This is a genomic window from Streptosporangium sp. NPDC002544, assembly GCF_040295965.1.
Classification (GTDB): Bacteria; Actinomycetota; Actinomycetes; order Streptosporangiales; family Streptosporangiaceae; genus Streptosporangium.
Window position 1 is genome coordinate 1 of the sequence record NZ_JBEOWJ010000052.1, and the last position, 55,411, is coordinate 55,411.

The window sequence follows — 55,411 nt, forward strand, 5'->3', positions numbered from 1 at the left end:
CGGATCTACGCGGATTCGGCGGTGGACCGAGTGCGGCTCATCCAGCACTTCTACGCCGCCGGGCTCGGCAGCCGCACGATCGCGACCATCCTGCCCTGCGTCGACGCCGGGCACGCGGAACCCGAGATGGTCGAGAGCCTGCGCGCCGAACGCGCTCGCATCACCACAAGCATCGCCGAACTCGAGGAGGCAGGGCGGAAGCTGGATCAGGTGATCGAGCTCGCCGTGCGTCCGGATCCGGAGCACTGCCCGTCAGTGCGCGAGCAGCCGGCTGTCAGGGACACGACATCGGTCTGACCGCACGCAACGCGAGACGGTTCGTACTGGGCTGCCGCTGACCTCGTTCTCGGTGACCCGGCTGCCTGCGGGCAGATCGATTTCCCGCAAGTTACCTCCAGCGAAATCGCGGCAAATCAGATAGGTTTCGCCCGGGTCGGGGAGGGGTTGATCCGCTCCGTTCCATCTGGCCGCTGGCCGACGGTTCGATGCCCGTGCTCCGGCGCCGAATCGCCGGCCAGGCGCTCCCAGCTCGTCCCGGCCTGTCAGATCGGCGAGGTGAGCCGAGGTCAGATCCGGGTCATGATGGATTCGTATCCGCCTCCGCCAGGGTAAACCCAGGCGCCGGTGACGGTGGTGCCGTCGGCGCTGAACATGCCTTCGTAGTAGGCGGGGCTGCCCTTCGCGCCGCCCCAGATGGTCAACTTGTCACCGGTCAGCTCGTACACGTAGTCGAGGGTGTTGCCGGTCGAGTCGTAGAAGCGTGACACCACGTCCGTGCCGGCCGGCTCGCCGAACGGGCGCAGGTTTCCGATCACTTCCAGACCGGTGACAGGCTGGCCGAACTGGGTGAGGTTGACATGCTGGAGCAGGAAGAAGCCGCCGGGCATCCACTCGTACCGCACGGTTCCCGCAGCGCCGCCGGTGACCGCCCAGGTGCCGACCAGGCGACCCAGGGCCTTCACATCGGCGCTCGGCTGGTAGGTCTCCATCATCTCGGACATCTCATCCTCCTTGTGGTTTTGGTGACTGCTTGCCGGTACCTCGGAGCCCGCCTGCGGGCTTTGACACGATCCGGGTGTGTTTCAGATCACATCGCGGTCGTGTCGAGAGCCCAGGTCCGGCCCCGAGGTAGCGGCAGGAACCCACCATCAAGGAGGAAGTCATGGCCACCACCGCAGCCACCACAGCCACCACCGGCGTCCCCGCCGTCCGCCGCTCGGCCGGCCACCTGCCGCTGCTCGCCGGCGCTCTGGCCGGGCCGGTGTTCTTCACCTCGGTGACCGTTCAGATGCTCACCCGCGAGGGCTTCGACATCACCCGCCATCCGATCAGCCAGCTCTCCACCGGCGACCTCGGCTGGATCCAGATCGCCACGTTCGTGCTCGCCGGCCTGGGCGGCCTGGCATTGGCCGGCGGTGTCAGGCGCACCGTCACCGAGGGGATCGGCCGGCGGGCGCTGCCCATCCTCGTTGGGATCTTCGGGGCCGGGATGATCGCCGCGGGCGTGTTCACCATGGACCCGGAAAACGGCTTTCCCGCCGGAACTCCCGACGGGCCGGTGGCTCAGATGTCCTGGCACGGCATCACGCACTCGGCCGCGGCCGCCGTCTCCTTCACCGCGCTGGCCATCGCCGCCATCGTGCTGGTCGTCCGATGCGCCCGCCACCGGGCCGTGCCGGCGGCCATCGGCAACGGCGCCGCCGCGCTCGTCCTGCTGCTGCCCATGTCGCCCGATCACATGAGCATCCAGATCGCCGTCAACGGCCTGGTCGCCTTCGCCTGGACGACCGTCCTGGCCCTGTCCCTGCGCCGCTCCGCCTGACCTCGCGTACGCTTTCCCGAACGTTCGAAAGAGGATCCACCATGAAGTACCTGCTGCTCAGCCACACCCCGGCCGCAGCCTGGGACGCCGCGACCGCTGACACCCCGTCGGAGGAGGCGCTGGCGGCGTTCGCCGCCTACCAGAAGTTCGAGCAGGAACTGATCGCCACCGGCGAGTTCGTCAGCAGCGAGGGCCTCGGCCATCCCGCGGTCAGCACCACGGTCCGCAAGACCGCTGACGGCGTGGTGGCGACCGACGGGCCGTTCGCCGAACTGAAGGAGGTCTTGGCCAGCTTCGCCGTCATCGACGTGGCCGGCCAGGAACGAGCCGTGGAGATCGTCTCGCGGATCGTCGAGGTGCTGGGTGAGCCGATCGAGATCCGGCCGATCATGGGCGAGGACTTCACGGCGTGACCGATCATGCCGAACCGGCGGCCGGCAGTGCGGCGGGAAAGGCGCACGCGAGCATGAACGCCGACATCGAGCACCTGCTGCGCATCGAGGCGCCACAGGTGCTCGGCGCGCTGGTGCGGCGTTTCGGCCGCTTCGACGTCGCCGAGGACGCGGTGCAGGAGGCAGTGCTCACCGCGAGCCGCATCTGGCCGGCCGACGGCGTGCCGGACAACCCACGCAGCTGGCTGATTCGCATCGGCTATCGGCGGATGGTCGATCTGCTCCGCGCCGACCAGTCCCGGCGCCGACGTGAGCAGGAGGCCGGCGTCGCCGAGCTGGCCATGCGGGAACCGGACCGCCGGCCGGGCGCCGCACGGGAGACCGACGACAGCCTCGCCCTGCTGCTGCTCTGCTGCCACCCGGCACTGAGCGCCGCCTCCCAGGTGGCGCTCACGCTGCGGGCCGTGGGCGGCCTCACGACCGCCGAGATCGCGCATGCCCATGGAACCCCAGAGAACACCATGGGCACCCGGATCAGCCGCGCCAAGCAGCGGCTGGCCCGCGCCGGCGCCCGCTTCACCCCGCCGACCGACACCGACCGCGACAGCCGGATGGTCACCGCGATGCAGGTGCTCTACCTGATCTTCAACGAGGGCTACACCGCCTCCACCGGCGACCGACTCGCCCGCGTCGACCTGACCAGCGAGGCCATCCGGCTGACCCGCATGCTCCACGCCTCCGTGCCCGCCGACGCCGAGGTCACCGGCCTGCTCGCGCTGATGCTGCTCACCGAGGCCCGTCGTCCCGCCCGCACCAGTGGCCACGACGAGCTGGTGCCCTTGGACGAGCAGGACCGGACTCGATGGGACTGCGACCTCACCCGCGAGGGCACCGAGCTGATCGACAGCGTCTGGGACCGCCGCGAGGTCGGCCCCTACCAGCTGCAGGCGGCGATCGCGGCCGTGCACGCCGCGGCGACCTCGCCGCAGCAGACCGACTGGCCGCAGATCGCGGCGCTCTACCTGTGGCTCGAACGGCTCAACCCCATCCCACCGGTACGGCTGAGCCGGGTGGTGGCCGTGGCCAAAGCGTACGGGCCGGTTCGAGGACTGGCCCTGCTCGACGACCTCAACCGCCGCTTCCAGCTCGGCCAGGACCCGCTGATCCGGCAACGCGAACGCGCGGTGCGCGCCCACCTGCTCCAGATGACCGGCGACGCGGCCGGCGCGGCGAGGCTGTATCGTGAGGCGGCTTCCCTGACCGGCAACCTGGTCGAGCAGCGATATCTGCTCGCCCAGGCCGGCCGCCTGGGCTGAGGACGCGGGCGTGGTGCGCTCTTTTTTAGCGTCCGGTTACGCGCCGGCCGCGCCTGACGCAGCGGCGAGAGCTCGCGGCTTCAGCGCGACGCACGACGCGAGGCATACCCAGCCTCCTCCCGGCACAGGAATCCACCCAGCCGGTAGCGGTGCAGTGCCTCGACCTGCTCGTAGGACGGGATGCCGGCGGTGACCGGTTCACCATCGGCCACGCCCAGCGCCGTGGTGACGGCCGCGTGCAGCGCCGCCCGAAACAGCAGCGACCCGTAGCTGATCCGGGCCACGCCCAGATCGGCCAGCCGTCGTACCGGCACGCCGGGCTGGACGAGCACGTTCAACGGCACCCCGGTCCCCGCCACCAGCGCCTCGATGTCGTGCTCGGTGCTCGCGCCCGGCACGAACACCCCGTCGGCGCCCGCCTCGGCGTAGGCGCGGGCCCTGGCCAGCGCCAGTGCCCGCGCATCCGGCAGGTCCAGCCAGAACGCGTCGGTCCGCGCGTTGAGGAACACCTGGGGAACCCGTCGCTTGACGGCGGCGATCAGTTTCGCCTGCGCCGAGGCATCCGCCAGGCCGGTGCCGCGCCCGTCTTCGAGGTTGATCCCCGCCACCCCCAGCCCGGCCAGTTGCGCCACCAGGTCGGCCACCTGGTCGGGCGTCTCGCCGAACCCTGCCTCGATGTCCACGGTCACCGGGATCCCCAGCCCCGTGATCGTCCGTGCCAGCGCCAGCGTCTCCTGCCGCGTCGCCCGCCCGGCGTCCGGTTTGCCCGCGGCGGCGGCCACCCCCAGGCTTGTCGTCCCGATCGCGGCGAACCCCGCCCGTGCCAGCGCCGCCGCGGAGGCGTGGTCCCATGCGCAGGGCAGCAGCAACGGCTCATCCGCGTGGTGCAGTGCCCTGAACCGCTCGAATGTCATCGGGCCACCGCCTCGACCGTTCCGGCCGCCAGCGCCAGCGCCACCCGCCTGCCGGGGCAGGCCCGTGGCCCCGCGCCGAACGTCAGGTGCGACAGAGCCCGCGGATCCCGGTTGGCCGCCGCGATGTCGAGCACCACGGCCCTCCCGTCGCCGGGCGCCCTGCGCCGCAGCGTCCGGACCGGAGGGTCGCGGCGCAACGTCTCGTCGAGCAGTTCCTCCACCGTCTGCTCCACTGTCTGCTCCACCGTCTGCGACGCCGTAGCCAGCGCGCCGCGGACCAGCCCGGCTGTGGGGCCGCATGCCTGGGCGAGCAGTCCCGCCAGCACGGCCAGCCGCTCAGGAGCCGGATCGCCCAGGAGTCGCGCCAGCCGCGCCAGTCCCTCATCGGCGGCCTCGGGGTCCACCTCTTCGCGCCCCGGCAGGTAGGCCGGGGCCAGCGCCGTGACGGCCTCCACGGCCCGTGGCCCGTCCTGGGCCGGCACTCCCAGCGCGACGGCCAGCACCAGCACCGGAACCAGTTCCGGGGGACAGGGCAGCGGGCCGGCGTCCCGTGAGGCGAGCCGGAACGCCTCGGTGCGTAGCGCGTCGGGGTCCAGCCCGGCCAGCACCGCCTCGCCGGCGGCCCGGCGCTCGGCGTGCGTGGATCCCTCGGCGAAGCGGCCGACCGCACCGCGCAACCATGCCACGTTCAGCGCGAACGGCGGCCGCGGTACGGGGTCGACGGTGAACCGGGGATCGGCCAGCACGGCCCGTACCTCGGCGTGGCCGCTCACCACCAGCGGGTCAGATGTCATGACCGGCAGACTAGGGGCCGGACGCTTCGGCACTCACCGAAGCGTCCACGTGGCCCGACGGCGGTTCCGGGACTTCGGCTCCTCCCGGGGCGGCCACCTGCCGACCAGAAGTCCAAAAGATGGATATTCCGGTAGCTAGAATTTCCAGGCATGGAACTGAGGCAGCTCGAATACTTCGTCGCGGTCGCCGAGGAGCAGAACTTCACCCGGGCGGCCGAGCGGGTGCACATCAGCCAGTCCGGTGTCAGCGCCCAGATCCGCCAACTGGAACGTGAACTCGGCGCCGAACTCTTCGACCGGTCGGCGCGCACCGCCACTCTCACCGTCGCGGGAAAGGCCGCGCTCGGACACGCCCGCGCCGCGCTCGCCGCCGCCGGAGCCCTCGGCCAGGCGGTGGGCGAGGTGACCGACCTGATCCGGGGCCGGCTCACCGTCGGCATGGTCATCGGCTGCACCGTCACACCGCTGTTCGACGCCCTGGCCGCGTTCCACCGAGCCCATCCCGGCGTGGAGATCTCCCTGCTGGAGGACAACTCCGACCGGCTCGTCGAGCAGGTGCGCGCCGGCACCGTCGACCTGGCTCTCACCGGGACCGCGACCGCCGCCCCGGAGGGGGTGAACGCGTTGACGATCATCAGCGAGCGGCTCGTCGCGGCGGTCCCCGCCGGGCATCCCCTGACCCGGCGGCGCCGGGTCACCCTGCGCGACCTGGGTGCCCACCCGCTCGTGTGCATGCCGCCGGGCACCGGCCTGCGCACGGTGTTCGATCAGGCCTGCGCCGCGCAGGGCCTCCAACCGGTGATCGCGCTGCAGGCCAGCGCCGCCGACGCCATCGCCGACCTCGCCACCCGCGGGCTCGCCGTCGCCATCCTCAGCGAGTCGATGGCCGCGCACTACCGCGACCGGCTCACCACCTTGCTCATCGACGACATCGAAGCACCCGCCCTGCTCACCCTGATCTGGAGGAGCACGCACAACCCCGCTGTGCGCGAGTTGCTCGCCCACAGCAGGCGGGCGTTCGCTCAGGGCTCGCCGTAGCGCTCCCGGAGTCCTCGACATCACCCGGAGCCCCGTGAATCGCGGGCGCCCACGGCACCCTCTCGTGGACGCCGGCCTTCGCTCGATGCGGCGTCGCGACCCGCTCCACCAGCGATTTCGCATGAGAAACGGTGTCAGAAGGTGGTGCGCTCACGGCCGCCGGTCATGCCCCCCGAACAGGTCCGCCCCGCGCGGCCGACCTGGCCCGGCTGACGGACGCCGAGGCGAAGGCGCCGATGACCGGGTGCGGGCGGCGCCCGTCGCCGGCCAGTTCCGGCTGGAAGAGGGTGGCAAGGAAGAACGGGTGCTCCGGCAACTCCAGGACCCGCACCAGCCCCGCCTCGTCGTGGCCGGTGAAGCGCAGCCCACCCGCCTCCAGGGCGGGCAGGTAGCCGGCGTTGGGGCCGAAGGTGCAGTAGTACCTCTCCACGCTCTTCTCTGCGCCGATGACCCTCTCGGCCAGCGACCCCGGCTCCAGCAGGACGGTATTCTCGTGGCCCGCCAGCGAGCACGCCAGCGGTAGCAGCAGGAAGTTCTCGGCACCCGGATCGTTCTCGGCGTGCGCGACGGACATGTCCAGCACATTGCGCGCGTACTCCAGCAGGGCGTGCTGGAAACCCCCGCAGGTGCCCAGGAACGGGATGCCGTGCTCGCGGGCGGTGCGGGCGGCGTTCAGCGCGCCTGCCTCGCTGCGATACGGGCTGCCGGGCACCATCCAGATGCCGTCGAACCCCTCCAGGCCGGCGGTGTCGGTCGTGGGGATCCAGTAGGCGTCCAGGTTCAGCCCGTCGCGCTCACGCAGCGCCTCCAGCAGCGCGGGGATGCGGGTGTGAGACTGGACGGCCGGTGACTTGTCGCCTACCAGGGCGATCCTCGCGGTGGTCATGCCCCGATCCTGGCCCAGCTGCCGGGGTAAGCGCCAACGATGATTCCTGCTGGGTCGATAAGCGATACTGATGCTCTGTGGACCCGCATCTGTTGCGCACGTTCGTGGTCGTCGCCGACCGGCGCTCCTTCTCCGCCGCCGCCGCCGAGCTCGGCTACACCCAGTCGGCAGTCTCCCAGCAGATCGCCGCGCTGGAGGCCGACCTGGGACTGGCGCTGCTGAGCCGCCGTCCGGTGGTGCCCACCCCGGCGGGGGAGCGCCTGCTGGAACACGCCGGACCGCTGCTGCTGCGCCACCGGGCCGCCCGCGCCGACGTGCTGCGTGCCGCCGCGGGCCCGGCCGGGCGGCTGACCGTGGCGGCCTCCCCGCTGGCCTGCGTCCCGGCGATCGCACGGGGCCTGTCCCCGGCCGCTCTGGAGGGGGTGGAGGTGCGGCTGCGCACCGTCGCCCGTGAGCGCGTCGCCGGCGAGGTCGCCTCGGGCTCGGCCGACCTCGGCCTCGTCGACGGGATCACCGCGCCCAGCGATCCGTTGCGGCTGCCGGACGTGGGGCCGCTGTCAGGCTTCGGGGTCGCCGAGGAAGAGCTGGTGGTGGTGTTGCCCGCCAGCCACCCGCTCTCACACCGGCGCGGCCTGGCGCTGACCGACCTGACCGACGCGCTGTGGCTGCGGGCGCCGGTCGCCGTACCGGTGGAGCGGCTGCGCGAGCTGGCCGGCGGGGGCGGGTTTCGCGCCGCGCTGCGCTACGACGGCGAGGACCTGCACACGGTGCTGAATCTGGCCGCCGCGGGGAACGGCCTGGTCCTGCTGCCCGCCTCGGTGACGGCCGGAGTGACGCGGGGGGTGCCGCTGACCGCGCCGCGGGTGGTGCACCGGGTGGAGGTCCTGTACGCCGAGCCCGTGGGCCAGGCCGCCGCACTCGCCGCTCAGCTGCGCCAGCCGCCCTCGTCCACCCCGCCGGGCACCTCCGCCCGCGGATCGTAGGGGGTACGGGTGAAGACGAAGGTGTTGAGATCCAGGTGGCTGGGGGAGCCGTCGGGCCCGCGAACCACACGCAGGGTCTCACCCGCGTAGTAGCCGTCCAGTCCCAGCCAGGTCCCGTCGGCCTGGGCGGCGAACCGGGAGGCCCGGCCGGTGCCGCCGACCGGGTTGAGGGAGACACCGCCTTCGGGCAGCAGCCGCAGCACGTACGCGCTGGGCCCCCAGTACCACGGGCCGGTCAGCTCCAGCAGGCCCGCGCTGTCGGCGACGGGCGCCCACTCCTCGGGCAGACTTGGCTCGTGCTGGTCGAGGATCGCCAGCAGGTCGGTCAGCAGAGCGCGGCTGACCCCCGAGGTGGAGTTGGCCATGAACAGCACGCCGACCCTGTCGGACGGATCGGCCCACACCGTGGCCAGGAAGCCCGGCATGGAGCCGGTGTGACCGGCCAGGCGGCGGCCGTTCGCGCGGGCCAGCTGCAGCCCCAGACCGTACCCGCCGGTCCAGGCGTCGCCGTCGTCGACGGTCGCGGGTTCGCGCATCTCCGCCACGGTGGCCGGGGCGAGCACGCCTCCGGTGTCGCCGGCCACGAACGCCGCCCACCGGGCAAGGTCTGCGGGGGTGGACCACAACTGCCCGGCGGGAGCCATGGCGACCGCGTCATGCTCGGGTTCGGGCAGCAGTACGTCCGCCCAGGGGTGCACGGCGTAGCCGCACGCGTGCGGCGCGCGCGGCCGGGGCGTGGTGTCGCGCATGCCCAGCGGCCGTAGGATCTCCTCGTCCACGGCCCGCGCCCAGTTCACGCCGCGGTGGCGGGCCACCAGCTCGCCCAGCAGGGCGAAGCCCACGTTGGAGTAGTGGTAGCGGCGCCCGGGACGGTGCTTGGCTGCGTCGGGCCCGAGCGCGGCGACCAGTTCCTCGGCCGGCACGCCGTGGGTCCGCTCCCACCACTGGCCCGGCGACTCGGCACTCAGTCCGGAGGTATGCGACAGCAACTGGGCGACGGTCACCTCGCCGACGCCGGTCCCGAGACCGGGGACGTGCTTGGAGACCGGGTCGAGCAGATCCACCTTCCCCTCGTCGCGCAGGCGCATGACCACGACCGCGACCAGGCTCTTGGTGATCGAGCCGATGCGGTACTGGGTGAGGGGGGTGGGGGCGGCCCCCTCCACCCGGCCTCGCGCGCCGAACCAGGCCAGCTCCCCGTCGCGCACCACCCCGGCGGCCAGCGAGGGCAGGCGCCCCTGGGACTGCTCCACCGCGACCCTGCGCAGCAGCGCGCGAGCCGTACTCTCCAGAACCGGCGACATGAGAGGGCTCCTCCCCGACACGACAAAAGTGTCCCCAGGTTAGTGCCGCTCGAGCCCGGAGGGCATCGCCGGCAGGCCGCCCGGGTGATCGCCGGGTACAGGGAAACAGCGTGTCGTCGGTCTGCACGGTGCGGATGGTCCGGCGTTCGGTGCGGTCGTGCCCGTGATCGTCGTCGATGGCGGTAGTCGCAGTCCAGTCGGTATCCGGACCTGACAGCAGTGCCTGGGCGGCGGCGTCCAGACCGGCCAGGACGCGGAGGAAGGTCTTTTCGCTGGGCACGCCGAACAGGCCGGTGAACGGATCACGGTAGGCGCCCAACCGCTCCAGGACCTGCTGGGAGGTCCGGGCGGCCCACTGCCAGATCGCCGCCACACTGTCGCCGCTGGCGTGCCAGAGCCGTGGCGTGACGGTTCGGAGGTCAGGAAGCCGCGGATCCTGACGGCGATGGCGGGGTGGTCGGCGGAAGTCAGAGGTCATTTCTTCGGTTTGATGGTCACGGTAATCGTCGGTGTCGGCTGCGGCGGTGCGGTCGCGCCCGCCCGGTCGTAGATCCCGAACGCCCACCGGCCCGGTTGCGGCCCGATCTCCGCGGCGAGCCGCTCGACGACACCGGGTTCGAGCAGCTTCTTCATCACATACCTGCCGTCGCACAGGCCCACCTCCTTCCTGACCCTCTCGCAGCCCTTCCCGGAGCCGGCGCGTCCCGAGCCGCCGACCGACGGCTCGGGAAGGACCCAGACCTTGAAACGCTGTGGCCGCTTCAACCAGTCGGAGGTCACCGACTGCTTGTCGTAGGAACCGCTCAGGCCGCCTTTCCCGCACCGGCCGGCCGAGCGGCCGCCGCCGGGTGCCTGGATCACCGCATACGCCTTCTGGTCGGCGCACACGAGCTTGTACGAGGTGTAGGGACTCAACGGCTGAAACGTGACCGCCGTACCGGTGACCATGGTCTGAGAGGCATGTTTCTTGATCAGGGGAGCCGAACCGGCGGATGTTCTGTTCTCAGGAGGTAGGCCGGGCGAGGGTGAGCGGGTCGCCGCCGTCAACGGCGCCCCCACCGCCAACGGCATCTCCGCCGTCACTTCGTCACCCGACCGCGGTCCTAGGATCAGGAGGGACACGGCGGTCGCCGCAGCCCCCGTCAGCATCGTGCCCACCGCGATCCTGCGCCGCCTGATCCTGCGGCCTCGCCGTACGATCCGCTGCACGTCGGGGGGACCGCCGAGGACACGCTCGGCCAGCGCCGCGCGCAACTCCTCTTCGGTGTAGGTCATCGTTCCGCTCCTATCATCTGAATTTCCGAGTGGATGCGAAGGTGTTTCAGCGCCCGGCCCAGCTGCGTCTTCACCGTGGCCAGGGAGCAGCCGAGCACGTCGGCGCACTGCATAAGAGTGAGCTCCTCGAAGTAGTGCAGGACGATCACCGCGCGCTGCCTCCTCGACAGAGTGCCGATCGCCTGCCTGAGCACCTGCCGCCCGCCGACCTCGGCGGTGAAGTCCCGCGGATCGGCCCGGTCGGGCAGCCGCTCGGCGGGCACCTCGTCCCGCCACTTCCTGCGCCACCAGGAGGCATGGGTGTTGACGACGATCCGATACACGTACGGGTCGGGGTCGCCCTCGATCCGCAGCCAGGCCACCCACGCCTTGGCCAACGCCGTCTGCACGAGATCCTCGGCGGTCGCCCTGTCTCCCGTGAGCAGATACGCGGTATGTCGCAGCCGCTCGTAGCGGTGCGTCACATAGTCGTGGAACCCGTCGTCCATTGGTGATCTCCGTCCTCAAGGCCTCACGGATATTGACGCGATGGGGAGCCGGTTGCGGATGACAGCTGAGCGAAATATGCCGTTTGGGAACAGCGGTCGCGATGTCTACGACGACATCGCGGAGATCGTGGACGACCGGAAGGGGCCGCACGACCCTGCGCAGGAGGCCCGGTACGACCGGCTGTTCGGCGAGCTCGCCCTGGTCCTGGGCATCGTTTTGCAGTCGGGGCGATTTGAGCCTGGCCACTATGTGCGGCCCTCGGCAGTCTGCCCACCCACCTCAACCATTACGAACGCGCGCACCGGGGAGTGGAAAACCTTCTGTACTGGGTCAGAGACGTGACATTCCGGGAGGACAACTCCCAGGTCAGGACGGGCGCCGCCGCCAGAGCCCTGGCCGGTTTCCATAATCTGGCGATCAGCACCGTCCGCTTGGCCAGCCGAGCCGATATCGCCCATGCCCGCCGCGACCTCCTCGATCACAACGACGCCTTCGCCGTCTACAACATCTGATCAACCTGAAGGAACCGGACATGGCGAATCAACGCCGGGGCCCTGCCAACCGGCACACCAGTCCTGCGGTGCCCTTACATCAGAGCAGGTCAGAGCTATATCTGTTGGATTCTTCGACAGGACTACCGGGACCCGTGATCGGTGTGGAAGATCACCCGGCCAGGTCCCTGCCTCGGGTGGCGGCGGCCGCCCGCAGCGCGTCGGCCCGGGGGAGGGACTTTCGGCTCTGACCACAGCCAGCCAAAGACCCTGGTACGCCGGGTACACGCGCCGCACGGTGGAGGCAACACCACGGGGGAGGTGGCCCGATGAGTTCCTTCGGCTACCGGATCCGGTGCCGTCTGCGCCTGCATCGGTTCGACAGCAACCCTTTGCGCAGACGCTCGGACCGGATCGAGACAGTCGCCGTGCTGGTGAGCCTGCTGCTTTTCGTCGCCGGGCTGTGGCCGGCGGTCGGACTCGGCCGGCAGGCCTACCAGGACGGCCTGCGGGCCGAGCTCGCCGCCCCCCACCGGCGGGCGGTCGCCGCCGAGGTCGTGGGCACGGCCCGCCCTACGGAGCCCGGCCTCGGCGGGCAGGCGCGCACGGTGCGCTGGACGGCGGCGAACGGGACCCCGCGCACCGGCCAGGTCGTGCTCCCCTCGGCGATACCAGTCGGCTCGCGCACCGAGATCTGGCTGGATACCGCGGGCAGGCCCACCGACCCCCCGCAGAGCCGCGTGGAGACGGTCACGGTCGCCACGCTCACCGCGATCGGGGTGATGGCGGGTATCTCGATGATCCTGCTGGTCTTCCTGGTCGGCCTCCGGGTGCTGCTGAACCGCTACCGTGACGCCGAATGGGAGAGGGCGTGGTCCCTCGCCGACCAGCGATGGCACAGGCCGAAGCAAGGCTGATCTCTGCCGTGCGGAGGAAGGCCGCCACGCCCTGGCCCGCAAGATCTGCCACGGCAGGAAGGGCGAGCCGTACCGTGCCCAGATCCAGCGCATCCCGTCGTATCCGACGTCGTCGCGGACCTCGAAGCCGAGGGTGTCGCGCTAGAAGGCCAGGGAGGCGCCCGGGTCGTCGTGCGGGAGGAAACTCGTGTGAATGGTGATGTCCTCGGTGACCGGCGCTTCTTGATTCCTGACCGGTCTGGTCACCTGTTTCGCCACGCACGGCGGCATCCCCGCCGTCGCGTGCGCCGCGTGGTGCCGGTAGGTGCTGGGCGGCACACCGACCAGTTCGGTGAAGCGGGTGCTGAAGGTGCCAAGCGACGAGCAGCCGACCGTGAAGCAGACCTCGGTGACGCTGAGGTCGCCACGACGCAGCAGCGTCATCGCGCGCTCGATGCGCCGCGTCATCAGGTACGAGTACGGCGACTCGCCGTAGGCGAGCCGGAACTGGCGGCTGAGGTGCCCGGCGGACATGTTCACGCCGCGGGCGAGCGCCTCGACGTTCAGCGGCTGCGCGTACTCCCGGTCGATCCGGTCGCGGACGCGGCGCAGCCGCGCGAGGTCGCTCAGGCGCTGCGCCGCGGCGGGTCTGCTGGTCACCTGTGAGATCGTGCCACATACGACTGTGAAGGTTGAACAGGCCCCTTTACCGGTCGGGACGAGTCGAAACAGATGAGAGAAGTCGTCTCACGGTGTCCGCGAGGGCCTCGGTCAGGTGCCCACGTAGGCCGCGAGGTGCTCGCCGGTGAGGGTGGATCGGGCGGCGACGAGGTCGGCGGGTGTGCCCTCGAAGACGATCCGGCCGCCGTCGTGGCCGGCGCCGGGGCCGAGGTCGATGATCCAGTCGGCGTGCGCCATGACCGCCTGGTGGTGCTCGACGACGATGACCGACTTGCCGGAGTCGACGAGCCGGTCGAGCAGGCCGAGCAACTGCTCGACGTCGGCGAGGTGCAGGCCCGTGGTCGGCTCGTCGAGGACGTAGACGCCGCCCTTCTCGGCCATGTGGGTGGCCAGCTTGAGCCGCTGCCGCTCGCCGCCGGACAGCGTGGTGAGCGGCTGGCCGAGGCTGAGATAGCCGAGCCCGACGTCGGCGAGCCGGCCGAGGATGGCGTGCGCGGCCGGCGTGCGCGCCTCGCCGGCGCCGAAGAAGTCCTCGGCCTCGGTCACCGACATCGCGAGGACCTCGCTGATGTCGCGACCGCCGAGGTGGTGGTCCAGCACCGATGCCTGGAACCGCTTGCCCTCGCACTCCTCGCAGGTGGTGGCGACACCGGCCATCATCGCCAGGTCGGTGTAGATGACGCCGGCACCCTTGCAGGTGGGGCAGGCGCCCTCGGAGTTGGCGCTGAACAGCGCCGGCTTCACGCCGTTGGCCTTCGCGAACGCCTTGCGGATCGGGTCGAGCAGTCCGGTGTAGGTCGCCGGGTTGCTCCGTCGCGAGCCGCGGATCGCGCCCTGGTCGATCGAGACCACCCCCGCGCGGCCGGGGATCGACCCGTGCACGAGCGAGCTCTTGCCGGAGCCGGCGACGCCGGTGACGACGGCGAGCACCCCGAGCGGGATGTCGACGTCGACGTCGCGCAGGTTGTTCGCCGTCGCGCCGCGGATCTCCAGCTTGCCGGTGGGCTTGCGCACCTTCTCCTTGACGACGGCCCGGTCGTCGAAATGGCGGCCGGTGAGGGTGCCGCTGGCCCGCAGCCCCTCGACGGTGCCCTCGAAGCAGACGGTGCCGCCCGCCGTACCGGCGCCGGGGCCGAGGTCGACGACGTGGTCGGCGATCACGATCGTCTCCGGCTTGTGCTCCACGACGAGCACCGTGTTGCCCTTGTCCCGCAGCCGCAGCAGCAGGTCGTTCATCCGCTGGATGTCATGGGGGTGCAGGCCGATGGTGGGCTCGTCGAAGACATAGGTGGTGTCGGTGAGCGCGGAGCCGAGGTGGCGGATCATCTTGACGCGCTGTGCCTCGCCGCCCGACAGCGTGCTCGACGGCCGCTCGAGCGACAGGTAGCCCAGCCCGATCTCCACGAAGGAGTCGAGGGACTGCTGCAGCGCGATGAGCAGCGGCGCCAACGACGGCTCGTCCAGACCGCGCACCCAGTCGGCCAGGTCGCTGATCTGCATCGAGCAGACGTCGGCGATGCTGATCCCCTTGATCTTGGAGGACCGGGCCGCCTCGCTGAGCCGGGTACCGCCGCACTCGGGACAGGAGGTGAACGTCACCGCCCGCTCCACAAAGGCCCGGACGTGCGACTGCAGCGCCTCCTTGTCCTTGGACAGCATCGACTTCTGGATCTTCGGGACCAGGCCCTCGTAGGTCAGGTTGATGCCGTCGACCTTGATCTTGGTCGGCTCCTTGTAGACCAGGTCGTGGAGCTCGGTCTTGGTGTACTCGCGGATCGGCTTGTCGGGGTCGAAGAAGCCGCAGCCGCTGAAGATCCGGCCGTACCAGCCGTCCATGCTGTAGCCGGGGATCGTGAGCGCACCCTCGTTGAGCGACTTGGAGTCGTCGTAGAGCTGGGACAGGTCGATGTCGGTGACCCGGCCCATGCCCTCGCAGCGCGGGCACATGCCGCCGGTGATGCTGAAGTCGCGCCGCTCCTTCACACTCTTTCCGCCGCGCTCGAACGAGACCGCACCCGCTCCGCTGATGGAGGCGACGTTGAAGGAGAAGGCCTGGGGCGAGCCGATGTGCGGCCGGCCGAGCCGGCTGAACAGGATGCGCAGCATCGCGTTGGCGTCGGTGACGGTGCCGACCGTGGAGCGGGGGTTGGCCCCCATCCGCTCCTGGTCGACGATGATCGCGGTCGTCAGTCCTTCGAGGACGTCGACCTCGGGCCGTGCCAGCGTCGGCATGAAGCCCTGCACGAAGGCGCTGTAGGTCTCGTTGATCAGCCGCTGTGACTCCGCGGCGATCGTGCCGAACACCAGCGAGCTCTTGCCCGAGCCGGAGACGCCGGTGAACACCGTCAGCCGGCGCTTCGGGATCTCGATGCTGACGTCCTTGAGGTTGTTCCCGCGCGCGCCCTGCACGCGGATCAGATCGTGGCTGTCGGCAGTGTGCGGCGCAGGCGACTGCGTGTCCGTCCTCGTGGCCATACTCATCATGTCTCCATCTGTTAGGCGGGGTCGCCTTCACGGTCCCCATCGGCGTCGCCTGGCTTGATCTAACTAGCTTTGAGCAGTATGTCTGGTTCTCCTTCGTCGGCGCGGTCGCGGCAACGGTCCGCTGTCCACCTGATCAGCGTGCCGGCCGGGGGCGCGACGAACCGGTCACCCCGCTCCCGTGGCAGCGCGCCGATCTCGATCATGGACACGTCGCGGGCGTGGCCCGGCCCCAAAGGCCGGGGAGGCATCCGGGCCGTAGTGCGAGAGGGGGCTCGCGTGAATGGTGATGTCCATGGCGGTCAGGCTAGTTGCGGCTCCATGACCCGCGCTTCTCGATTCCTGATCGGTCTGGTCACCCGTTTCGCCGCGCACGGCGGCATCCCCGCCGTCGCGCGCGCCGCGTGGTGCCGGTAGGTGCCGGACCTGTCGCCGGCCATGCTCGCCGCCCTCGCGTCGGCGACCGAGCGCGTCACGCTCGGCACGGCGACGCCGCTGCCCGCCTTGCGCCGCCCGGTCACGGCCGCGCAGGAGCTCGCCTCCATCGAGCTGAAGATCCGAACTCCCGACAGACCCTCAGGCCGGGTATCGGGTCGAGGCCGATGTGGCCGATCTCGTGAGCGGGTGCGGTCACCGGGCGGCCTGGAGAGTGGCGAAGGCCGGAAAACCCCTCATCCGTTCGGGGCCATGGCCTTCACCGCGGACAGCAGGAGGTCGATGCCGAAGGAGTAGTAGGCGTCAAGGTCAGGGGGAGTGGAGAGGGTGGCGGCGAAGGCGGCCAGGTGGGGGTAACGACCGGGAGGCAGGCGTTCCAGGTCGAGGCGATGTTGCCGCCTGAGCTCCGTGGCCTCCTCCTCGTTGCCTCCCACGCCGCCGGGCTGGCAGGACACCATCGCCGCGGCCCCCAGGAGCAGGTAGGTGGCCACCTGGTCGGCCTCCTGGAGCGTGAACCCGGCCTCGGTGAGCAGCCCGATCGCGGTGTCAGTGGCCCGGCGGTATTCCTCGGCCGCACTCTTGTCGATCATCGGCAGCAGGGTGGACAGGTATGGGTGCGCGCGAGTCTGCTCCACCAGCGCAGTGATCATCACGCGCAGGCGCCGGCTCCAGGGACGGTTCGGGTCCACGTCGGCGACGAGCGCCGCGAGCAGGTGGTCGGCGAGTGCGGAGAGCAGCTCGTCCTTGTTCTTGACATGCCAGTACAGCGCCGTCGGCGTGACGCCGAGCTCGGCGGCGAGCCGGCGGATGGTCACCGCCTGAAGCCCGTCGGTGTCGGCGAGCTTCAACGCCTGCTCAATGACGGCCTGGCGGGTCAGTTTCTCGGGAGCCACTTGACAACTATACGCGGCACAGGATCTCCTAATCAACGTACATGTACAGCGTTCATGAACGATGTACAGGGCAGGTCGGTAGCTGATTAGGCGGCCGTTTCCGCTGGGAGGCACACATCGCGGTCATCCCGGCAAGACCAGATCCACAAGGGGGCACCAGACATGAGACACGACGAGAGATCCGGACCCACACGCCTGCACCGCTTGGACCACTGGCTGTATCGCGGCGGTCGGCCCAACCGCCTGGCGCGGGCGATCAACCGGGTCTGGGCCACCGTGTTCGCGGCCGGGATGCTGCAGCCGGACCGGATGGTGACCCTGCAGGTGCCGGGCCGGCGTACCGGCCGCGTCATATCCTTCCCGCTGGTCGTCGCGGACCACCAGGGCGAGCGCTACCTGGTGGCGATGCTCGGCCAGAACACCAACTGGGTGCACAACGTCCGCGCGGCCGAAGGGCGGGCGGTGCTGCGGCACGGCCGCAGCGAGGCGGTGCGCCTGGACGAAGTCGATCCCGGAGCCCGTGCCCCCATCCTGCGCCGCTACCTGGCCCGCTCGCCGGGCGGCCGCACCCACATCCCGGTGCACCCGCAGGCACCGCTGGAGGAGTTCGAGCAGATCGCCGCGCAGTACCCGGTCTTCCGCATCACGCCCGACCGGTCGGCGTCCCCGCCCGGTTCTGGCCGATAGCCCTGCCCCATCCCGCGCGCCACCCATGCCGCACCGGAGCCCAGAACCGACCCGGCATGTGGTGCGTGAGCCTCGCAGGGGGAGGTGGCACCCGAGGATTCCCCCGCGTGCGCGGCACTCGGTGTCCAGGTCTTCCACGTTCAGGGTGAGGATCTCCTTCGCGCGCGGCGGTTTCGTAGATCATCCGCCAGAGCACTCGCTCGTGCAGGCCGTGCGCGTCATCTGGTCGGCTCCGTGACGATCGCCTCGGAATCCGGCATACGGCCAGCCTGGCTTGACTTAAACCTTGGTTCAACAACGAGCCTGGTTCTGCCGGGGCGTCCGAAGGACGCCGTATATCCCTTGTGACCAGCGGAGAAACCGTCGTGCCCGAAGAGCCCCTCCAGCGTGGAGTGAACGAGACCGTAGCTCAGTGGATCAAGCGGAACGCTCGCCCACTGGGCCACGCTGGATCTCCAGGCCCCCCTCGACGACCTGGGGCCGCTGCGGGACATGGCCGCCGGGGCCGCCATCGTGGCTGTGGGCGCTTCGACGCACGATCAACTCTCCCGGCCATCTGGGTGGCCACCTGCGTGCGCGTTTCGGGCCCGGCTACCTGTCCATCGGCCTGACCTTCACCTGCGGCGCGCTGCCCCAATCGGTACCCAGCCCGCCGGCGGACTTCGCCGAAACGCCGTTGAGCGCCGCCGGCCTGGACGCGTTCCTGCTCGACCTGCGCACGTCCGGCCCTGAACCGGTACGCGCCTGGCTGCAGGCCCCGGCCAGAACCTGGCTGATCGGCCTCGCCCAAGACCCCGCAGAACACCTGTCCGGCGGAACGTTCGGCGGCTGGTTCGACCTCGTCGCACATCACCGGCGGGTGCCCCCCGTTCACCTCATCTCCATCTGACAAAGCAGGAGGCGCCATGAACACTCTCCACGGCAAGACCGCCCTCGTCACCGGCGCGAGCAGGGGAATCGGCCGGGCCATCGCCCTGCGCCTGGCCCGCGACGGCGCCCGCGTCGCCGTCCATTACGGCGGCAACGAGCAAGCCGCCAAGGAAACGGTCGCCGCGATCGAGGCGGCAGGCGGGCAGGCCTTCACCTTGCAGGCCGAACTGGGCACGCCCGGCGACGCCGAACACCTCTGGGCCGCCTTCGACGCGCGCGCCGACGGAGTGGACATCCTGGTCAACAACGCGGGCATCCTCAACGACGAGCCCGGCATCGAGCACGTGACCAGGCAGCAGTTCGAGCGGATCTTCGCCGTCAACACCACCGCCCCGTTCTTCGTCACCAAGCTCGCGCTGCCGCGGCTGCACGACGGCGGCCGGATCATCAACATCTCCACGATGCTGACCCGCGGCTCGGCCATGCCCCTGTCCATCAGCTACGCCATGTCCAAGGGCGCGCTCGACGTGCTCACCTCGACGCTGGCCAAACAGCTCGGACCGCGCGCGATCACCGTCAACACCGTGGCGCCCGGCGTCATCGACACCGACATGCACCAGGGCAGGCTCGTCGGGGACGCGCTGGCCTGGCTGTCGTCGCTGTCGCCCCTGGGCCGCGTGGGCACCCCCGGGGACGTCGCCGACGCGGTGGCCTTCCTGGCCTCCGACGACAGCCGCTGGGTGACCGGGCACTGGCTGGACGCCTCAGGAGGAACCCTGCTGTGACGGGTCACGACGGGACCGCCCCACCCATGTGAACGCCCAGACGGCCCTCCTGCCGCCGGCGAGTGGTGCTCCGTGGTCCACGTGATGACAGCATCGGTCGAAACGGTCAGACACCAGGCCTGGTCGCCCAGCCGCGGGTTGGTGATGGCGCTCTGGTGGGTGTAGTGCGGCAGGCCATCGGCACCGGCCGCTTCCCAGCGGGCACTGATCCAAGCGTCATCCGGGGCGTCAGAGCAGCAGGCGCACCGCGGCGAGCAGGGTGAGCCCCAGCGTGATGCGTTCGAAGAGCGTCCGGTCGATCCGGCCGATCACGGCACGCCCGGCCGCGGCCCCGGCCAGCACCGCGGGGGTGCCCAGTGCGGCGAACAGGAGGGTGGCCGGGGTGATCAGACCGAGCGCGACGCTGAACGGCACCTTGAAGGCGTTGATCGTCAGGAAGAACCACGCGCTGGTCCCCAGGAAACCCAGCATCGGCAGGCCCGCCGCCAGGAGATAGACGGCCATGATGGGCCCCGCGGCGTTGGCCGTCATGGTGGCGAAGCCGGCCAGGACGCCCGCCAGGGCCGCCACGGGGCGGTGGTGGGCGAGGGAGTCCTCCTGCGCCCGGCGCCGGTTCCACAGGTGCACGACGACGATCACCACCAGGATCACGCCGATCAGCCGTCTCATCTGCGCGTCGTCGACCCAGCGCAGCACGAACGCGCCGGCGACCACGCCCAGGGCGACCCACGGAAAGAGCCTGATCAGCCTGGGCCAGTCGGCATGGCGACGGTAGGAGAACACCGCGGCCACGTCGCCGACGAGCAGTAGCGGCAGCAGCATGCCCGTGGACTGCCTGGTCGGCAGCACGAGCGCGAACAGGGCGATCGCCACCGTCCCCGCTCCGGAGACGCCGGTCTTGGAGAAGCCCACAAGGAACAGGGCGGCCGGCAGCACCACCCACTGGACGGCGTCAAGGGAGAGCATCGGCCTCGCCGGAAACAGGGCACGAAGGGGCGTACCGGATGTGAGAGGTCAGAGGCGACGGTACATGATGCGCCGGCCGATAGAGTCTTCGGCCGGCACCCCGTCTGGATGCCCGGTACCGGTCACGCAAGCCTTCCGGTCGCGTCCGCCGGGTGGGCCGTGGCCTCCGCTCGCCCCGGGGGGAGTGGCTGTCGACTTCCGGCCGGCCGTCCGAATTCGGCGGTCTCGACTGTCAGTGGTGGCCGCAACGCTCTGAGCTGATTGTCGTTCAGAGAGGGCCGATGGCGTTCCGGGCCGTGCACGCCGGCCCCACGCACACAGCACCCCCGGAAAGATCCGTCATCGCGCGTCGCGTATCCCGAGAATGTAGGTCGCGGTAAGCGCAACGGCACGGTCCTCATCATGTGTCAGATCTGCGAGGGCTCGTGACGCTATAGTTCCCGGGATATCCGCGAGCGCCTGTGTCAGCCGTCGACGTGCAGACGGTTCAACGGTGCCGTGGGCGAGGCGATCAACGAGCCTGGTGGCGATCTGATCCGCCAACGCGGGACGACTCGCCAACGCGCTCAGTGCATCGGCTGCATCGACGTCATTCGTCCCCTCGACGACCATATCGATGAGCGTCGGGACCGCGTCGGCTACTCCACGTGCCCCGAGCGCCAGAGCCGCATACCTGCGGACCACGATGTCGGGGTTCGCGAGGGCGTCCTGCAACAGTGCGGTCGCCCCACCGTTCGGAATCTCAGCGATGGACTGGACGGCACGTTTGCGCACCTCGGCTACCGGTGAGCCGAGGCCCTCCGCCAGCAGCGCCAATCCGCCATCGCCCAATTGCGCCAAAGCCCACCGAAGGGCTCCGGCGACGTTCGGGTCCGTCTCGCTCAGCGCCGCCTCGACCAGTGCTTCCACTGGCACCGGGACCTCTTCGACCGAGGACAAGGCCGCGCGCTGGCGCTTCCCGGCGCTCTTTGACCCCAGCGCCTGCAGGAGTGCGACGACCTGGAGGACGTCCTCCCAGCCGGCGGGTTTTGCGGCACCGATCCGACGCAGTCGCGTGAGCAGCTCCGTCTCAGCCGCGATGCGTTCTCGCGTCTGGCGGATGAGGTCGTCGACGAGCTCTGAGGGCGTGAAGCCGGGATCATCGAGCGCGCGCCCGACTTCACGCAGCGACAACCCCAAGGACCGCAGGCTCTCGATATGAAAGATCCGCCGGATGTCCTCGCTGGAGTACTCCCGATAGCCGGCGCCGCTACGACCCGTTGGCCGCACCAGGCCGAGCGAGTCGTAATGCCTGAGCATGCGGGCGCTGACCCCGGACCGTCGTGCCACATCACCGATCAACACTGCCCATCACCCCTCCTGGCTGGTCCCGCCGAGGGCTACCACGCGCTTCGCCTCCTCGATCGCGAACTCGAAACCGGCATCCGGGTCGCGCAACAGCCGTTCCGTGGCGATCGCGTGCGCGCGCACGCGAGGGTCGAGATCCGTCATCGCAGCGCGCAGAGTTGGCACAATCACCTCACCGAGCGCGATCAGCGCCCGGCTGAGGCTCAGCTGCGTCTCACGTTCGCCGCGCCCGAGCTGTGTCGACAACACTACGGCCAACTCGGGCTCTTCACCTTCGGGCACGAGCACGACCGCTGCCCGCCAAGCGCTCCGCGCCACCTCATCGTCGGCGTCGGACAGAAGCGCCCGTGTGATCGCCGGCCACGCCTGCCGATCCCCGATCTTGGACAGCGTGTGCAACGCCTGGCTTCGTGCCTGCGCACGCTCCGAGCGGACTTCGTTGAGAAGCTCTGGGACCGTCATTGATGCCGAGTGGCGGGTGAGTGCCCAGGTAAGCATGTCGCGCACGTAGAAGTCGGGTTCGATCGCGCATCGTTCGATGAGCCTGTCGATGAACCGCGGGTCAGGGGTCGTGCCGGCCGCTAGCGCTGCCCGCAGCCGCACTGACGAGCGGCTGTCCTCCAGCCCCTGGAAAGCTCGGATCGTATCCGTGTCCTGTTTCGGCATGGTCATCGGGACCACCTCCTTGGCTACAGTGAAAACCTTGTCACCGTGTCAAGGTCAAGCGGGGTCACGCCGCGAGATCATCAGGCACCCTCTGTCCGCCGGGTTCGATGCCTGTCAAGTCAGCTGAGACATGCGTGACGTCACGGATCACGAGTTGTGACACAGGCGCCCAGCCTTCGGCGTCCTCCCCGCCCCCGGTACAGTCGGTCGCCGCATCTGCAAGATCGTTTGCTTTGACCGTACAGTGCATGGCGCGGCATGCGGCCTCCGATCAGGGGTGGCGGCCCGCAAGGACGCAGAACTCGTTCCCCTCCGGGTCGGCAAGTACGACCCAGCTCTCATCGCCTTGGCCGACGTCGGTGTGTCGAGCACCTAGGTCGAGCAGGCGACGGACCTCTTCGTCTTGCTCCCTGTCGGTTGGGTTGACGTCGAGGTGGAGCCTGTTCTTGACGGTCTTGCCCTCGGGCACGCGCGCGAATGTCAACGTCGGTGGCACTGGGCCAAGGCGGTTCTTGCCTTCAGGCACCATAGGGGAGCCGATTGTGACAATTCCATCGCCTTCGTCTTGCACCTCGTAGTCAAGGACCGAGCACCAGAACCGGGCGAGACCGTTGGGATCGGCACAGTCGATCGCAAGGTCGGTGAACTTACTGGCCATGCCAGGACCTCCCGGTCAATTGACGCGCTCTCCGGCCCGAAGGCCGGAGATTCAGCCCGTGCCGCGTCACGCGGCACCTCTGAGGCTTCCTGCTTCATCGGCCTGTGCCACCGCGAGCGGTGGTCTTACCTGGCCTCCACGGGCGTTTAACGTCTCCGCCTCCTCCCCGCTTTTCAGCGGGGAGGTTTCCGTCCAGCGGCGACGATTCGTTGTCCTTCGGTCAGGATGTTGATGGCCGCGTTGACATCGCGGTCGTGGACGGCGCCGCAGGCGCACACCCATGACCGGACCTTCAGCGGCATGGAGTCGGCGACGGTTCCGCACGCCGAGCACAGTTTCGAGCTGGGAAACCAGCGGTCGATCTTGACGAACGTCCGCCCATATCGGGCGGCTTTGTACTCCAACATCGCGACGAACTGTGACCACCCGGCGTCGTGCACGCTCTTGGCCAGGCGGGTGCGGGCCAGTCCGGACACGGCGAGGTCCTCCACATAGATCGCTTGGTTGTCGCGGATCAGCGTGGTGGAGAGCTTGTGTGCCCAGTCGCGGCGGGTGTCGGTCACCCTGGCGTGCGCCTTAGTGACCTTCAGTTTGGCCTTGACCCGGTTGGCTGAACCCTTCTGTGTGCGGCTCAGCGCCTTCTGTGCCTTGCGGAGCTTCTTGGCCGCGCGCCGCAGGATACGCGGGTTGTCGATCTTCTTGCCGTCGGAGGTGACCGCGAAGTGGGTCAGCCCCAGATCGATGCCCACCTCGTTCGGCGAGTCGGGCAGCGCCTCGGTGGTGGTCTCGACCACGAACGAGGCGAAATACCGGCCCGCACTGTCCTTGATCACCGTGACCGAGGACGGGTCGGCGGGCAGGGAGCGTGACCAGCGGACCAGTACATCCCCGATCTTCGGCAGCCGTAGTTTCCCACCCGTCGTGATCGTGAAGCGGGCGTTCTGGGTGAACCGGATCGTCTGGCGGCTGTCCTTGCGGGACCGAAACCGGGGCACGGCGACCTTGCGGCCCTTGCGCTTGCCGGACAGGGAGGCGAAGAAGTTGCGGTAGGCGGTGTTCAGGTCCGCGAGCGCCTGCTGGAGCAGCACCGCCGAGACCCCGCCCAGCCATGCCCGCTCCGGGGTCTGCTTGGCCTGGGTGATGACCCGCTTGGACAGGTCGGCGTCGCCGATGTACGGCAAACCGTTCTCGTGGGCCTCCTGGCGGACGCGCAGCCCGTCGTTGAACACCACGCGGGCGCACCCGAACGCCCGCGCCAGCGCCTGGCGCTGGGCGGCGTCCGGGTACACCCAGTTGTAACGAAGCTGCACGGTAATCATTGTACTGTTCGATCTATGACTGAGCGTATGGGAATCCGCGCGATCCGTGAACACATCGGCGACCGCGCCAACGCCGCCCATTACCTTGGCGAACACACCATCGTCGAACGCAACGGCCGGCCCTTCGCCGTCCTGGTGCCCTACGCATGGTGGGAGCAGCAGCAAAACACCGAAGGTCAGGGCACGCTCGCGCCTTAGCCGGCACTCCCGCGCGGGCCTTCACCCCCGGCCTGAAGGCCGGAGCACTGGCCCGCAGTTCGGTAGCGGGTCCGCCAAAGGCCACACGCTGGTCGCAGTGTCCGACAGCGAGGTAAGCCGCGCGTGGTGTGCGTTTCGGACGGCTGTACGGCCCGTGCGCTCGCCCCGCACAGAGCCTATGAGCACACGCCGTGAATTCCCGCAGGCGTATCGGGCTCCACGGGCGGGCGCAGGTGAAAGTTTCAGTCGCCACCGGGCACAGGGGCGCCGGACCGCGTCTCGCCGGCGCCTGGTAGCCGCAGGTGGAAAGGGATGCGCCGGGCGTCGGGACCTCTTTGGGCACCGAGGCCACGGCATCCCCGATGGCTCCGGGAGGGGATTTTCGGTATGTGATGAAGGTTCTGAAAGCGCTTTCCGAACCCGTATCCGCTCAACCACAAGGGGAGAGCATGTCCCGATCATCACCACCGCCCCCGCGCCGCCTGCGCGTGATCTGCTCGGCGGCCGCGCTCGCGCTCGCCGCGAGTCTGGCTCCGGTCCTGGTCGCCCAGGCCGCGGCGGCCGGCTGCCGCGTCGACTACTCGGTGTCCACCCAGTGGTCGGGAGGCTTCACCGGCAACGTGGCGCTCACCAACCTCGGTGACCCGGTCAACGGCTGGACCCTGAAGTGGAGTTTCGCCGCCGGGCAGCAGGTGACCCAGGCCTGGAACTCCACCCTCACCCAGAGCGGCACCCAGGTGAGCGCCACCGACGCCGGCTACAACGCCGCGATCGCCACCGGCGCCACCGTCTCCTTTGGTTTCAACGCCTCCTGGAACAACTCCACCAACCCGGCGCCGGCGGTGTTCACGCTCAACGGCGTCGCCTGCACCGGCTCGACCGGCCCGACCCCGACGGTCACCCCGACTCCCACTCCCACGGTGACCCCCACGGTGACGCCCACTCCGTCCGCCGGCGCCCGGCAGGTCGAGGACCTCGACCGCGGGCTGATCAGCGCCCGCTCCGGCAGCGGCAACTTCGTCGCCTGGCGCCTGCTGGGCACCGACCCGGCGGACGTGGCCTTCAACCTCTACCGAGGCTCGACCAAGGTGAACGCCTCGCCCATCACCGCCTCCACCAACTACTTCGACTCCGGCGCCGCGGCCGACGCCTCCTACACCGTGCGAGCGGTGGCCGGCGGCACCGAGCAGGCCGCCTCCGAATCCTCCCTGCGCTTTTCCGGCGGCGACTACCTCGACGTGGCGATCCAGCCCCCCTCCGGCGGGACCACACCCGACGGCGTCGCCTACACCTACGCCGCCAACGACGCCAGCGTGGGCGACCTCGACGGCGACGGCCGCCATGAGGTGATCCTCAAGTGGGAGCCCACCAACGCCAAGGACAACTCCCAGTCCGGCTACACCGGCAACGTCTACATCGACGCCTACCGGCTGGGAGGCGGACGGATGTGGCGCATCAACCTCGGGCGCAACATCCGCGCGGGCGCGCACTACACGCAGTTCCAGGTCTACGACTACGACGGTGACGGCCGGGCCGAGGTCGCGATGAAGACCGCCGACGGCACGGTGGACGGCACCGGCACCGTGATCGGCAGCTCCTCCGCCGACTACCGCAACTCCTCCGGATACATCCTGTCCGGCCCCGAGTACCTGACCATGTTCAACGGGCAGAACGGCGCGGCGCTGTCCACGGTCAACTACGACCCGCCCCGCGGCACGGTCTCGGCCTGGGGCGACTCCTATGGCAACCGGGTCGACCGGTTCCTGGCCGGGACCGCCTACCTGGACGGCACCCGGCCGAGCCTGATCATGGCCCGCGGCTACTACACCCGTACCGTCGTGGTGGCCTGGGACTTCCGTAACGGCTCGCTGACCCAGCGCTGGAAGTTCGACTCCAACAGTGCGGGATCGGCCTACACCGGGCAGGGCAACCACCAGCTCTCGGTCGCCGACGTCGACGCCGACGGCAAGGATGAGATCGTCTACGGGGCGATGACCCTCAACGACAACGGCACGGTCCTGTGGAACACCGGCCTCGGCCACGGGGACGCGTTGCACGTCGGCGATCTCAACCCGGCAAGGAGCGGCCTGGAGGTGTTCAAGGTCGACGAGGATGCCTCCAAGCCCAGCTCGTGGATGGCCGACGCCCGCACCGGGCAGATCCTGTGGCAGACCGGCTCGGCCGGCGACAACGGCCGGGGCGTGTCGGCCGACATCTGGTCCGGCAGCGCCGGAGCCGAGTCGTGGTCGGCCTCCGGCGGGGACGGCATCTTCAACACCTCCGGCCAGATCGTGGGCCGCAAACCCTCCTCGACGAACTTCCTGGTCTGGTGGGACGCCGACCCGGTACGGGAGCTGCTGGACGCCACCAGGATCGACAAGTACGGCACGAGCGGTGAGAGCCGCCTGCTGACCGCCGGCGGGGTGCACGCCAACAACGGCACCAAGGCCACCCCGGCACTCTCGGGTGACCTGCTGGGCGACTGGCGCGAGGAGGTCATCTGGGCCACCTCCGACAACAGCGCGCTGCGGATCTACACCACCACCGCCGTCACCGACCGGCGGATCCACACCCTGATGCACGACACCCAGTACCGGACCGCGATCGCCTGGCAGAACACCGCCTACAACCAGCCGCCGCATCCGAGCTTCTTCATCGGCTCGGGCATGTCGGCCCCGCCCAGGCCCAACGTCTACGTGCGCTGAGGGAAGGGCTCAAAGGATCGGGACCAGATCGGGACCGACGACGTGCCCCTGATGGAGGTCGGGTTCGTTCTGGTCGTGCCGGAAGTGCCCGGCGTACCAGACGACGACGTTGGTGGCGCTGACGCTCTCGCCGTTGACGAAGCGGTTCAGCATCGCCCGGTTGTCGGAGCCGGGGTTGCCGTCGTAGAGCTCGGCCGGGTGGTGGCGCAGGAACCACAGGTCGGCGACACCGTAGGGGTCTGCGGTGTTGTCGTGCTCACCGGGGTGTATGCGCCACCCCCGGCCGCTGGTCTTGTCGGTGACCTGCCAGAACAGTGCGGGAGGACGCCTTCTTCTGGCGACCTCCCGCACGATCGTCACCGGCTGGGGCACGGTCGAGCCGGTGTCGTCGAACTGCTCGATCACGTCGTTGGCCGAGCCCTCCACGTCGAAGTCGAAACGCCAGTAGACGTGGTGGCGGTGGCGCATGCAGGTACGCGGGTTGCGCACCCCGGCGAAGCCGAAGCGCGGCCTGATCGTGCCCTCGTCGCTCAGGCGCCACTCCGAGGCGTAGCGGTACCAGCCGGCCGCCAGCTCGCTGACGATGCGCAGCTCACCGCCCGTGTGGTGGAAGGCCACACCCTGGAAGTTGCCGGCGTCGTTGTCGCCCCGCTCCAGGATGGTGCGCGGAGGCTCCGAGCAGATCCGCCACCCCCAGCCCACCGGGTCGGTGCCGGTGGCGGAGAAACGGGTCTCCTGGTTCTGCCAGTCGCGGTAGGTGACGCCGTCCTCCTCGTACTGGACGTTGAGGATCGGCACGTGCGCCTGGCGCAGCACGAGCCTGCCCCGGTAGCGCACCTGCCTCAGCTCGACCCCGGAGCCGTCGCCGGGGTCGGCCGGCGAGGAGGCCCGGGGCCGCACCACGACCATGCTCCACAGCTCGGTGCCGCCGTCGACGACGCGCAGCCGCACCTGGTCGGGGCCGCCCCGGTCGCGCAGGCTCTCCACCCCCACCGGCAGGTGCGACTCACAGTCGCCGGGGTGCATCGCGACACTGACACCGGCGGGGGACCAGTCGACGTCTCCGGCGGCGATGTCCACGGCCACGATGCGGTGCCTGGTCTCCCCCGAGGGGTGGTAGATGCCCAGGGTGGGGCGGCGGGTGGTGGTGCCGTCGGGGTTGTCCAGATCGGCCAGGGGCGGCATGGGCTGGTAGATCAGCACGTCGTCTCCGGCGGGGAAGCGCTCCTCGGCCCGCAGGATCGCCGCCGCGGCCCGCAGCTCCTCGGGGCGCGGGTTGGGCCGGTAGGCACTGGGCAGCACCTGCGCCCCCTCGGGCCGGTCCAGAGTGCCGCGCAGCTCGACCCCCCGGTTGGAGACCGGATCGAACACCGCTGCCCGAAACGAGGCGCTCTCATCTGGATCGTGGCCGAGCGCCACCGCCGGGCCCACGATCAGCCCTGCGGCGTCGGCGACCCGCAGCTGCTCGCGCACGTCGGGGTGCGCCGCGGCCACCTCGCGTACCCGCTCGGCGGCAAGCTCCGCCCGGCCGATCGCCTCGATGATCACCTGTACGGTCATGCCGGCCTCCCCGTCGTGACGTCCACCGGCCGTCCCACCCCCGGCATACGGCGCCTCCCCGTCATACCGTCCCGATGCGGCGCTGGGAAGACCCAAGATCGCGGAAACCGTCCGCGCCGCCGGGGACCCCGGCCCGGCAACGGCCCTGCGTCCGCACGGTGTGCTCCAGGCACCGGTGGCGGAGCCGTTCGTCAACCGGCGGGCGGGCGTGGACTTCGACCGGCTCAAGGCGATCGACAACCCGCCGGCGGCCGGAGCGACGACAGCGCGGTGCCGGTGCGAGGCTCCCGTGACCTCGCCGCCGCGGCGCCCCGGCTCGGCCGGCCGCTGCGCCATGAGGAGTTCCCGGAGGCCGAACACACCCGCGTCCTCGACCGACCGGCCCTCGCGCCCGCACAGGTCACCGCGAGTGACCTCGGCCGGTCGGCGGCAGGTTGTCGGCCGTCCTCAGCCACGGTCGAGCCGGATGGCGATGTCGAAGACCTGGCGGTTGGCGGGAAAGGCGCCGTAGTTGTAGTTGACGGCGCCGGTGAGCAGGTTGATGCCGTAGAACCCGTAGCGGCCGGCGACCTTCAGCGCGGCGAAGGCGCTGTTGGAGACGGTGACTCCGTCGCGCAGCGAGCTGTAGACGTCGAAGCCCGCCGCGCCGCTCGCGGCCACCCGCAGGCTGCCGGTCTGCACCAGGGTGCCCGCCCCCGCGGGCGACTGCAGGCTCACCTGGCCGGTGACGGTGTTCACGCCGAAGAGCGTCGTGGCGGTGTCCGGGCTGAGGTCGTTGTTGGTGTATCCGGCACCCGACACACCGGTCGCGACCGTTCCCACCACGGCAGGCGGGACGGGCGGGAGGGTCAGCGTACGGTCGGCCACGGTCTGCCCGGCGGCCGGGCCGCCCGTGGGGTCGTCGAGGTTGTGCCGCAGGTTCTGCCCGGTGTCGCTGATCACACGCAGCCGGTTGGCCGCGGGACTGAAGTCGACGCCGAAGTGGTAGCCCCTCAGCGCCACGGTCAGCTGGGAGACCTTGACCGCCTTGGCCGGGCCGCTGAGCGTGTAGACGCCGCCCCGGTCTCCGACGCCGTACAGTCTGCCGTTCTGCACGCGGTAGTCGATGCCCACCAGCCGGGTGTCGCCGTCGAGCCCGCGGATCCTGCCCAGATCACGCGTGCGGCCGGGGGAGCGGATCGCAAAGCCCACCAGACGCTGGTCGCCGGTCAGCCCGATGACGTCGATGCCGGGCCGACCGGCGGCCGGCGGGGCCGCGGCGCCGGCCGTCGCCACCGTGCCCAGCACCATCATCAGGGCGGTGAGTGTCCTTCGCATGTGCCTCTCCTTCGCAGCCGGGTGCCGTGAGCCCCGGACTTCGGCGGCAAAGCCGTTACGGATCGGAGAGACTCCATCACACACGGTGCCCGTCTGGCTCGCGAAGAGGGGAGGAGACACCGGCGTGTCCGCGATTCACCTCGCCCGCCCGTGTACCGGGCCCGGCGAAACCAGCGAAACCTCGCATCCGGCGGTCCCGGTACACGGGCGGGCGAGGGTGGGGGGCGAATCCGAAACCGGCCGCCCGGGGCAGCCGCCGCCGGGTGAGCCCGGCTTGGAGCCGAAGGTCGGCTGCGGCACAATACCCGCCATGAACACCCCTCCGGCGTCCCCCACTCCCGGCAGCGTGCTGGAGGCCGTGCTCGAACGCATCACCTACGCCAACGAGGAGAGCGGCTACACCATCGCCAGGGTGGCCGTCGATCGCTCCAGCGACCTGCTGACCGTGGTCGGGCCGCTGCTGGGAGCCCAGCCCGGCGAGTCACTGCGGCTGACCGGGCGCTGGACCTCCCACCCCAAGTACGGCAAGCAGTTCGAGGTGTGGTCCTACGCCACCGTGCTGCCCGCCACCGTGCAGGGCATCCGGCGCTACCTGGGCTCCGGGCTGATCAAGGGCATCGGGCCGAGGATGGCCGAGCGGATCGTCGAGCACTTCGGCGTCGAGACCCTGCAGGTCATCGAGACCACCCCCGAGCGGCTGGTCGAGGTCCCCGGCCTCGGCCCCAAGCGGACCAAGATGATCGGTGTCGCCTGGGAGGAACAGAAGATCATCAAAGAGGTGATGATCTTCCTGCAGGGGGTCGGCGTGTCCACCTCGATCGCGGTCCGGATCTTCAAGCAGTACGGCGACAACTCCATCACCGTCGTCAGGAGCGAGCCCTACCGGCTGGCCGACGACGTGTGGGGCATCGGTTTCAAGACCGCCGACACCATCGCCCAAGCCGTGGGCATCCCCCACGACAGTCCCGAGCGCGTCAAGGCGGGCCTGCGCTACACCCTTTCCCAGGCCGCCGACGACGGCCACTGCTACCTTCCTGCGCCCAACCTCGTCGCCGACGCGGTGAAGATCCTGGAGGTCGCCGCCGAGCTGACCACGCGCTGCCTGCAGGAGCTCATCGCCGAAGAAGGCGTGGTCGCCGAGGAGATCCCGGTCGGCGACGGCACCGTCCCCGCGGTCTACCTGGTGCCCTTCCACCGCGCCGAGCTGTCCCTGGCGGGCGCCCTGCGCACCCTGCTGACCTGCGAGCACGACCGGCTGGGGGTCTTCGGCTCCGTCGACTGGGACGTCGCGCTCAAATGGCTGCGCACCCAGACCGGCGCCGACCTCGCCGAAGAACAGGCCCACTCGGTGCGGCTGGCGCTGACGCAGAAGGTCGCGGTGCTGACCGGAGGCCCGGGCTGCGGCAAGAGCTTCACCGTGCGCTCCATCGTCACCCTGGCCCGGGCCAAGAAGGCCAAGGTGATCCTGGCCGCGCCCACCGGCAGGGCGGCCAAGCGCCTGGCGGAGCTGACCGGCCACGAGGCCACCACCGTGCACCGGCTGCTGCAGCTACGCCCCGGCGGGGATGCCACCTTCGATCGTGACAACCCCCTGGACGCCGACCTGGTCGTGGTCGACGAGGCCTCGATGCTGGACCTGCTGCTGGCCAACAAGCTGGTCAAGGCCATCGCCCCGGGCACGCACCTGCTTTTCGTGGGCGACGTCGACCAGCTGCCCTCGGTCGGCGCCGGCGAGGTGCTGCGCGATCTGCTGGCCGCCGAGAAGGAGATCCCCCGGGTACGGCTGACCCACATCTTCCGCCAGGCCCAGGAGTCCGGCGTCGTCGTCAACGCCCACCGGGTCAACACCGGCCTGCACCCGGCCCTGGAGGGCATGAGCGACTTCTTCCTGTTCCCGTGCGAGGAACCCGAGGAGATCGCGGCGCTGACCGTGGACGTGGTCACCAACCGCATCCCGCGCAGGTTCGGCCTCAACCCACGCCGCGACGTGCAGGTGCTGGCCCCGATGCACCGGGGCGCGGCCGGGGCGGGCAACCTCAACCACGTGCTGCAGGAGGCGCTGACCCCCTCGCGTGAGGGCATGCCCGAGCGCCGCTACGGCGGGCGGGTCTTCCGGGTCGGCGACAAGGTCACCCAGCTGCGCAACAACTACGAAAAGGGCGCCGCCGGGGTGTTCAACGGCACCGTGGGCCTGGTCGTCGACATCAAGCCCGACGAGCACAAGCTGACCGTGCTGACCGACGAGGACGAGAACGTCGAGTACGCCTTCGACGAACTGGACGAGCTGGCCCACGCCTACGCGGTGTCGATCCACCGCTCCCAGGGCAGCGAGTACCCGGCGGTGGTGATCCCGCTGGCCACCAGCGCGTGGATGATGCTCCAGCGCAACCTGATCTACACCGCGATCACCCGGGCCAAGAAGCTCGTCGTCATCGTCGGCTCCCGCCGCGCGCTGGCCCAGGCGGTGCGCACCCGCGGCGCCGGGCGCCGCCACACCAGCCTCACCCACCGCCTGCGCCGGTCCTAGGGGGCGGTTTCCGCCAGGCCGGTGACGCCCAGCAAGCGGGCCAGGGCCTCCTGCCCGGCGGCGGTGACGGCCAGGGCGCGTCCCGAGCCGATCCGGCTGACCCAGCCGCGCTCCAGCGCGGTCGCGCAGAGCACGGCCCCGGCGGTGCCGGCCAGGTGGTGGCGGCGCTCGGTCCAGTCCAGGCAGGGCCGGGCCAGCAGGCGGCGCCCGCCGACCGGCAGGCAGACCCCCAGCTCGGTGGCGAACCATGACAGCCCGGCGTCGCTGAGCGCGAAACCGGCGTCCTGGCGCAGCAGACGGCGCGCGACGAGCGCGTCGGTGATCATCACTCCGAGCCGCCCGGCCAGGTGGTCGTAGCAGGTGCGGGCGGCCGCCAGCGCCCGGGTGGCGCTCGCGGCGCGCAGCGTGGCCGGCCGCGCACCGGCATCGGCGCCGGCGTGGGCGGCCAGGTCCTCGATGAGCTGGGCCACGCCCGGCCCGGCCAGGCGCACGTACCGGTGGCGTCCCTGCCGCTCCTCGGTCAGCAACCCGCCGCCGATGAGCTGCGACAGGTGCTCGCTGGCGGTCGAGGCCGCCACGCCGGCGTGGGCGGCCAGCTCTCCGGCGCTCCAGGCGCGCCCGTCCAGCAGCGCCAGGCAGAACCTGGCGCGCGTGCCGTCGGCGAGCAGGGCGGCCAGCACGGCGAGCGGGACCGGGGGAGTGAGAGTCATGTGCCCATCATCGGCCCGGGACGCTTCGGCGCCGGCCGAATCCTCCCTCTTTCCGGCTCCGGGCCCCGCCGTGGCCAGGCCGCCCACACCTGACTCCCGGTCAGGATTTTTCCTACTTTAGGAAGAGACCGAAACGTTACCAAACCGGTCGCAACCATGCGCAGTCACCATGCATCTCCTATTAGTGTTTTTAAGGGCAGTTTGCTGTAGTGGGGGAGAGAAATTGTGCTGACCGTGGAACGCCACAGGACGCCACTGGCCGCTCTGGCCCTGGCGACCGCGGCGGTGCTGGCCACCGCCTGCTCTACCGGGGCGGACACGAAGGCTCCCGTAGCCGGGCCGGGCGCCGAGGCGCCCAGCACCCCGGCCGCGCCGGAGATAAGGATCAGCCCCGCCGAGGGCAGCAAGACCGTGCGCCCGAACAGGAAGGTCGTCGTCAGCGCCTCCAGCGGCGCGCTGGAGGAGGTCACCGTCGAAACCGGCGGCCAGGTGCTGGAAGGCGACTTCGACGCCGAGCGCACCAAGTGGACCTCCACCACCCCCATGATTCCCGCCAGCGACTACACCGTCTCGGCGCGCGCGGTGGACGGCACGACCGCCAGCAGTTCCTTTCGGACGCTCAAGCCCGAGCGTGAACTCGAGGTCGCGGACGTGACCCCGGCGATCAAGGGGGAGAAGGTCGGCGTGGGGGCGCCGATCATCGTCACCTTCAACCAGCAGATCGCCAACAAGGCCGGGGTGGAAAAGGCGCTGAAGGTCACCTCGGAGAAACCCTCCCAGGGAGCCTGGCGCTGGATCAACGACACGACCGTGATCTACCGCACCGCGAAATTCTGGCAGCCCCACCAGAAGGTGACCTTCACCGCCCGCCTCAAGGGCGTCCAGGGCGGCAAGGACATGTACGGCGTCAAGGACATGACCAAGGTCATCCACATCGGCGCGGCCCAGATCGCCACGGTCGACACCCGCAAGCACAAGATGATCGTCAAGCGTGACGGCAAGGTCGTGCAGACCATGCTGATCAGCGCGGGCAACGCCAGCACCCGCGAGTACACCACCACCAGCGGCGTCCACCTGGCGATGGGCAAGGCCAACCCCGAACGCATGATCTCCCCCGGCCGCAAGAAGGGCGACCCCGGCTACTACGACCTGATGATCAACCACGCGGTCCGCTTCTCCAACAGCGGCGAGTACGTGCACGCGCTGAACAACGTCTGGGCCCAGGGACGCCGAAACGTCAGCCACGGCTGCATCAACTCCCGCCCCGACCAGGCCAAGTGGTACTACGACCAGGTCCAGCGCGGCGACGTGATCACCATCACGGGCACCGACCGCGAGATGGAGTGGAACAACGGCTGGGGCTTTTGGCAGATGCCGTACACGCAGTGGAAGAAGGGCAGCGCCCTGGCCTGACCCCGCACCGGCGCCGCCGGCGCCACCGCGTACCCCGGATACGACGGTGGCGCCGGCGACGAGCGGGTACTGCGAGTGAGCAGCTTCCCCGACCTGCTCGATCACTTCTGATCCCGCACCGGGAAGGCTAGAGCAAGGTGAGCTGGGCCTGGCGCGGCAGCGCCAGCGGCAGGGGCTGCTCGGGCCGCACCGGACCCATGCCGTAACGGGCGGCCAGGTGCAGGACCTGGTCGGTGACGCGGCGCACGTAGCCGGCCTCGGCATCGGCACTTCTGGCGTACAGCTCGCCGTAGCGGGGGGCCAGCGCCGGATGGTGCTCACCCAGCCAGGCCAGATACCACTCACGGGCACCCGGAGGCAGGCGCAGCACGTGCGGGACCAGGCTGACGGCCCCGGCGTCGGCGACCCGGCGCACGGTGGCCGCGAGCTGGTCGGGGGAGTCGGTCAGCAGCGGCAGGATCGGCGCCATCGCCACCCCGCACGCCACCCCCCGCTCGTTCAGCTCGGCCACCAGCTCCAGGCGCTTTTGCGCGCTGTGGGCGCCGGGCTCCACACTGCGGCGGATCCGGTCGTCGACGAAGGCGATCGAGACGACCACCCCCGCCCCCGGAGTGGCGGCCAGCAGCTCGGCGTCGCGCAGGATCAGCCGGCTCTTGGTGTGCACGGTGAACGGCGCCCCGGCCTCGCGCAACGCGGTGACCAGGCCGGGCATCAGCCGGTAGATGTCCTCGGCACCCTGGTAGCAGTCACCGCCCACCCCCACCGTGACATGCTCGCCGTCCCAGCGCGAGGCCAGCTCCGCGCGCGACCGCCGCACGATGTTGGTACGCACCACGATCCGCGAATCGAAGTCACCACCGGCGTCCAGCCCCAGATAGCGATGCCCCCGGCGCACCGAGCAGTAGCGGCAGGCCTGGGCGCACCCCCGGTACGGGCTGATGCTCCATCCCTCGGGCGTGCGCTCCAGCGCGGTGCGCGCCTGCACCTCGTAGCAGGTCAGCGCCCCGTGCACCCTGACCAGCGCGGAGCGCTCGATCCGCGGCCTGGCATCGGGCGGCACGGCGAGCAGGGAAGGCGCGTCCCATCGCATACGGCTCAGTGGAACACGCTTTCGACACCGCTCGCAAGTGGACTCCGGACGCGGCGCGGGCACCGCCGACCGGATGAAATGATACGTTCGTACAGATTTTGGGGGAGTGGTCATGGCGTGGTTGATCCTGGCTGGGGCGATCATCGCCGAGATCGTGGCGACCACCGCCCTCAAACTGAGCGACGGCTTCGCCCACAAAGGCTGGGCCGCCCTGGTCGTCGCCGGCTACGCCACCGCCTTCATCCTGCTGGCCCAGGCGCTGAAACTGCAACTGGAGGTCGGCACCGCCTACGCGGTCTGGGCCGGAGCCGGCACCGCGGCCATCGCCGCGATCGGCGTACTGTTCCTCGGCGAGACGATCAGCCTGGCCAAGATCGCGGGCATCGCCCTGATCATCGGCGGAGTCGTGGTACTCAACCTGGCCGGCAGCCCCCACTGACACCCGGCCGGAAATAACGCCTCGCCCGCCGCGGAGCACCTGGCCTACCCTGGCCCGGTGCTGAAACCCACCTACCCCATCCGGACCGACCGCCTGATCCTGCGCCCCTACACCCCGGCCGATCTCGACGCCCTGCACGCCATCCAGTCACTGCCGCAGGTGACCCGCTACCTGTACTGGGAACCGCGCAGCCGGGAGCAGACCGGCGAGGCACTGCAAACCAAGATCACCCAAACGGAGCTGCTCGAGGAGGGACAGATCCTGACACTGGCGGTGGAACTGGCCGCCACCGGCGAGCTGATCGGCGACGGCATGCTGATCTGGCACAGCCTCACCCACCGCAGCGGGGAGATCGGCTACGTCTTCCACCCCGCCCACCACGGCAAGGGGTACGCCACCGAGACGGGCCTGGCCCTGCTGGAACTGGGATTCGACGGCCTTGACCTGAACCGGATCATCGGACGCCTGGACGCCCGCAACGAGGCCTCGGCCCGCGTGCTGGAGAAACTGGGCATGCGCCGCGAGGCACACCTGGTCGACAACGAGATGGTCAAGGGCGAATGGACCAGCGAGCTCGACTACGCGATCCTGCGGCGGGAGTGGCGCGCCCGGCGGTGACGCCCCCCGCCTCCAGTTGAAGAACGCCCGCCCGCAGGGCACCATGTCTGCGATGACCATCCTGCATCTGGCCCTGGCCGCCGACTGGGACGCCGCCCTGCGGGCGGGGGAGTACCGCGTCTCCACCCTCGGCCGCACCCTGGACGAAGAGGGCTTCATCCACGCCTGCGCGAGCCACGAACAGCTACGCGGCGTGGTGGAGCGCTTCTACCGCGACGTCACCACCCCCCTGGTACTGCTCAGCGTCGACCCGAGCGGACTGGACGTGCGCATGGAGGTGCCCGCCGACTCACCCGAGGCCTTCCCGCACATCTACGGGCCGCTACCGGTCACCGCGGTGACCTCCGTCCTGCCGTTCGCCCCGCACCATCCGCACGACGCCGACCAGGCCGACGCACCTCGAACGGAGCCGTAACAGCAGTAAGCTGCGCGCCATGACCGACGTACCCGGACCGACGATCCGCACTCTCGACTCGACGGTCGTCTACACCAACCCCTGGATGAGCGTGCGCGAGGACCGCATCGAACGCCCCGACGGCTCCCACGGCATCTACGGCGTGGTGGACCAGATCGACTTCGCCCTCGTCCTGCCCATGGAGAACGACGGCTTCCACCTCGTGGAGGAGTACCGCTACCCGGTGGGGCGGCGCACCTGGAACTTCCCCCAGGGCGGGGTCAAGGACAGCCCCTCGCCCCTGGTCACGGCGCACACCGAACTGGCCCAGGAGACCGGCCTGCGAGCCGCCTCGATGACCCACCTGGGCCGCCTGGACAACGCCCACGGCACGACGGGCCAGCACTTCGACGTCTTCCTGGCCACCGACCTGACCGCGGGCACCCCCGACCGCGAGCACACCGAGCAGGACATGCGCCAGGAGTGGGTATCACGGACGGAACTGGAGCAGATGATCCTGCGCGGCTCGATCACCGACAGCGGCTCGATCGCCGCCTACACCATGTTCCTGCTGCGCGGGGCGGCCTGACAGCCCGGCGAGAGCCGGCGGGGCCGTCGCCGATCGGCCGCACGACGCCTCGACCGCCGCGGGGACGCCGCACCCGAAGAGCAGCCGCGATCCGCTCGTTTCCGGCGCGCACACGATGACCTTGTGACGATACGCTCGACTCATGTCGAACCCGATCGTCATCCTCCTTCTGACGGCGGTCGTCGTGGCGGCGGTCATCGCCTTGATCGTCCTTACGGTGCGGGCGGCACAGCACCCCAGAAACACCCTGGTCGGTGGTGGGGTCGGCCCCGAACTCGTGGAACGGGTCCTGGAGCTGAAAGCCACCGGCCAGATCGACCAGGCCGTCTTCCTGGTCCGGGGCGAGACCGGGATGAGCCACCGCGCCGCCACCCGTTTCGTCAGGAAGCTCACCCCGCCCCCTCCGCACTGACCTTCTTGGGCCGGGTGCGGGAGTGCTCCAGCGCGGTGGCGGTCATTTCGGGATATGCGCTTCCTGAAAGGGGGAAGTGATCCCGGCGTACGGCCGGCGGGCCGGGATTCGTGAGGCGTCATAGCGAATCACTTTTCGAATCACTTTTCGAAGGAAGAGCGTTGAAGGGCCGCCAGGGCTGGACGATCACCCCCTGATCTCGTCGCCGGATTCTGCAGTGGCCCCCAGCCGGGAGCGGAGAAAGTTCACGATGATCGCCATGACCTGCGTGCTGGTCCAGATTCGGGCAGTGGCCGACAGCGCGCCGTGGCCGGCGCCCTGCAGCACATACCGGGTGCTGTCCACGCCGCCACGGCGCAGGGCCTGGTGCAGGCGGGCGGTTTGCGCAGGAGCCACGATGCGGTCGTCGTCGCCGTGCAACAGCAGAAACGGCGGCGTCTCGGATGTGATGTGGCCGGCCGGGTCGGCGTTGATCACTTCGGCGGGGTGGTCGACCAGGTCCCGGCCTGGTCCGAGCAGGTAGGCGGGCAGCGCTGCGCCCGACATGGTGTAGGCGGCCACCGTGGCAGGGTCGAAGCCATCGGCCACGGTAGCCAGGTGGGAGGCACCGAACACGTCAACCACCGCGTCGACTCCCGCGCCGGTCACCGCCGCAACGCCACCGCCGGGGTCGGTTGCGGCTATGGCGGCCAGGTAGCCGCCCGCAGATTCGCCCCACAGCGCGGTCCGGGCGGGGGCGATCCCGTACCGGCCGGCGTGCACGCGCAGGAAGCTCAGCGCCGCGGCGACGTCGGCCAGCCCGTCGCGGTAGGTGGCGCCGTCACTGACGGTGCGGTAGTCGATACTGGCCACCACGAACCCTGCCTGGGCGACGTAGCGGCGCTGACGGGCGGCCATCGCGCGCCGGGCGGTGACGAAACCACCTCCGGGCAGATACAGGACCAGCGGGTGCGGGCCGGGCGCCTGCGGGACCAGGATGTCCATGCGCAGCCTGCGCGCCGAAGCGGCGTAGACGATCCCTCGATACGCGCGGGCGCTGCGGCCGGGCTTGATCTGGTCGGCCGACCTCACGTGCAGCCGGATGCTGTCGGGGTCGTCATCTGGGGCGGCCACGCTGGACGGGCGGATCGGGCGGCCGCTCAGTGCGGCCAGTGCCATGATCAGGCGCATGGTGTTCATGCGAAGCTCCTTTCGGGCAGAGGCCGCCAGGGGCGTGCTGCCAGTAGGGACAAGACGGCCAGCACCAGTGCGGCCGACATGATCAACGCCATCGCGCGCAGCGTGGTACCGCTCAGCGGGGCGGCCAGGGCGCCGAACAGGTAGGCGGCGCCGCCGGACAGCGCGGATGCGGCGCCGGCGCGGGCGTGGCCGATGGTCTGGGTGATGGTGGTGACGGCGGGAAAGACCCCGCCGATGCCGAACAGCATGACGGCCAGGCACAGCCAGGTGCCGGCCAGGGTGGGCGCCAGCGCGGCCTGGATCGCCAGCGCGAGCGCGCCGAGTGTGCCGATGGCCAGGTAGCCCGACAGCAGTGCGGGCAGCGCCACCCGCCGGGCGGTCAGGCCGAAACTCGCGCTGGCGATGAGCATGGCGGCGGCGTTGACGGCGAACACCAGCCCGTACTGGACGGCGCTCAGCCCGAAGCCGTTCTGGAAGACGTAGCTGGAGGCACCGATGTAGACGAACATCGCCGCGGCGGCCAAGCCGAGGGTCAGGGTGTATCCGGTGAAGGCGCGCTGACGCAACAGCGCCGCCATGGAGGCGAACGCCGGCCGGAGGCCGCCGGGTGATCGCCGGGCGGGCGGCAGGGACTCCGGCACGCCCAGCCAGGTCGCCGCCAGCATCACCAGCCCGAAGGCGGTCAGCGCCCAGAACACCGCGCGCCAGCCAGAGGCGGTCACGATCATGCCGCCCAGCAGCGGGCCGAGGACCGGCGCCACTCCCAGGATCATTGCCAGGATGGAGAAGTAGAACGGCAGCCGCGGCCCGGCGAAGCGGTCGGTCAGCACGGCGCGGGCCAGCACCAGCCCGGCCGCCCCCGCGCAGCCCTGCAGGAAACGGCCGGCCACCAGCAGCGGCACCGTCGGCATCAGCGCGCAACAGGCCGACAGCAGCGCGAAGGCGGCGGTGCCGGCCACCAGCAGCCGGCGCCGGCCCAGCCCGTCGCTGAGTGGCCCGATCACCAACTGGCCGGCGACCAGTCCGATCAGGAAGGCGCTCATCGACAGTTGCACCGACGACTCGCCCGCGACCAGTTCTCGGCCGAGGTCGGGAAAACCGGGCACGTACATGTCGATGGCCAGGGGCGCCACCGCGGTGAGCAGGCTCAAGATGGCCAGCAGGACAGGACGCCGAAGCGCCGTGGTGTCTATCACGACATCAAAGGTAACCTGGTAATCAACCAGTTAACAATTGTCGAGGTGAGAATGGCATGAGCCGGAGTACCGATCGCGTCCATGAGCTGTGGGCCGCGGCCCGTCCCGATCTCGACACCTCCCCGATGGAGGTGGTCGGCCCGCTTAAACGCGTCATCGCCCTGCTGGGCGAGGCGCTGGACCCGCTCTATGTCGACGCCGCGCTCACCGGCGCGGAACTCGATGTGTGCCTGCGGCTGCGGCATGACCCCAGCCCGACCATCGCGCGTCATCTGGCCGACCGGATGCGCCACTCGCGTGCAGCGATCAGCAAGACGCTGACCCGGCTGGAAAGTCGCGGCCTGGTCGTGAGAGAACCCAGCCCGACCGATCGGCGTGCCGCGTTGGTGCGGCTGACGCCCGCGGGCGAAGCGGCCGTCGATGCGATCTTCCCCCGGCAATTGGCCCGGGAGGCCGAGTTGCTGGAGGGGTTGGGCGCGGATCGCGAACGCGTGATCGAGGCGCTCAACCTGCTGGCCGATGTCCTGAGCAGGCGCATGTGAGCCGCCCGAGCGCGTTGCGGATGTCGCAAGGTGTGCCGGTCTCAGCCATCGGCGGCGTGTTCGCAGCCAAGACGACGAGGAGGGCCAGGCGGCCATGCCGGCACTCCATCCAGCCGGCGGGGGCGACGGCTTCGTCGCGCTTGGGCGAGGTCCTCGCCCGGTCGGCACGTGCGCCGGCAGATCGGTGGCCGGCCTGGAGCTCACCGCACTGGCCCGACCGGCACAAAAAGGGAGCGCTCCCACGGAAAACACCTCCCACGGGGACCCGCCCCCGAACTGTTAGCGCAAACACTCGGATACGCTTGGAGTAACTTCGACAAGGCGGACAGGGTGACCCAGCAGGTATCCGGACAGACGTTCTCCGAGCGGCCCAGAGCCGCCGTCATGGAAGACGTCGCCGCGCGCGCGGGCGTCTCGGCCATGACCGTCTCCCGCGTTCTCAACACCCCGGAGAAGGTGCGCCCCGACACCCGCGCCCGCGTCCTGGACGCGGTACGCGAACTCGGCTACCGCCCCAACTTCGCCGCCCGCTCGCTGGTCACCGGCCGCTCGGGCGCCCTGGGGGTCGTCAGCTTCGACACCACCCTGTACGGCCCGGCCTCCACCCTGCACGGCATCGAACAGGCCGCCCGCACCCACGACTACCTCGTCACCATCGTCAACGTCACCACCCTCAACCGCCGCTCCATCGCCGAGGCCGTCAACCGGCTGCGCTTCCAGTCCGTCGACGGCGTCGTCATCGTCGCCCCCCACGAATCGGCCGCCGACGGCCTGCACCACCTGCCACCCGACCTGCCCGCCGTCGTGGTCGGCGCCCGTGAAAGCCTCCCCGTCCCCGTCGCCGCCGTCGACCAGGCGGCCGGAGCCATGCGAGCGACCAGACACCTGCTCAGCCTCGGCCACAACACCGTCTGGCACCTGTCAGGCCCCGAGGACTGGATCGACGCCAGCGCCCGCGTCGAGGGCTGGCGCTCGGTCCTGACCGCCGAAGGCCGCCAAATCCCCGACCCCCTGCGCGGCGACTGGAGCGCACGCTCCGGCTTCGAGGCGGGCAGGCAACTGGCCCGCGACCCCGAGGTCACGGCCATCTTCGCCGCCAACGACCACATGGCCACCGGCGTGCTGCGAGCACTACGCGAAGCCGGCCGCCGAGTGCCCGAGGACGTCAGCGTGGTCGGCTTCGACGACGTCCCCGAGGCCCCCTACCTGTGGCCGCCACTGAGCACCGTGCGACAGAACTTCACCGAGGTCGGCCGCCTGGCCTTCCGGCTGCTGCTGGAACGTATCGACGGCCGTACCGCCACCCCGCACCGCATGATCGAACCCGAACTCGTCGTCCGCGAGAGCACCGGCGCCCGGCCGACCCCCAGGTGAGAGGCCCCCTCAGACCTACCGGGCCATCGAGAAACCCGGCCAGGTCATCGGACAGCCGGGCCATACCTGCCGTGTTTCGTGTGGTAGCCGGCGTCGACGTGTGCCGGCCCGATCAGGAACGAGACGGCACCGACATCCCCCGATGACCGTCAACGACGATTCATCACCCTCAACAACAGCGTGCAGATGCCCGCCCTGGGCTCGACATCCAGTTTCCCGGGCTGCGCACGCCCTGGACGTGGCGTGCCACCGGATGCGTACCGACGTACGGCGACCGGCGCACTTGAGGGAACTCCTGCGTGCGTGGCGAAGCAGGTGGCAAAACCGATCAGGAATCGAGAAGCGTGGCAGTCAGAGCCGCAATTAGCCTGACCGACATGGAAATCACGATTCACTCCGCCTTTCTCCCGCACACCGACCCGGATGCGTCCCTCGCTTTCTACCGCGACACCCTCGGCTTCGAGGTCCGCAACGACATCGGGTACGACGGGATGCGCTGGATCACGGTCGGCCCCGCCAACCAGCCCGGTATGTCCATCGTCCTGGAGCCGCCGGCCGCGGATCCCGGCATCACCGACAACGAACGCATCACCATCGAGGAGATGATGGCCAAGGGCACCTACGCCGGTCTTCTGCTGGCCACCACCGATCTCGACAGCACGTTTCAGCGAGTGGAGGCCAGCGGCGCCGAAGTCATCCAGGAGCCGATCAAGCAGGCCTACGGAGTTCGCGACTGCGCCTTCCGCGACCCCGCCGGCAACATGATCCGCATCCAGGAACTGCGCTGAGCCCCCGACCCTCCCGGTCCCCACACGAGATCGACCGCGCGCGCAGCATCACCGGATGCTCTATGCCCAAGGAGTCAAACATGGTCCTCAAGCCCGACGTCATCACTCTCGGAGCGCCCGAGGTACACGCCGCGCGCAGGTTTTACGCCACCGCGCTCTCAGCCACCATCGCCGACGACGGTGACTCAGTGAACCTCGACATGCACGGGACCGGGCAACTCGAACTGTCCACAACCGAAAGGCTCGCCGCGGACGCAGGCACGAGACCGGCGACATCGGGATTCCGCGGCTACATGCTGACCTACACCGTCAACCAGCCCACCGAGGTCAAGACCCTGATGGATGCCGCCGTCCACAGCGGAGCAGAGGTTCTCAAGCCCGCGAAGAAGGCCCTCTTCGGTTCGTTCTCTGGAGTGTTCCGGGCACCGGACGGCGCCATCTGGAAGCTGGCGGCGGCCACTAATAAGGACACCGGCCCCGCGGCAGAAACCCCGCTGCCGACCGAGACCACAGTCATCCTCGGCGTTTCTGCGCCGAAGGCATCCAAGGCCTTCTATGAAGCCCTGGGCATGACGGTCGACCGGGACTACGGCAACAAGTACATCGACTTCCACCCGGCCAACACAGCGGCCAGGCTCTGCCTGATGGAACGCGGGGTCCTCGCAAGGGATGCGGGCACCACCAAAGACGGCGACGGCTTCCAATCGATGGTCTTCACCCACACAGCCGAGTCCCGTGAAGAAGTCGACGCCCTCCTGACGGCTGCGGCCGCTGCCGGCGGCCGGATCACAGTCACCGCTGCAGAAACAACCGGGGGCGGATATTCCGGCCACTTCACCGACCCGGACGGCTTCCAGTGGAAAGTGACGCACTGAGTCCCACGAGTCGTACACCATCGCTCTGGCTGAGCGCGTCCACACCATTGTCACCTCAGCCGCCCCAGACCTTTGACGGCGCGGCGCAAGCGGTCGGTCCGGGTCATCGGACCGGCCTGGCCGACCAGCGGGGGAGCGACCACCGGCCGCCCGGCATCGGAGGTACCCGGGAGCCGGTAGGGGAGCATCGGACCGTCCTTTCCCACCTACGCCACGACCGTCGTGAACGGTTACTCAGTGGCCAACCGGGCATCCGATCGGCAGACTTCGTCCATGAAGTCCCAGCTCAATGACATGCCGGGCCATGACTGGCTCGGTACCCCGATCGATGCCCGCCCCCTCTTCGCTCCCGAGCACGCAGCATTGATGGCCACGCTGCGTGGCCTGGTGCCCGCCGACTGGGGCAAGGAGGCGGTGCCGGACTGGACCGTGCGCGATCTCGCCGCGCACCTCCTCGGCGACTTCTACGGACGCCTTGCCCGGGACCGCGACGGGCACCGGGAAGGGCCCGGTTTCGCACCGGGCGAGACACTGGAGGCGTTCATCCACCGCATCAACCAGGAGTGGGTGGAGGCCATGGCCCGGGTGAGCCCGGCCGCGCTCACCGAGACCCTGGACCTGGTCGGCGGGCAGGTCGCCCGGTTCTTCGAGACCACGGACCCCGACGCCCCGTCGCTGGGCGTGTCGTGGGCGGGCGTCGATCCGGCACCGATGTGGCTCGATGCCGCCCGGGACTTCACCGAGTTCTGGACCCACCGCCAGCAGATCCGCCACGCCGCAGGCCAGGACACCGACCCCGATCCGCGATTCCTGTCCGTGGCCCTGGACACCTTCATGCGGGCCCTGCCCCACACCCTGCGCGACACCGCCGCGCCCACCGGCACCCAGGCCCAGGTGATCGTCGACGGCCCGGCCGGCGGCACCTGGACCGTCACCGCCACCGAGGACCGCTGGTCCCTTGCGCCCCTGGCCGAGCAGCCCGCCGGCCGCCCCGTCGCTGTTGTCCGTTTGGACACGGAGACCGCCTGGCGCTTGTGTACGCGTGGTATCCAGCCGAGCGCCGCCCTCGTCCGCGCCCGGATCGAGGGCGACCGCGAACTGGCCGCAGCCGTCTGCCGGATCGTGTCGATCATCCACTGACGGCCCCGGCGCGCCCACCGGCACCCAGGCCCAGGTGATCGTCACCGCCCTCGTCGTCAGCCCGACCACCGCCGCCGCGTTCACCGCCAGCGCGAGCTCGAGGTCGTCGCGAACGACGAGGACCAGCTTCGTGACCAAGGGCATGGTGGACCTTCCGTCCGCGCCGACGACAGCCGGCGAGGAGTCGCCACTGCCGCCATGCTGTGCCGGCTTGCGGAAGACATGAGGGGTGCGCTCACCGATGACCGCCATGTCCTGTGGAGTCGTTCCGATGACGGCGTCTCCGACCTGGCCGTACAAGGCTCACGTGTACCTGGTGACATGCTCCTTAACGACAGACCGTAATCTGACGTAGCTGCGGCAGCCGCCACCGGATCTACGTCATTTGACGCAATCGAGCCCCCTTCGTGCCCGTCTACCGTTCCGGACATCTCCCCAATCGAGCCCGAGCCTGGAATCTCGGGCAAAGGAGGCAGTGCAGTGAACGCAGATTCGGACGTGAAGAACATCGTGCTGGTGCACGGCGGATTCGTCGACGGCTCCGGCTGGCAGGGGGTCTACGACCACCTGACCGCCGACGGCTACCGAGTCGCCGTGGTGCAGAACCCGACGCTGTCGCTGGCCGGGGACGTGGCCGCGACCCACCAGGTCCTCGACGGCCTGGACGGCCCGGCCGTCCTGGTCGGGCACTCCTACGGCGGCGTCGTCATCACCGAGGCCGGCAACCACCCCAACGTCGTCGCGCTCGCCTACATCGCGGCGTTCGCCCCCGACAAGGGCGAGTCGGTCAGCTCGTTGATCGCCGACCCGCCGCCCGGCGCGCCGGTCCCACCGATCCTGCCTCCCAAAGACGGGTTCCTGTTCCTCGACCGTGACAAGTTCGCCGCGTCATTCGCCGCCGACCTGCCCGCGGCGCAGGCCGCGTTCATGGCCGACTCGCAGGTACCGTGGGGCGTCGACGCGCTCGGCGGCGCGGTGTCCGAACCGGCCTGGCGGACCAAGCCGTCGTGGTACCTGGTCGCCACCGACGACCGCATGATCCCCCCACCCGCGCAACGCGCCATGTCGGAGCGGACCGGCTCAACGGTCACCGAGACCCCGGGAAGCCACGCCGTCTACGTGTCCAACCCCGCCGCCGTGGCCGCCGTCATCGCCCAGGCCGCCACTTCCGGCCAGTAGACGTCCACGCCGGACAGGCTGGACGGATACGGCAAGACGAAGGAAGGTCGGGGGATGGACTGGTTCGACGCACGCCACGACCAGGTGGCGAACCTGGTCGGCCGCGAACCGGAGATCCATCGACTGCACCTGTTCGTCAGCCGGATCGCCGGGGGCGCGGGGGAGGCGTTGCTGCTGGCGGGTGACCCGGGCGTCGGAAAGACGTCCCTGCTGGACCATGCCGCCGCTCTCGCGACCGGTTCGGGGATGCGGGTGCTGCGGGCGACCGGTTCGCAGTTCGAGGCGGACATCTCCTACGCCGCTCTCCACCAACTCCTCCACCCGCGCCTTGGCGAGGTGCCCCGGCTGAGCCCTCTGCTGGCCGGGGCGCTGAACGTGGCGCTGGGCCTGGGCGAAGGACAGCCGCCCGCACAGCTCCTGGTCGCCAGCGCGGTCCTGGCGCTGCTGCAGGCGGCAGCCGAGAAGCAGCCGCTGCTGCTCGTGGTCGACGACCTGCCGTGGCTGGACCGCGCCAGCGCGCTCGTGCTCGGCATGGTGGCCCGCCGCCTGAACGGCCTGCCGGTCGGCATGGTCGCGGCCTGCCGCAGCGGCGAACCCAGCTTCTTCGACCTGAGCAGCCTGGCAGTCGTGTACGTGGACCCCCTGTCGGAGGAAGCGGCGACCGAGCTGCTGACCGGCCGCTATCCCGTGATGACCCCGCGCGTGCGGCGGCGGCTGCTGGACACGGCCCGGGGCAACCCGCTCGCCCTACTGGAGCTGCCCATCTCCCTCGGCGACCTGAGCACCACGGTCGCCGGGGCGCTGCCCGCGGCGCTGCCGCTCACGCACCGGCTGCAGAGCGTCTTCGCCTCCCGGGTCCGTGCGCTGCCCGCACCGTTCGTCGAACTGCTACTGCTCGCCGCGTTGGACGGTACGGGAGACCTGCGGCTCGTCCGGGCCATCGACACCGACCGCGGCGGCGGGGCACTGCACGCGGCCGAACGGTCCGGCCTGGTGCGCGCGGACGAGTCCGGTGAACGGCTGACCTTCCGCCACCCGCTCATCCAGTCGGCGATCGTGGACCTGTCGACCAGCGAGCAACGCCGCCGCGCCCACGCCGAACTCGCCGCCCGCCTCGCCGACCGCCCCGAACGGCACGCCTGGCACCTGGCCGAAGCCACTGAGGAACCCGACGAGAAGGTCGCCGCCCTGCTGAAGGAGGTCGCCATCACCAACCTGCGCCGCGGCGACTCCGTCGGCGCCGTCGCCCAACTGCTGCGCGCCGCCCAGCTCAGCCCGCCTGGCAAGGGCCGCAGCGGACGGCTGGCCGAAGCCGCCTACCTGGGCTCCCTGGTCACCGGCGACCTGCGCGACGCACCCCGCCTGCTGGAGCAGGCCCGCCTCGCCGACCCCGGCCCCGGCGACCTGCTGTCGGTTGCGGGCGCCCGCGCCTTCCACCTCCTACACGGTGACGGCGACATCGACACCGCCCACCGGCTGCTGGTCACCGCCATCCAGGACCAAGACGCTGCGCGCGACGCGAGCGACATCGTCGTCATCGAAGTGCTGTACACGCTGCTCATGGTGTGCTTCTTCGGCGGCCGGGCCGACCTGTGGCCGCCGCTGCATGACGCCATCGACCGCCTCAGACCGCACCCACCCGGACTCCTGGTGATCTTGTCCCACGCGTTCGGGGATCCGGCCCGCCTGACCCCGGACATGCTGGCCCGCGCCGACGCGGCCGTCGCGAGCATCAGCGACGAGGCCAGCTCGGCCCGCATCATCCGCACCAGCATCGCGGTGGCCTATCTCGACCGACTCTCCCCGTGCCGCGACGTCCTGCAACGCGTCATCCAACACGGCCGTGAAGGCGGCGCGGTCAGTTCGGCGATCGAGGCGCTGTTCCTGCTCGGCCAGGACGCCTTCCACACCGGCCGATGGGACGAGGCCCAGCGGCTGGTCGAGGAGGGCCTGCGGTTGTGCGAGGCCCACGGCTACGACCTGCTGACCTGGCCGGGCCGCCTCACCGGCGCCCTGCTGGCCGCGGCACGCGGCGACGTCCGGAAGGCGGCCAGCATCGCCCGCGACATGGACGCCTGGGCCGCGCCCCGCCGCGCCGGGATCATCGGCGCCTACGCCTGCCACATCCGCGCCCTGGCCGCCCTCGGCCAGGGCGACTTCGAGACGGCCTTCCACAACGCGGCCGCCGTCAGCCCGCCCGGCACCCTCGCGTCCTACACGCCGCACGCCTTGTGGGTGTTCCACGACCTCATCGAGGCCGCTGTCCACACCGACCGGAGCGCGGAGGCCGCGGCCCACGTCGCCGCCGCCCGCGACCGCCGTCTCGACCGGCTCTCCCCGCGCCTGCGCCTGGTGGTCCTGGCCGCCGCGGCCATCACCGCCCCACAGGCCGACACCGCCGACCTGGAACGGGCGATCGCCGAACCCGGCAACGACCGCTGGCCGTTCGACCTGGCCCGCATCCAGCTCACCTACGGCGCCCACCTGCGCCGAGCCAAGCGCACCGGCGAGGCCCGCCGGCACCTGGCCGACGCGTCCCAGACGTTCCACCGCCTGGGCGCCGTCCCCTGGGCGGAGCGGGCCGACCGGGAATTACGCGCCACCGGCATCAGCCATTCGATCACCGCGACGGGTCTGGCCTCCCTGACCCCGCAGCAACTCCAGATCGCCCAGCTCGCGGCGGCCGGCCACACCAACAAGGAGATCGCCGCCCGCCTGTTCCTGTCCCCGCGGACGGTCTCCACCCACCTCTACCAGGTGTTCCCCAAGCTCGGCATCACCTCCCGCGCAGCCCTGCGCGATGCCCTCGCCGCCCCGGCCGACTCCGAGTGACATCGAAACTCGGCCTCTTCGGGGTTGAGGAACCTGCGGACCGCGGCCTGGTGTGCCGGGCGGCCGCAGCACCATCGCCGCCTGGGCGAACTCGACCGACTCGTCCAGGGCGGCGGTGTCGTCGTCTTTCTCATATCGAAGCCGTCGCAGGGCGGACAACTCGGTCAGCGGCCCGGCGAACTCGGCGGGAGTTCCGCGCGGCTCCGCCAGGGCGTACTTGAGCGCCTCGGTGGTGTTGTGGAGATCCGCCTCCCGCTCGTGCAGGACGTACCGGACGCGCAGCACGCGGCTGAAGGTGACAAGGAAGCGGGGGAGCGGGTCCGATACCGCACCCTGTGCGCCCAGGGATCATTTCGCGCGATCGACGCGCCGACGTTCGCCGCCCTGCTGCGCGACCTCGGCGCCGGACGGCTCATCCGCCAGGAAAGCGACGGCCTGCTGCTGCACGCAGAGGTGGGGGAGCGGCTGGTCAACCACCACACCTTCCACGCCGCCTTCGCCGCCCCCACCGAATACCACATCGTCACCGCGGGACGAACAAACACTCGGCAGCCTTCCCCTGGAGAACTCCCCGTCCGAGGGGGCGCTGCTCATCTTCGCCGGCCGCCTCCGGCCTCCCCGACGCCACCGACCTGGCGAGCCTGATCCCCGACAAGAGAATCGACAAGTATGACGACGTCATCGGCAAAAACCTGCTGACCCGCTCCTACGCCGCCCGCAAACTCGACATTCCCGGCACCGAGCAAGCCATCACCACCCACCGGCCGCAGCCATCGCCGCCCGATGCCGGGTATTACGCCCGCGCCCCATTGTTGAGATCACCAACCGGGGGAGTGGTCCACCATCGGATCCAGAGCGGCTTGCCGGTCGTGAGGATCTTCAGCAGCGCTGACCTGCCCATATTCGTCCGCCAAAGCGAATATTTGCCCTGACGACACAGGGGAGAGGCCACCTGGGCGCCGATTTCGTGGACGATGACAGCCGCTGCCATCAAACAGTCGAAGAAAGACGCCTGATGGAACAGGTCAAATGAGACAAACCGCTCGGCCGAGCAGATCAAGCGAGACACCGAGCAGGTCACCTGAGACGGGACAGTCCCGCGCTGCACACACCGGTGGAACCTCACCACCTCTTGATCATTTTTGACGGTCCGGCGGTTCGTGGATCTTGTTTGGTGAAACGATCAAGAGGGGGTGATCATGCACGGAAAGGGACTCCGGGCGCCACGGTGCACCCGGGAGGAAACCGCACCGTTCTCCACTTTCCCGCAGCGGGCAGCACTCGGCGGGTAAAGACCCGCACGGCACACCAGACAGGTCCTACCAGCACAAAACATCTCTAACCATACAGAAGCTGAATTCTGTTTGGTATAAGATATGCCTATTCTTCAACCGGCGGCGGCCCGCTCCAACCGCGATACGTCAACTCCCGGCGCAGGATCAGGTTCTCACCGTGCGCCCGCTCCAACGCCCGACGCAGCCCGACCTCCTCCTGCCGCTGAGCGCTCCCGAGCCGAGTGATCTCCGCAAGCACATTGTCCGCAGTGCCCCTTATCGGCCCCGTCGACAACGACCTCCCGCGGTGACATCGGCCGCTGGCGAAGTTGCTCGCAGGACCTGGCGCCCGTACAGAATCCGCACCAGACGCGTGGAACGACGTCGATGTACGGGGTACCGCCGCAGCCCATGACGAAGCCGTTGATCCGCATGCCGAGCGCCTCACCGAGTCTCGCTCCCCCGTGGCACCGTCGTAGGCGGATGTGGCGCTCATACGTGCCGGGCGTTGGGAGGCGCGCCGCCGGCGATGCGAGCCGGGACCTCATTCACTAAGCGCGTAGTCCGCCGCGGTGCGCCGCCCTTCATGGCGGGCGCAACCGCCCTCTCCAGGTTCTACTCCCCCACTCGGACGGCTCGCCAGGACCCGCGCCGCCCTTGATGCAAGTACCGATGGCCCCGGTATAGGGCGCATGTTTGCCCACATCAACACCACAGGGTGTGGTCGTGGTCGTTGCGGAGGGAGTCTCCGCACACCCGCCGACGCGCTCTGCCCTGAACCACTGACTGTTTTTGTTGGTCGTCTTTAGTCCGTTTTGTCTTGTTTGTTGTTAAATCTACCGAACGCCTTTACAGTGTAGATTTATAATCTAATGTCGACGAGACGTCGATCTCACTGGTGCTCCCGTTCCTCATGCCAGGACCGGGGTGGATCTGCACTTCCGGTAAGGAACGTCGCACTAGTGGGGTGAGGGGATGCGGCCCAGCGTGAGGTAGGCGATCGGGCCGAAGGGCTGGACGAGTAGCAACGGCCACCACAGCGTCTTACGTCCCCGGATCTGTTCAGCGGGCCTGCACCACAGGTCTGCGGCCGCCGTGGCGGTGAGCGACAGCTCTATGGAGGCCAGCGTCAGAATCGCTGCCTGTTGCCGGCCGGAGAGGTCACGCCAGCGCTTGTGCGAACGTGTCATGAGTGCTCCTTGGTTGAGAGCGGCACGGGCTCGATGTGGAACAGTGCGGTCCGCACCTCGCCTGCTTCCTCGGTGATGTCGGGGAGTCCTTGTGTCTTCATCTCCATCACACACCCGTAGGAGGGTTCCGGCACCGGCCGAACGTCACCCGCCGCAAGGACCAATGTCTCTCGCGGCGCCCCCGTAGGTTCGCAGGAGGTCGCCACCTGGCACGCTGTCGGGCACGGCGAGAGCGGCCTGGCGGTCGTCGCCCCCTCCTGCCGGTTCACCCGGCCTGATCCCCCGCCGCCGGTTGCCGCACATCCTGCTCCAGGAGCACGACGAGGACATGGCCCGGCTCGGTGGTTATCTGAAGGGATCGGCCGAGGAGTCCGTCGGCAGGCGATTCACCCACCGCATGCCCTGGCTGCTGCTGGGCCTGGCCAGGGCGATGGCCTGCGCGGGCGCAGACAGGACGCGCGCCCTCGACGGAGCCTGCTCAAGGCGCGTGCACCGCCCGCGGATCCTCGGTCCCCGGACGACACATCCCTCTCGCGGGCAGAATGCCGGGCTGGCTACGCGATCCGGTGAGTGCCCGCCTGTCGTGCTGTGGCCAGCGCCACGCCCCAGTGGCGGGCTCGGCGGTCACCGTGTCGAACGTCCTGCGGACGGTGAGGTGACCACCGCCCACGCGCGCCGCTTCCATAGCGGCGGTCTACAGCAGCGGCGGGATGACGAGCAGGTCGTCGCTTTCGTGTTCGAGCCGCGAGGTGACGTCGATGACGCCTTCGAGCCGGCGGATCGCCTGAATGAGCCGGACGACCTGTGAGCGGTGTTCGACCTTGCCTTCGAGTGTCACCACGCCGTTCTCGACGCTGATCGCCACGTCGGTTCCGGTCAGGTCGCGGACGACGGCTTCGGCCTCGGCCCGCAGTTCGGCCTCGGGGCGGTCGAAGACACGCAGCAGGTCCGACCGGTGCAGGATGCCGGCGATGCGGCCGGTCACCGGGTCGATCACCGGGAGCTGTTCGATCTTCTTGTCGTGCATGAGCCGCGCCGCGTCCCGGGCGGGCATGCCCGGGGTGACGGTGATCGCGGGCGAGGTCATCAGGTCCTTCGCCACGACCGCCGCGGCCTTCTCGTGCTCGCGGCGGCGGGCGCTGCTCTCGAAGATCGAGATACTGTGGCGCATCGTGTCGCTCTCCTTGAGCAGCAGGTCGTCCTGGGACACCACCCCGATCGGACGGCGGTCCAGGTCGATGACCGTCACCGCGCCCACGGCGAAGCGCCGCATCACGTTCACGATGTCGGCGAAGCCCGCGTCCTGCCGCACGGCGATGGCGGTGCGGCCCATCACGTCACTCACTTTGATCGGCATCTTCTTCCTCCATTTTCGCGATTCCTTTGAGCGTTCCTATGAGCGGACGACTGCCACGGCACAGTGCGCGTGGTGGGAGATGTCGTTCGGCCAGCGGTGTGCGGCGGTGACGATGCGCAGCGGCAGGCCCGTACGAGCGGCGTCGTCGGCGGCCCATCCGACGGCGGCGGTCGCGCCGGTGGAACCGTCGGTTCCGGCGATGATCAGAGCAGACATGGCTGTTTTCCCTTCCTTTCCCATCAGACCTCGCCGGAAGGCCCGGCCCCAGGGCCACAGGTCCTGATCCCGCCGCGGGAGGACAGGGTCTTTAGCCCCTCACCGAGGGGCGGATCGCGGTCAGCGGCGGATGAGCACGATCTCGCGACCGGCAGGGGCGGTGTGGGCGGCACGTTCGCCGGTTGTAGGTGACGGCCGGTGTTCGTCCAGCACGTTGCTCAGCGGGCGCTGGACTGCCTCGGTGGACCAGGGGTGGGGGTTGTGCGGCGACGGCGCCCACGAGCCGGCCGTGATCGCCGCGCGCAGTGCCGCGGTGATCTCCTGCTGCGCGTGCGTGCTTGTGCAGACGTTCGCACAGTGACCGAACGGCCCGTTTGCCAGGCACTTTCGTCCCATGAGCCGGGTCCCGCCTTCGAGGCGAGCGAACGAGAAGGTGATCATGTCCTGCGGGGGTGGGGCGATCACCGGGTCGAGAACCCGTTCCGGTCAGGCGAGTACCGGATGTGCCGTTTCGGGCATGGATTCGATCGCGGTACGCGGGGCGAGCATGTCGGCGTTCCGCATCCGGTCGATCTGGTCAGGGGTGACGACGACGGTGGGGCAGGCCGCCAGGGCGAGGCAGGCCCGTAAAGTCGCCCCGAGAAATCCGCCGCCCACCGGCCGGGCCCCTCCCAGCACGAGGAGGTCGGCCGTCTCGGAGTGGCGTGGCAGTGCTCGCGCGGCCCTGTCACGGCAGAGCAGCGGGCGCACGACGAGTTTCGGATACCCGGCGCGGACCGTCGCGGCCGCTCGGCTCACGACGGTTTCGGCAATCGCCTTCCGATCTGCCTCCTCGGCGGGTGCCCAGGCGGGCACGTGGGGTGCCCGGCACCGCGTGACGTCGCCCCACGCGTGGAGAACGACCAGTTCCGCGCCGCTGCTGCGGGCCTCCCAGGCACCCCAGCTCAATGCCGCCCACCCGGCGGCCGAACCATCGAAGCCGACCAGGATGCGAGAAAACGACTGCCGGCGTGTCATGGGGTCCTCCGTGATCCGTCCCGTTGCCCCGGTGGCGAAGGGGACTCGTCTTCATGCAACCGCGACCGCCTCGGCCCCGGCCAGGGTCGCTGGTCCCGGCTCGCTGGGACCAGCGGCCCTTCCGGTTCTGAGGCGGTCACCGGTCGGGGCCGGAGGGTGTTGACGCGTGCGGAGGTAGGGGGCCTTGCGGGTTCTTACCGGTGCCGCGCCGGTCGTCGGGTGAGGGGGACGCGCCAGGTCAGCCGGGTCCCGTCGCTCAGGGAGATCCGGCCTCGGAGGACCCCCGAGAGCCGTGGCGCGCTCTTTCATGTTGTGCAGACCACCGTGCTCGCCCTTACCGGACAGCCGGAACCCGGGGCCGGCAGATCGCCGGCCGCTTCAAGATGATCGATACGGCTGCGTTCCCCTTGGTCCAGTTCTGCCCTGGCCTATGGTGGCGATCATGAGTCTGTGTTCCTCCGATGAGGACTTGCCCGTCCTGGCTCCGGAAGTCGAGCGGAAAGAGGCGTTCGATCTCGCCGGTTACGTTCAGCGGGCCAAGAGCGGTCCTTGTTTCATCTGCGCCATTCTGGCGGGCGCCCCCGGTTACGACTTTGAACAGATCCTCTTCGAGGATGAGCACCACATCGCCTTCCTGGACCGCTACCCCACGATGCCCGGCAAGGTCCTGGTGGCTCCTAAGGCACATGTCGAGCACGTGCTCCGTGACCTCTCAGAGGAGGCATATCTACAGTTGATGCGGACGGTTCGCCGGATCGCTCTGGTTGTTGAGGCGGTTGTTCCCTCCGAGCGCACCTATCTGCTTTCGCTGGGCAGTCAGCAGGGCAACAGCCACCTTCACTGGCACATCGCGCCGCTGCCGCCCGGAACTCCTTACGCGGAGCAGCAGTAT

General features: G+C 69.9%; 58 protein-coding genes (1 of these 58 cut by a window edge). 30 read left to right on the forward strand and 28 right to left on the reverse strand.

Going from position 1 to position 55,411, the window contains the following annotated elements; genetic code table 11:
• A partial coding sequence (locus ABT061_RS44800) for a MerR family transcriptional regulator (RefSeq protein ID WP_350929791.1) occupies positions 1-297 on the forward strand: 297 nt, incomplete at its 5' end.
• Positions 298-566: 269 nt separating this feature from the next.
• Here the strand turns inward: ABT061_RS44800 and ABT061_RS44805 are convergent.
• Complete coding sequence (locus ABT061_RS44805; RefSeq protein WP_350929792.1) at positions 567-1,001, reverse strand: hypothetical protein; 435 nt, start codon at positions 999-1,001, stop codon at positions 567-569.
• Between the two features lie 161 nt (positions 1,002-1,162).
• Here ABT061_RS44805 and ABT061_RS44810 point away from each other — a divergent pair, with 161 nt between their 5' ends.
• The 3 genes from ABT061_RS44810 to ABT061_RS44820 are packed head-to-tail and all read left to right on the forward strand — an operon-like array spanning position 1,163 to position 3,530.
• Entirely contained in the window at positions 1,163-1,822 is a 660-nt protein-coding gene (locus tag ABT061_RS44810; RefSeq protein WP_350929793.1) for a DUF998 domain-containing protein, read from the forward strand.
• A 41-nt stretch (positions 1,823-1,863) separates the two neighbouring features.
• Positions 1,864-2,235 (forward strand): YciI family protein, encoded by a 372-nt coding sequence (locus tag ABT061_RS44815; RefSeq protein ID WP_110697474.1) that lies wholly within the window; start codon positions 1,864-1,866, stop codon positions 2,233-2,235.
• Positions 2,232-3,530: an RNA polymerase sigma factor gene (locus tag ABT061_RS44820; protein ID WP_350929794.1), complete on the forward strand. Its 1,299-nt coding sequence runs from the start codon at positions 2,232-2,234 to the stop codon at positions 3,528-3,530. The genes ABT061_RS44815 and ABT061_RS44820 overlap by 4 nt, the downstream gene beginning before the upstream one ends.
• Positions 3,531-3,610: 80 nt before the next feature.
• Here the strand turns inward: ABT061_RS44820 and ABT061_RS44825 are convergent, their stop codons facing one another.
• Complete coding sequence (locus ABT061_RS44825; RefSeq protein ID WP_350929795.1) at positions 3,611-4,444, reverse strand: isocitrate lyase/PEP mutase family protein; 834 nt, start codon at positions 4,442-4,444, stop codon at positions 3,611-3,613.
• On the reverse strand, positions 4,441-5,238 hold the full coding sequence (locus ABT061_RS44830) for a cytochrome P450 (protein ID WP_350929796.1): 798 nt from the start codon (positions 5,236-5,238) through the stop codon (positions 4,441-4,443). Before ABT061_RS44830 ends, ABT061_RS44825 begins: the two co-directional genes overlap by 4 nt.
• 150 nt (positions 5,239-5,388) lie before the next feature.
• On the opposite strand from ABT061_RS44830, the gene ABT061_RS44835 reads away from it, so the two are divergent.
• On the forward strand, positions 5,389-6,276 hold the full coding sequence (locus ABT061_RS44835) for a LysR family transcriptional regulator (protein ID WP_350929797.1): 888 nt from the start codon (positions 5,389-5,391) through the stop codon (positions 6,274-6,276).
• 163 nt (positions 6,277-6,439) lie between these two features.
• Here the strand turns inward: ABT061_RS44835 and ABT061_RS44840 are convergent, their stop codons facing one another.
• The gene (locus tag ABT061_RS44840) at positions 6,440-7,162 is read right to left on the reverse strand and encodes a CTP synthase C-terminal region-related (seleno)protein (RefSeq protein WP_350929798.1); all 723 of its coding nucleotides are present in this window, start codon (positions 7,160-7,162) and stop codon (positions 6,440-6,442) included.
• Positions 7,163-7,239: 77 nt separating this feature from the next.
• On the opposite strand from ABT061_RS44840, the gene ABT061_RS44845 reads away from it, so the two are divergent.
• Complete coding sequence (locus ABT061_RS44845) at positions 7,240-8,145, forward strand: LysR family transcriptional regulator (RefSeq protein WP_350929799.1); 906 nt, start codon at positions 7,240-7,242, stop codon at positions 8,143-8,145.
• Here ABT061_RS44845 and ABT061_RS44850 read toward each other — a convergent pair.
• The 3 genes from ABT061_RS44850 to ABT061_RS44860 all read right to left on the reverse strand — a co-directional run bounded on the left by ABT061_RS44850 (position 8,088) and on the right by ABT061_RS44860 (position 11,212).
• Complete coding sequence (locus ABT061_RS44850; protein WP_350929800.1) at positions 8,088-9,449, reverse strand: serine hydrolase domain-containing protein; 1,362 nt, start codon at positions 9,447-9,449, stop codon at positions 8,088-8,090. The two genes, ABT061_RS44845 and ABT061_RS44850, sit on opposite strands and share 58 nt — an antisense overlap.
• A gap of 474 nt (positions 9,450-9,923) precedes the next feature.
• The gene (locus ABT061_RS44855) at positions 9,924-10,724 is read right to left on the reverse strand and encodes a hypothetical protein (protein ID WP_350929801.1); all 801 of its coding nucleotides are present in this window, start codon (positions 10,722-10,724) and stop codon (positions 9,924-9,926) included.
• A complete protein-coding gene (locus ABT061_RS44860; RefSeq protein WP_350929802.1) occupies positions 10,721-11,212 on the reverse strand; it encodes a SigE family RNA polymerase sigma factor in 492 nt (163 codons plus the stop codon). Before ABT061_RS44860 ends, ABT061_RS44855 begins: the two co-directional genes overlap by 4 nt.
• 58 nt (positions 11,213-11,270) lie before the next feature.
• Between ABT061_RS44860 and ABT061_RS44865 the strand changes: the two genes are divergently transcribed.
• From ABT061_RS44865 to ABT061_RS44875, 3 genes are all read left to right on the forward strand, one after another.
• Positions 11,271-11,555: a hypothetical protein gene (locus ABT061_RS44865; protein ID WP_350929803.1), complete on the forward strand. Its 285-nt coding sequence runs from the start codon at positions 11,271-11,273 to the stop codon at positions 11,553-11,555.
• On the forward strand, positions 11,552-11,725 hold the full coding sequence (locus ABT061_RS48505) for a hypothetical protein (protein ID WP_502991619.1): 174 nt from the start codon (positions 11,552-11,554) through the stop codon (positions 11,723-11,725). Before ABT061_RS44865 ends, ABT061_RS48505 begins: the two co-directional genes overlap by 4 nt.
• 308 nt (positions 11,726-12,033) lie before the next feature.
• Entirely contained in the window at positions 12,034-12,621 is a 588-nt protein-coding gene (locus tag ABT061_RS44875; RefSeq protein WP_350929804.1) for an Rv1733c family protein, read from the forward strand.
• 141 nt (positions 12,622-12,762) lie between these two features.
• Here ABT061_RS44875 and ABT061_RS44880 read toward each other — a convergent pair whose 3' ends face one another.
• From ABT061_RS44880 to ABT061_RS44895, 4 genes are all read right to left on the reverse strand, one after another.
• Entirely contained in the window at positions 12,763-13,269 is a 507-nt protein-coding gene (locus tag ABT061_RS44880) for a helix-turn-helix transcriptional regulator (protein WP_502991622.1), read from the reverse strand.
• Between the two features lie 102 nt (positions 13,270-13,371).
• A complete protein-coding gene (locus ABT061_RS44885; RefSeq protein ID WP_350929856.1) occupies positions 13,372-15,762 on the reverse strand; it encodes an ATP-binding cassette domain-containing protein in 2,391 nt (796 codons plus the stop codon).
• Between the two features lie 302 nt (positions 15,763-16,064).
• Positions 16,065-16,307, reverse strand: a complete 243-nt coding sequence (locus ABT061_RS44890) for a hypothetical protein (protein ID WP_350929806.1) — start codon at positions 16,305-16,307, stop codon at positions 16,065-16,067.
• 126 nt (positions 16,308-16,433) lie between these two features.
• Positions 16,434-17,090: a TetR/AcrR family transcriptional regulator gene (locus ABT061_RS44895; RefSeq protein ID WP_350929807.1), complete on the reverse strand. Its 657-nt coding sequence runs from the start codon at positions 17,088-17,090 to the stop codon at positions 16,434-16,436.
• A 162-nt stretch (positions 17,091-17,252) separates the two neighbouring features.
• Between ABT061_RS44895 and ABT061_RS44900 the strand changes: the two genes are divergently transcribed.
• The 3 genes from ABT061_RS44900 (at position 17,253) to ABT061_RS44910 (ending at position 19,432) form a co-directional block, all read left to right on the forward strand.
• On the forward strand, positions 17,253-17,777 hold the full coding sequence (locus ABT061_RS44900; RefSeq protein WP_350929808.1) for a nitroreductase/quinone reductase family protein: 525 nt from the start codon (positions 17,253-17,255) through the stop codon (positions 17,775-17,777).
• A gap of 412 nt (positions 17,778-18,189) precedes the next feature.
• Positions 18,190-18,666: an erythromycin esterase family protein gene (locus ABT061_RS44905; RefSeq protein WP_350929809.1), complete on the forward strand. Its 477-nt coding sequence runs from the start codon at positions 18,190-18,192 to the stop codon at positions 18,664-18,666.
• 16 nt (positions 18,667-18,682) lie between these two features.
• Positions 18,683-19,432, forward strand: coding sequence for an SDR family oxidoreductase (locus ABT061_RS44910; RefSeq protein WP_350929810.1), 750 nt, complete (start codon positions 18,683-18,685; stop codon positions 19,430-19,432).
• A gap of 228 nt (positions 19,433-19,660) precedes the next feature.
• On the opposite strand, the gene ABT061_RS44915 is transcribed toward ABT061_RS44910, so the two are convergent.
• The 5 genes from ABT061_RS44915 to ABT061_RS44935 form a co-directional block, all read right to left on the reverse strand.
• Entirely contained in the window at positions 19,661-20,398 is a 738-nt protein-coding gene (locus tag ABT061_RS44915; RefSeq protein WP_350929811.1) for a sulfite exporter TauE/SafE family protein, read from the reverse strand.
• Between the two features lie 339 nt (positions 20,399-20,737).
• Positions 20,738-21,742, reverse strand: coding sequence for a HEAT repeat domain-containing protein (locus tag ABT061_RS44920; protein ID WP_350929812.1), 1,005 nt, complete (start codon positions 21,740-21,742; stop codon positions 20,738-20,740).
• Positions 21,743-21,748: 6 nt separating this feature from the next.
• Positions 21,749-22,417, reverse strand: a complete 669-nt coding sequence (locus tag ABT061_RS44925) for a HEAT repeat domain-containing protein (RefSeq protein WP_502991620.1) — start codon at positions 22,415-22,417, stop codon at positions 21,749-21,751.
• Between the two features lie 265 nt (positions 22,418-22,682).
• On the reverse strand, positions 22,683-23,069 hold the full coding sequence (locus tag ABT061_RS44930; protein WP_350929813.1) for a VOC family protein: 387 nt from the start codon (positions 23,067-23,069) through the stop codon (positions 22,683-22,685).
• A 173-nt stretch (positions 23,070-23,242) separates the two neighbouring features.
• Positions 23,243-24,379: an RNA-guided endonuclease InsQ/TnpB family protein gene (locus ABT061_RS44935; RefSeq protein WP_350929814.1), complete on the reverse strand. Its 1,137-nt coding sequence runs from the start codon at positions 24,377-24,379 to the stop codon at positions 23,243-23,245.
• Positions 24,380-24,403: 24 nt separating this feature from the next.
• Between ABT061_RS44935 and ABT061_RS44940 the strand changes: the two genes are divergently transcribed.
• Both ABT061_RS44940 and ABT061_RS44945 read left to right on the forward strand, forming a co-directional pair.
• Positions 24,404-24,586, forward strand: coding sequence for a type II toxin-antitoxin system Phd/YefM family antitoxin (locus ABT061_RS44940; protein ID WP_350929815.1), 183 nt, complete (start codon positions 24,404-24,406; stop codon positions 24,584-24,586).
• A 449-nt stretch (positions 24,587-25,035) separates the two neighbouring features.
• Positions 25,036-27,291: a rhamnogalacturonan lyase family protein gene (locus tag ABT061_RS44945; protein WP_350929816.1), complete on the forward strand. Its 2,256-nt coding sequence runs from the start codon at positions 25,036-25,038 to the stop codon at positions 27,289-27,291.
• 9 nt (positions 27,292-27,300) lie between these two features.
• Here the strand turns inward: ABT061_RS44945 and ABT061_RS44950 are convergent, their stop codons facing one another.
• Positions 27,301-28,851, reverse strand: coding sequence for a hypothetical protein (locus ABT061_RS44950; protein ID WP_350929817.1), 1,551 nt, complete (start codon positions 28,849-28,851; stop codon positions 27,301-27,303).
• A gap of 447 nt (positions 28,852-29,298) precedes the next feature.
• Entirely contained in the window at positions 29,299-30,168 is an 870-nt protein-coding gene (locus tag ABT061_RS44955) for a DUF4394 domain-containing protein (protein WP_350929818.1), read from the reverse strand.
• Positions 30,169-30,478: 310 nt separating this feature from the next.
• On the opposite strand from ABT061_RS44955, the gene recD2 reads away from it, so the two are divergent.
• A complete protein-coding gene (gene recD2, locus ABT061_RS44960; RefSeq protein WP_350929819.1) occupies positions 30,479-32,695 on the forward strand; it encodes an SF1B family DNA helicase RecD2 in 2,217 nt (738 codons plus the stop codon).
• Here the strand turns inward: recD2 and ABT061_RS44965 are convergent.
• A complete protein-coding gene (locus ABT061_RS44965) occupies positions 32,692-33,405 on the reverse strand; it encodes an ArsR/SmtB family transcription factor (protein WP_350929820.1) in 714 nt (237 codons plus the stop codon). The two genes, recD2 and ABT061_RS44965, sit on opposite strands and share 4 nt — an antisense overlap.
• A gap of 234 nt (positions 33,406-33,639) precedes the next feature.
• Here ABT061_RS44965 and ABT061_RS44970 point away from each other — a divergent pair, with 234 nt between their 5' ends.
• Positions 33,640-34,818, forward strand: a complete 1,179-nt coding sequence (locus tag ABT061_RS44970; protein ID WP_350929821.1) for a L,D-transpeptidase — start codon at positions 33,640-33,642, stop codon at positions 34,816-34,818.
• A 127-nt stretch (positions 34,819-34,945) separates the two neighbouring features.
• Here the strand turns inward: ABT061_RS44970 and ABT061_RS44975 are convergent, their stop codons facing one another.
• The gene (locus ABT061_RS44975; protein ID WP_350929822.1) at positions 34,946-35,908 is read right to left on the reverse strand and encodes a radical SAM protein; all 963 of its coding nucleotides are present in this window, start codon (positions 35,906-35,908) and stop codon (positions 34,946-34,948) included.
• 112 nt (positions 35,909-36,020) lie between these two features.
• On the opposite strand from ABT061_RS44975, the gene ABT061_RS44980 reads away from it, so the two are divergent.
• The 5 genes from ABT061_RS44980 (at position 36,021) to ABT061_RS45000 (ending at position 38,360) form a co-directional block, all read left to right on the forward strand.
• Positions 36,021-36,347 (forward strand): DMT family transporter, encoded by a 327-nt coding sequence (locus ABT061_RS44980; protein WP_350929823.1) that lies wholly within the window; start codon positions 36,021-36,023, stop codon positions 36,345-36,347.
• A 57-nt stretch (positions 36,348-36,404) separates the two neighbouring features.
• The gene (locus ABT061_RS44985) at positions 36,405-36,965 is read left to right on the forward strand and encodes a GNAT family N-acetyltransferase (RefSeq protein WP_350929824.1); all 561 of its coding nucleotides are present in this window, start codon (positions 36,405-36,407) and stop codon (positions 36,963-36,965) included.
• Between the two features lie 52 nt (positions 36,966-37,017).
• Complete coding sequence (locus ABT061_RS44990; RefSeq protein WP_350929825.1) at positions 37,018-37,380, forward strand: DUF952 domain-containing protein; 363 nt, start codon at positions 37,018-37,020, stop codon at positions 37,378-37,380.
• Between the two features lie 19 nt (positions 37,381-37,399).
• Positions 37,400-37,948: an NUDIX domain-containing protein gene (locus ABT061_RS44995; RefSeq protein ID WP_350929826.1), complete on the forward strand. Its 549-nt coding sequence runs from the start codon at positions 37,400-37,402 to the stop codon at positions 37,946-37,948.
• A 142-nt stretch (positions 37,949-38,090) separates the two neighbouring features.
• Entirely contained in the window at positions 38,091-38,360 is a 270-nt protein-coding gene (locus ABT061_RS45000) for a hypothetical protein (protein ID WP_350929827.1), read from the forward strand.
• Between the two features lie 186 nt (positions 38,361-38,546).
• On the opposite strand, the gene ABT061_RS45005 is transcribed toward ABT061_RS45000, so the two are convergent.
• Positions 38,547-39,539 carry a prolyl oligopeptidase family serine peptidase gene (locus tag ABT061_RS45005; RefSeq protein WP_350929828.1) on the reverse strand — a complete coding sequence of 331 codons (993 nt, stop codon included), beginning with the start codon at positions 39,537-39,539 and terminating at the stop codon, positions 38,547-38,549.
• Positions 39,536-40,735, reverse strand: coding sequence for a Bcr/CflA family efflux MFS transporter (locus ABT061_RS45010; RefSeq protein WP_350929829.1), 1,200 nt, complete (start codon positions 40,733-40,735; stop codon positions 39,536-39,538). Before ABT061_RS45010 ends, ABT061_RS45005 begins: the two co-directional genes overlap by 4 nt.
• 56 nt (positions 40,736-40,791) lie before the next feature.
• Between ABT061_RS45010 and ABT061_RS45015 the strand changes: the two genes are divergently transcribed.
• The 8 genes from ABT061_RS45015 to ABT061_RS45050 all read left to right on the forward strand — a co-directional run bounded on the left by ABT061_RS45015 (position 40,792) and on the right by ABT061_RS45050 (position 50,110).
• Positions 40,792-41,277: a MarR family winged helix-turn-helix transcriptional regulator gene (locus ABT061_RS45015; RefSeq protein ID WP_350929830.1), complete on the forward strand. Its 486-nt coding sequence runs from the start codon at positions 40,792-40,794 to the stop codon at positions 41,275-41,277.
• Between the two features lie 330 nt (positions 41,278-41,607).
• Positions 41,608-42,651, forward strand: a complete 1,044-nt coding sequence (locus ABT061_RS45020; RefSeq protein ID WP_350929831.1) for a LacI family DNA-binding transcriptional regulator — start codon at positions 41,608-41,610, stop codon at positions 42,649-42,651.
• 377 nt (positions 42,652-43,028) lie between these two features.
• Positions 43,029-43,439 (forward strand): VOC family protein, encoded by a 411-nt coding sequence (locus ABT061_RS45025; protein ID WP_350929832.1) that lies wholly within the window; start codon positions 43,029-43,031, stop codon positions 43,437-43,439.
• An 80-nt stretch (positions 43,440-43,519) separates the two neighbouring features.
• Positions 43,520-44,314: a VOC family protein gene (locus ABT061_RS45030; RefSeq protein ID WP_350929833.1), complete on the forward strand. Its 795-nt coding sequence runs from the start codon at positions 43,520-43,522 to the stop codon at positions 44,312-44,314.
• 273 nt (positions 44,315-44,587) lie between these two features.
• A complete protein-coding gene (locus ABT061_RS45035; protein WP_350929834.1) occupies positions 44,588-45,454 on the forward strand; it encodes a maleylpyruvate isomerase family mycothiol-dependent enzyme in 867 nt (288 codons plus the stop codon).
• A 480-nt stretch (positions 45,455-45,934) separates the two neighbouring features.
• The gene (locus tag ABT061_RS45040; protein WP_350929835.1) at positions 45,935-46,633 is read left to right on the forward strand and encodes an alpha/beta fold hydrolase; all 699 of its coding nucleotides are present in this window, start codon (positions 45,935-45,937) and stop codon (positions 46,631-46,633) included.
• A 54-nt stretch (positions 46,634-46,687) separates the two neighbouring features.
• Positions 46,688-49,465 (forward strand): ATP-binding protein, encoded by a 2,778-nt coding sequence (locus ABT061_RS45045; RefSeq protein WP_350929836.1) that lies wholly within the window; start codon positions 46,688-46,690, stop codon positions 49,463-49,465.
• Between the two features lie 24 nt (positions 49,466-49,489).
• A complete protein-coding gene (locus tag ABT061_RS45050) occupies positions 49,490-50,110 on the forward strand; it encodes a hypothetical protein (protein ID WP_350929837.1) in 621 nt (206 codons plus the stop codon).
• A 148-nt stretch (positions 50,111-50,258) separates the two neighbouring features.
• On the opposite strand, the gene ABT061_RS45055 is transcribed toward ABT061_RS45050, so the two are convergent.
• The 6 genes from ABT061_RS45055 to ABT061_RS45080 form a co-directional block, all read right to left on the reverse strand.
• Positions 50,259-50,534, reverse strand: coding sequence for a hypothetical protein (locus ABT061_RS45055; RefSeq protein WP_350929838.1), 276 nt, complete (start codon positions 50,532-50,534; stop codon positions 50,259-50,261).
• Between the two features lie 1,164 nt (positions 50,535-51,698).
• Positions 51,699-51,929, reverse strand: a complete 231-nt coding sequence (locus ABT061_RS45060) for a hypothetical protein (RefSeq protein WP_350929839.1) — start codon at positions 51,927-51,929, stop codon at positions 51,699-51,701.
• 694 nt (positions 51,930-52,623) lie between these two features.
• The gene (locus ABT061_RS45065) at positions 52,624-53,286 is read right to left on the reverse strand and encodes a CBS domain-containing protein (protein ID WP_350929840.1); all 663 of its coding nucleotides are present in this window, start codon (positions 53,284-53,286) and stop codon (positions 52,624-52,626) included.
• 36 nt (positions 53,287-53,322) lie between these two features.
• Positions 53,323-53,502, reverse strand: a complete 180-nt coding sequence (locus ABT061_RS45070) for a universal stress protein (RefSeq protein ID WP_350929841.1) — start codon at positions 53,500-53,502, stop codon at positions 53,323-53,325.
• Positions 53,503-53,622: 120 nt separating this feature from the next.
• On the reverse strand, positions 53,623-53,967 hold the full coding sequence (locus tag ABT061_RS45075) for a hypothetical protein (RefSeq protein WP_350929842.1): 345 nt from the start codon (positions 53,965-53,967) through the stop codon (positions 53,623-53,625).
• A 21-nt stretch (positions 53,968-53,988) separates the two neighbouring features.
• Positions 53,989-54,519: a universal stress protein gene (locus ABT061_RS45080; protein WP_350929843.1), complete on the reverse strand. Its 531-nt coding sequence runs from the start codon at positions 54,517-54,519 to the stop codon at positions 53,989-53,991.
• 442 nt (positions 54,520-54,961) lie between these two features.
• On the opposite strand from ABT061_RS45080, the gene ABT061_RS45085 reads away from it, so the two are divergent.
• Positions 54,962-55,411: the 5' portion of an HIT family protein gene (locus tag ABT061_RS45085; RefSeq protein ID WP_350929844.1), read on the forward strand. It continues 108 nt past the right edge of the window; the window shows 450 of its 558 coding nt (coding positions 1-450); its start codon is at positions 54,962-54,964; its stop codon lies beyond the right edge, outside the window.

Coding starts and splice junctions, on each gene's coding strand:
- ABT061_RS44805 (WP_350929792.1), bottom strand. CDS start 1,001: ATGTCCGAGATGATGGAGACCTACCAGCCGAGCGCCGATGTGAAGGCC.
- ABT061_RS44810 (WP_350929793.1), top strand. CDS start 1,163: ATGGCCACCACCGCAGCCACCACAGCCACCACCGGCGTCCCCGCCGTC.
- ABT061_RS44815 (WP_110697474.1), top strand. CDS start 1,864: ATGAAGTACCTGCTGCTCAGCCACACCCCGGCCGCAGCCTGGGACGCC.
- ABT061_RS44825 (WP_350929795.1), bottom strand. CDS start 4,444: ATGACATTCGAGCGGTTCAGGGCACTGCACCACGCGGATGAGCCGTTG.
- ABT061_RS44830 (WP_350929796.1), bottom strand. CDS start 5,238: ATGACATCTGACCCGCTGGTGGTGAGCGGCCACGCCGAGGTACGGGCC.
- ABT061_RS44835 (WP_350929797.1), top strand. CDS start 5,389: ATGGAACTGAGGCAGCTCGAATACTTCGTCGCGGTCGCCGAGGAGCAG.
- ABT061_RS44840 (WP_350929798.1), bottom strand. CDS start 7,162: ATGACCACCGCGAGGATCGCCCTGGTAGGCGACAAGTCACCGGCCGTC.
- ABT061_RS44850 (WP_350929800.1), bottom strand. CDS start 9,449: ATGTCGCCGGTTCTGGAGAGTACGGCTCGCGCGCTGCTGCGCAGGGTC.
- ABT061_RS44855 (WP_350929801.1), bottom strand. CDS start 10,724: ATGACCTACACCGAAGAGGAGTTGCGCGCGGCGCTGGCCGAGCGTGTC.
- ABT061_RS44860 (WP_350929802.1), bottom strand. CDS start 11,212: ATGGACGACGGGTTCCACGACTATGTGACGCACCGCTACGAGCGGCTG.
- ABT061_RS44865 (WP_350929803.1), top strand. CDS start 11,271: ATGACAGCTGAGCGAAATATGCCGTTTGGGAACAGCGGTCGCGATGTC.
- ABT061_RS44875 (WP_350929804.1), top strand. CDS start 12,034: ATGAGTTCCTTCGGCTACCGGATCCGGTGCCGTCTGCGCCTGCATCGG.
- ABT061_RS44885 (WP_350929856.1), bottom strand. CDS start 15,762: ATGAGTATGGCCACGAGGACGGACACGCAGTCGCCTGCGCCGCACACT.
- ABT061_RS44890 (WP_350929806.1), bottom strand. CDS start 16,307: ATGGAGGCGAGCTCCTGCGCGGCCGTGACCGGGCGGCGCAAGGCGGGC.
- ABT061_RS44900 (WP_350929808.1), top strand. CDS start 17,253: ATGAGACACGACGAGAGATCCGGACCCACACGCCTGCACCGCTTGGAC.
- ABT061_RS44910 (WP_350929810.1), top strand. CDS start 18,683: ATGAACACTCTCCACGGCAAGACCGCCCTCGTCACCGGCGCGAGCAGG.
- ABT061_RS44915 (WP_350929811.1), bottom strand. CDS start 20,398: ATGCTCTCCCTTGACGCCGTCCAGTGGGTGGTGCTGCCGGCCGCCCTG.
- ABT061_RS44925 (WP_502991620.1), bottom strand. CDS start 22,417: ATGACCATGCCGAAACAGGACACGGATACGATCCGAGCTTTCCAGGGG.
- ABT061_RS44930 (WP_350929813.1), bottom strand. CDS start 23,069: ATGGCCAGTAAGTTCACCGACCTTGCGATCGACTGTGCCGATCCCAAC.
- ABT061_RS44940 (WP_350929815.1), top strand. CDS start 24,404: ATGACTGAGCGTATGGGAATCCGCGCGATCCGTGAACACATCGGCGAC.
- ABT061_RS44945 (WP_350929816.1), top strand. CDS start 25,036: ATGTCCCGATCATCACCACCGCCCCCGCGCCGCCTGCGCGTGATCTGC.
- ABT061_RS44950 (WP_350929817.1), bottom strand. CDS start 28,851: ATGACCGTACAGGTGATCATCGAGGCGATCGGCCGGGCGGAGCTTGCC.
- ABT061_RS44955 (WP_350929818.1), bottom strand. CDS start 30,168: ATGCGAAGGACACTCACCGCCCTGATGATGGTGCTGGGCACGGTGGCG.
- recD2 (WP_350929819.1), top strand. CDS start 30,479: ATGAACACCCCTCCGGCGTCCCCCACTCCCGGCAGCGTGCTGGAGGCC.
- ABT061_RS44965 (WP_350929820.1), bottom strand. CDS start 33,405: ATGACTCTCACTCCCCCGGTCCCGCTCGCCGTGCTGGCCGCCCTGCTC.
- ABT061_RS44975 (WP_350929822.1), bottom strand. CDS start 35,908: ATGCGATGGGACGCGCCTTCCCTGCTCGCCGTGCCGCCCGATGCCAGG.
- ABT061_RS44980 (WP_350929823.1), top strand. CDS start 36,021: ATGGCGTGGTTGATCCTGGCTGGGGCGATCATCGCCGAGATCGTGGCG.
- ABT061_RS44990 (WP_350929825.1), top strand. CDS start 37,018: ATGACCATCCTGCATCTGGCCCTGGCCGCCGACTGGGACGCCGCCCTG.
- ABT061_RS44995 (WP_350929826.1), top strand. CDS start 37,400: ATGACCGACGTACCCGGACCGACGATCCGCACTCTCGACTCGACGGTC.
- ABT061_RS45000 (WP_350929827.1), top strand. CDS start 38,091: ATGTCGAACCCGATCGTCATCCTCCTTCTGACGGCGGTCGTCGTGGCG.
- ABT061_RS45005 (WP_350929828.1), bottom strand. CDS start 39,539: ATGAACACCATGCGCCTGATCATGGCACTGGCCGCACTGAGCGGCCGC.
- ABT061_RS45015 (WP_350929830.1), top strand. CDS start 40,792: ATGAGCCGGAGTACCGATCGCGTCCATGAGCTGTGGGCCGCGGCCCGT.
- ABT061_RS45025 (WP_350929832.1), top strand. CDS start 43,029: ATGGAAATCACGATTCACTCCGCCTTTCTCCCGCACACCGACCCGGAT.
- ABT061_RS45030 (WP_350929833.1), top strand. CDS start 43,520: ATGGTCCTCAAGCCCGACGTCATCACTCTCGGAGCGCCCGAGGTACAC.
- ABT061_RS45035 (WP_350929834.1), top strand. CDS start 44,588: ATGAAGTCCCAGCTCAATGACATGCCGGGCCATGACTGGCTCGGTACC.
- ABT061_RS45045 (WP_350929836.1), top strand. CDS start 46,688: ATGGACTGGTTCGACGCACGCCACGACCAGGTGGCGAACCTGGTCGGC.
- ABT061_RS45060 (WP_350929839.1), bottom strand. CDS start 51,929: ATGACACGTTCGCACAAGCGCTGGCGTGACCTCTCCGGCCGGCAACAG.
- ABT061_RS45065 (WP_350929840.1), bottom strand. CDS start 53,286: ATGCCGATCAAAGTGAGTGACGTGATGGGCCGCACCGCCATCGCCGTG.
- ABT061_RS45070 (WP_350929841.1), bottom strand. CDS start 53,502: ATGTCTGCTCTGATCATCGCCGGAACCGACGGTTCCACCGGCGCGACC.
- ABT061_RS45080 (WP_350929843.1), bottom strand. CDS start 54,519: ATGACACGCCGGCAGTCGTTTTCTCGCATCCTGGTCGGCTTCGATGGT.